This window comes from Pseudomonas sp. Marseille-QA0892 (genome assembly GCF_054950135.1).
On the sequence record NZ_CM143104.1, the window covers coordinates 2,676,527 to 2,733,231 of the forward strand.

At 58.7% G+C, this 56,705-nt stretch carries 54 protein-coding genes (1 of these 54 cut by a window edge); 6 read left to right on the plus strand and 48 right to left on the minus strand.

Going from position 1 to position 56,705, the window contains the following annotated elements:
- Positions 1 to 232: 232 nt before the first annotated feature.
- Positions 233 to 1,057, minus strand: coding sequence for a tRNA 2-thiocytidine(32) synthetase TtcA (gene ttcA, locus ACY8D3_RS12435; RefSeq protein ID WP_462384359.1), 825 nt, complete (start codon positions 1,055 to 1,057; stop codon positions 233 to 235).
- A gap of 213 nt (positions 1,058 to 1,270) precedes the next feature.
- Here ttcA and ACY8D3_RS12440 point away from each other — a divergent pair, with 213 nt between their 5' ends.
- The 3 genes from ACY8D3_RS12440 (at position 1,271) to ACY8D3_RS12450 (ending at position 4,316) form a co-directional block, all read left to right on the plus strand.
- Positions 1,271 to 1,765 carry a SprT family zinc-dependent metalloprotease gene (locus tag ACY8D3_RS12440; RefSeq protein WP_462379088.1) on the plus strand — a complete coding sequence of 165 codons (495 nt, stop codon included), beginning with the start codon at positions 1,271 to 1,273 and terminating at the stop codon, positions 1,763 to 1,765.
- A 68-nt stretch (positions 1,766 to 1,833) separates the two neighbouring features.
- Entirely contained in the window at positions 1,834 to 2,694 is an 861-nt protein-coding gene (locus tag ACY8D3_RS12445) for an ion transporter (RefSeq protein WP_462384361.1), read from the plus strand.
- 167 nt (positions 2,695 to 2,861) lie between these two features.
- Positions 2,862 to 4,316 carry an SLC13 family permease gene (locus tag ACY8D3_RS12450; protein ID WP_462379089.1) on the plus strand — a complete coding sequence of 485 codons (1,455 nt, stop codon included), beginning with the start codon at positions 2,862 to 2,864 and terminating at the stop codon, positions 4,314 to 4,316.
- 54 nt (positions 4,317 to 4,370) lie between these two features.
- On the opposite strand, the gene ACY8D3_RS12455 is transcribed toward ACY8D3_RS12450, so the two are convergent.
- Positions 4,371 to 4,817 (minus strand): hypothetical protein, encoded by a 447-nt coding sequence (locus ACY8D3_RS12455; RefSeq protein WP_462379090.1) that lies wholly within the window; start codon positions 4,815 to 4,817, stop codon positions 4,371 to 4,373.
- A 213-nt stretch (positions 4,818 to 5,030) separates the two neighbouring features.
- Here ACY8D3_RS12455 and fliK point away from each other — a divergent pair, with 213 nt between their 5' ends.
- On the plus strand, positions 5,031 to 6,539 hold the full coding sequence (gene fliK, locus ACY8D3_RS12460) for a flagellar hook-length control protein FliK (protein WP_462379091.1): 1,509 nt from the start codon (positions 5,031 to 5,033) through the stop codon (positions 6,537 to 6,539).
- Entirely contained in the window at positions 6,536 to 6,862 is a 327-nt protein-coding gene (locus ACY8D3_RS12465) for an EscU/YscU/HrcU family type III secretion system export apparatus switch protein (protein ID WP_462379092.1), read from the plus strand. The genes fliK and ACY8D3_RS12465 overlap by 4 nt, the downstream gene beginning before the upstream one ends.
- On the opposite strand, the gene ACY8D3_RS12470 is transcribed toward ACY8D3_RS12465, so the two are convergent.
- The 15 genes from ACY8D3_RS12470 to flhA form a co-directional block, all read right to left on the minus strand.
- Positions 6,846 to 7,289 (minus strand): rhodanese-like domain-containing protein, encoded by a 444-nt coding sequence (locus ACY8D3_RS12470; protein WP_462379093.1) that lies wholly within the window; start codon positions 7,287 to 7,289, stop codon positions 6,846 to 6,848. The genes ACY8D3_RS12465 and ACY8D3_RS12470 overlap by 17 nt on opposite strands.
- Positions 7,290 to 7,464: 175 nt before the next feature.
- Positions 7,465 to 7,866, minus strand: coding sequence for a DUF2802 domain-containing protein (locus ACY8D3_RS12475; RefSeq protein ID WP_462379094.1), 402 nt, complete (start codon positions 7,864 to 7,866; stop codon positions 7,465 to 7,467).
- A 1-nt stretch (position 7,867) separates the two neighbouring features.
- A complete protein-coding gene (locus tag ACY8D3_RS12480) occupies positions 7,868 to 8,347 on the minus strand; it encodes a chemotaxis protein CheW (protein ID WP_462379095.1) in 480 nt (159 codons plus the stop codon).
- Between the two features lie 76 nt (positions 8,348 to 8,423).
- On the minus strand, positions 8,424 to 9,347 hold the full coding sequence (locus ACY8D3_RS12485; RefSeq protein ID WP_462379096.1) for a chemotaxis protein CheW: 924 nt from the start codon (positions 9,345 to 9,347) through the stop codon (positions 8,424 to 8,426).
- 84 nt (positions 9,348 to 9,431) lie between these two features.
- Entirely contained in the window at positions 9,432 to 10,220 is a 789-nt protein-coding gene (locus tag ACY8D3_RS12490) for a ParA family protein (RefSeq protein WP_462379097.1), read from the minus strand.
- Between the two features lie 99 nt (positions 10,221 to 10,319).
- A complete protein-coding gene (gene motD / locus ACY8D3_RS12495) occupies positions 10,320 to 11,123 on the minus strand; it encodes a flagellar motor protein MotD (protein ID WP_462379098.1) in 804 nt (267 codons plus the stop codon).
- A 19-nt stretch (positions 11,124 to 11,142) separates the two neighbouring features.
- Entirely contained in the window at positions 11,143 to 11,883 is a 741-nt protein-coding gene (locus ACY8D3_RS12500) for a flagellar motor protein (protein WP_462379099.1), read from the minus strand.
- Positions 11,884 to 11,901: 18 nt separating this feature from the next.
- Positions 11,902 to 13,005, minus strand: a complete 1,104-nt coding sequence (locus ACY8D3_RS12505) for a protein-glutamate methylesterase/protein-glutamine glutaminase (RefSeq protein ID WP_462379100.1) — start codon at positions 13,003 to 13,005, stop codon at positions 11,902 to 11,904.
- An 86-nt stretch (positions 13,006 to 13,091) separates the two neighbouring features.
- On the minus strand, positions 13,092 to 15,380 hold the full coding sequence (locus tag ACY8D3_RS12510; protein ID WP_462379101.1) for a chemotaxis protein CheA: 2,289 nt from the start codon (positions 15,378 to 15,380) through the stop codon (positions 13,092 to 13,094).
- Positions 15,381 to 15,461: 81 nt separating this feature from the next.
- Positions 15,462 to 16,247 carry a protein phosphatase CheZ gene (locus ACY8D3_RS12515; RefSeq protein WP_462379102.1) on the minus strand — a complete coding sequence of 262 codons (786 nt, stop codon included), beginning with the start codon at positions 16,245 to 16,247 and terminating at the stop codon, positions 15,462 to 15,464.
- 19 nt (positions 16,248 to 16,266) lie between these two features.
- A complete protein-coding gene (locus ACY8D3_RS12520) occupies positions 16,267 to 16,641 on the minus strand; it encodes a chemotaxis response regulator CheY (protein ID WP_188981319.1) in 375 nt (124 codons plus the stop codon).
- A 209-nt stretch (positions 16,642 to 16,850) separates the two neighbouring features.
- Complete coding sequence (gene fliA / locus ACY8D3_RS12525) at positions 16,851 to 17,594, minus strand: RNA polymerase sigma factor FliA (RefSeq protein ID WP_462379103.1); 744 nt, start codon at positions 17,592 to 17,594, stop codon at positions 16,851 to 16,853.
- Between the two features lie 4 nt (positions 17,595 to 17,598).
- Positions 17,599 to 18,420 carry a flagellar synthesis regulator FleN gene (fleN, locus tag ACY8D3_RS12530; RefSeq protein WP_462379104.1) on the minus strand — a complete coding sequence of 274 codons (822 nt, stop codon included), beginning with the start codon at positions 18,418 to 18,420 and terminating at the stop codon, positions 17,599 to 17,601.
- A gap of 75 nt (positions 18,421 to 18,495) precedes the next feature.
- Positions 18,496 to 19,821, minus strand: a complete 1,326-nt coding sequence (gene flhF, locus ACY8D3_RS12535; protein ID WP_462379105.1) for a flagellar biosynthesis protein FlhF — start codon at positions 19,819 to 19,821, stop codon at positions 18,496 to 18,498.
- A 12-nt stretch (positions 19,822 to 19,833) separates the two neighbouring features.
- Positions 19,834 to 21,963, minus strand: coding sequence for a flagellar biosynthesis protein FlhA (gene flhA / locus ACY8D3_RS12540; protein WP_462379106.1), 2,130 nt, complete (start codon positions 21,961 to 21,963; stop codon positions 19,834 to 19,836).
- Between the two features lie 251 nt (positions 21,964 to 22,214).
- Between flhA and sodC the strand changes: the two genes are divergently transcribed.
- Positions 22,215 to 22,733, plus strand: a complete 519-nt coding sequence (sodC, locus tag ACY8D3_RS12545; RefSeq protein ID WP_462379107.1) for a superoxide dismutase [Cu-Zn] SodC — start codon at positions 22,215 to 22,217, stop codon at positions 22,731 to 22,733.
- 211 nt (positions 22,734 to 22,944) lie between these two features.
- On the opposite strand, the gene flhB is transcribed toward sodC, so the two are convergent.
- From flhB to flgJ, 31 genes are all read right to left on the minus strand, one after another.
- Positions 22,945 to 24,081, minus strand: a complete 1,137-nt coding sequence (gene flhB / locus ACY8D3_RS12550) for a flagellar biosynthesis protein FlhB (RefSeq protein WP_462379108.1) — start codon at positions 24,079 to 24,081, stop codon at positions 22,945 to 22,947.
- Positions 24,082 to 24,096: 15 nt separating this feature from the next.
- Complete coding sequence (gene fliR / locus ACY8D3_RS12555; RefSeq protein WP_462379109.1) at positions 24,097 to 24,876, minus strand: flagellar biosynthetic protein FliR; 780 nt, start codon at positions 24,874 to 24,876, stop codon at positions 24,097 to 24,099.
- Complete coding sequence (fliQ, locus tag ACY8D3_RS12560; protein ID WP_462379110.1) at positions 24,876 to 25,145, minus strand: flagellar biosynthesis protein FliQ; 270 nt, start codon at positions 25,143 to 25,145, stop codon at positions 24,876 to 24,878. The genes fliR and fliQ overlap by 1 nt, the downstream gene beginning before the upstream one ends.
- 38 nt (positions 25,146 to 25,183) lie before the next feature.
- Positions 25,184 to 25,972, minus strand: coding sequence for a flagellar type III secretion system pore protein FliP (gene fliP / locus ACY8D3_RS12565; protein WP_462379111.1), 789 nt, complete (start codon positions 25,970 to 25,972; stop codon positions 25,184 to 25,186).
- Entirely contained in the window at positions 25,972 to 26,406 is a 435-nt protein-coding gene (fliO, locus tag ACY8D3_RS12570; RefSeq protein WP_462379112.1) for a flagellar biosynthetic protein FliO, read from the minus strand. The genes fliP and fliO overlap by 1 nt, the downstream gene beginning before the upstream one ends.
- Complete coding sequence (gene fliN, locus ACY8D3_RS12575; RefSeq protein WP_462379113.1) at positions 26,406 to 26,864, minus strand: flagellar motor switch protein FliN; 459 nt, start codon at positions 26,862 to 26,864, stop codon at positions 26,406 to 26,408. Before fliN ends, fliO begins: the two co-directional genes overlap by 1 nt.
- 40 nt (positions 26,865 to 26,904) lie before the next feature.
- A complete protein-coding gene (gene fliM, locus ACY8D3_RS12580; protein WP_462379114.1) occupies positions 26,905 to 27,873 on the minus strand; it encodes a flagellar motor switch protein FliM in 969 nt (322 codons plus the stop codon).
- A gap of 8 nt (positions 27,874 to 27,881) precedes the next feature.
- Positions 27,882 to 28,412, minus strand: coding sequence for a flagellar basal body-associated protein FliL (gene fliL / locus ACY8D3_RS12585; protein WP_462379115.1), 531 nt, complete (start codon positions 28,410 to 28,412; stop codon positions 27,882 to 27,884).
- Between the two features lie 206 nt (positions 28,413 to 28,618).
- Positions 28,619 to 29,881, minus strand: a complete 1,263-nt coding sequence (locus tag ACY8D3_RS12590) for a flagellar hook-length control protein FliK (protein ID WP_462379116.1) — start codon at positions 29,879 to 29,881, stop codon at positions 28,619 to 28,621.
- Between the two features lie 88 nt (positions 29,882 to 29,969).
- Complete coding sequence (locus ACY8D3_RS12595; protein WP_462379117.1) at positions 29,970 to 30,320, minus strand: Hpt domain-containing protein; 351 nt, start codon at positions 30,318 to 30,320, stop codon at positions 29,970 to 29,972.
- A gap of 153 nt (positions 30,321 to 30,473) precedes the next feature.
- A complete protein-coding gene (fliJ, locus tag ACY8D3_RS12600) occupies positions 30,474 to 30,926 on the minus strand; it encodes a flagellar export protein FliJ (RefSeq protein WP_462379118.1) in 453 nt (150 codons plus the stop codon).
- Between the two features lie 8 nt (positions 30,927 to 30,934).
- Positions 30,935 to 32,290, minus strand: coding sequence for a flagellar protein export ATPase FliI (fliI, locus tag ACY8D3_RS12605; RefSeq protein ID WP_462379119.1), 1,356 nt, complete (start codon positions 32,288 to 32,290; stop codon positions 30,935 to 30,937).
- Complete coding sequence (fliH, locus tag ACY8D3_RS12610) at positions 32,280 to 33,059, minus strand: flagellar assembly protein FliH (protein ID WP_462379120.1); 780 nt, start codon at positions 33,057 to 33,059, stop codon at positions 32,280 to 32,282. Before fliH ends, fliI begins: the two co-directional genes overlap by 11 nt.
- A complete protein-coding gene (fliG, locus tag ACY8D3_RS12615; protein WP_462379121.1) occupies positions 33,059 to 34,075 on the minus strand; it encodes a flagellar motor switch protein FliG in 1,017 nt (338 codons plus the stop codon). The genes fliH and fliG overlap by 1 nt, the downstream gene beginning before the upstream one ends.
- Positions 34,068 to 35,867 (minus strand): flagellar basal-body MS-ring/collar protein FliF, encoded by a 1,800-nt coding sequence (fliF, locus tag ACY8D3_RS12620; protein WP_462379122.1) that lies wholly within the window; start codon positions 35,865 to 35,867, stop codon positions 34,068 to 34,070. The genes fliG and fliF overlap by 8 nt, the downstream gene beginning before the upstream one ends.
- An 18-nt stretch (positions 35,868 to 35,885) precedes the next feature.
- Positions 35,886 to 36,221, minus strand: a complete 336-nt coding sequence (gene fliE / locus ACY8D3_RS12625; RefSeq protein ID WP_462379123.1) for a flagellar hook-basal body complex protein FliE — start codon at positions 36,219 to 36,221, stop codon at positions 35,886 to 35,888.
- A 388-nt stretch (positions 36,222 to 36,609) separates the two neighbouring features.
- Positions 36,610 to 37,998, minus strand: coding sequence for a sigma-54-dependent transcriptional regulator (locus ACY8D3_RS12630; protein ID WP_462379124.1), 1,389 nt, complete (start codon positions 37,996 to 37,998; stop codon positions 36,610 to 36,612).
- Positions 37,999 to 38,001: 3 nt separating this feature from the next.
- Complete coding sequence (locus tag ACY8D3_RS12635; RefSeq protein WP_462379125.1) at positions 38,002 to 39,192, minus strand: sensor histidine kinase; 1,191 nt, start codon at positions 39,190 to 39,192, stop codon at positions 38,002 to 38,004.
- 680 nt (positions 39,193 to 39,872) lie between these two features.
- Positions 39,873 to 41,363, minus strand: coding sequence for a sigma-54 dependent transcriptional regulator (locus ACY8D3_RS12640; RefSeq protein WP_462379126.1), 1,491 nt, complete (start codon positions 41,361 to 41,363; stop codon positions 39,873 to 39,875).
- Positions 41,364 to 41,614: 251 nt separating this feature from the next.
- Positions 41,615 to 41,938: a flagellar protein FliT gene (locus ACY8D3_RS12645; RefSeq protein ID WP_462379127.1), complete on the minus strand. Its 324-nt coding sequence runs from the start codon at positions 41,936 to 41,938 to the stop codon at positions 41,615 to 41,617.
- 14 nt (positions 41,939 to 41,952) lie between these two features.
- Positions 41,953 to 42,333, minus strand: a complete 381-nt coding sequence (fliS, locus tag ACY8D3_RS12650) for a flagellar export chaperone FliS (protein WP_462379128.1) — start codon at positions 42,331 to 42,333, stop codon at positions 41,953 to 41,955.
- A 96-nt stretch (positions 42,334 to 42,429) separates the two neighbouring features.
- The gene (fliD, locus tag ACY8D3_RS12655; protein WP_462379129.1) at positions 42,430 to 43,884 is read right to left on the minus strand and encodes a flagellar filament capping protein FliD; all 1,455 of its coding nucleotides are present in this window, start codon (positions 43,882 to 43,884) and stop codon (positions 42,430 to 42,432) included.
- Between the two features lie 67 nt (positions 43,885 to 43,951).
- Positions 43,952 to 44,314 (minus strand): flagellar protein FlaG, encoded by a 363-nt coding sequence (locus ACY8D3_RS12660; RefSeq protein WP_462379130.1) that lies wholly within the window; start codon positions 44,312 to 44,314, stop codon positions 43,952 to 43,954.
- Positions 44,315 to 44,388: 74 nt separating this feature from the next.
- On the minus strand, positions 44,389 to 45,840 hold the full coding sequence (locus ACY8D3_RS12665) for a flagellin (protein WP_462379131.1): 1,452 nt from the start codon (positions 45,838 to 45,840) through the stop codon (positions 44,389 to 44,391).
- 359 nt (positions 45,841 to 46,199) lie between these two features.
- The gene (locus tag ACY8D3_RS12670) at positions 46,200 to 49,784 is read right to left on the minus strand and encodes a glycosyltransferase (RefSeq protein WP_462379132.1); all 3,585 of its coding nucleotides are present in this window, start codon (positions 49,782 to 49,784) and stop codon (positions 46,200 to 46,202) included.
- A complete protein-coding gene (locus ACY8D3_RS12675) occupies positions 49,757 to 50,398 on the minus strand; it encodes an acyltransferase (protein ID WP_462379133.1) in 642 nt (213 codons plus the stop codon). The genes ACY8D3_RS12670 and ACY8D3_RS12675 overlap by 28 nt, the downstream gene beginning before the upstream one ends.
- 14 nt (positions 50,399 to 50,412) lie before the next feature.
- A complete protein-coding gene (locus ACY8D3_RS12680) occupies positions 50,413 to 51,135 on the minus strand; it encodes a class I SAM-dependent methyltransferase (protein WP_462379134.1) in 723 nt (240 codons plus the stop codon).
- On the minus strand, positions 51,135 to 52,256 hold the full coding sequence (vioA, locus tag ACY8D3_RS12685) for a dTDP-4-amino-4,6-dideoxy-D-glucose aminotransferase VioA (RefSeq protein WP_462379135.1): 1,122 nt from the start codon (positions 52,254 to 52,256) through the stop codon (positions 51,135 to 51,137). The genes ACY8D3_RS12680 and vioA overlap by 1 nt, the downstream gene beginning before the upstream one ends.
- A gap of 268 nt (positions 52,257 to 52,524) precedes the next feature.
- A complete protein-coding gene (gene flgL / locus ACY8D3_RS12690) occupies positions 52,525 to 53,823 on the minus strand; it encodes a flagellar hook-associated protein FlgL (protein ID WP_462379136.1) in 1,299 nt (432 codons plus the stop codon).
- Positions 53,824 to 53,834: 11 nt separating this feature from the next.
- Positions 53,835 to 55,850, minus strand: coding sequence for a flagellar hook-associated protein FlgK (gene flgK / locus ACY8D3_RS12695; RefSeq protein WP_462379137.1), 2,016 nt, complete (start codon positions 55,848 to 55,850; stop codon positions 53,835 to 53,837).
- Between the two features lie 10 nt (positions 55,851 to 55,860).
- Positions 55,861 to 56,705 carry the 3' portion of a flagellar assembly peptidoglycan hydrolase FlgJ gene (flgJ, locus tag ACY8D3_RS12700; RefSeq protein WP_462379138.1) on the minus strand. Its footprint extends 445 nt past the window's final position, so 845 of the gene's 1,290 nt are visible here — the last part of the coding sequence; its start codon lies beyond the right edge, outside the window — the gene reads right to left on this strand; its stop codon occupies positions 55,861 to 55,863.

The following is a 56,705-nucleotide window of genomic DNA, read 5'->3' on the forward strand; positions in this document are numbered from 1 at the left end:
ATCAACGATGTCGATAGTGCCCGGTACATCAGCGAGCCGGATTCATCCGGGCCGCGTCACCGTAATTTCGAGGTGAACGGTGGATTACGCCTTCGGCTAATCCGCCCTACGGATCTAATCCACGCTACGCCGTGCCTGGCTCGGCGCAGGGTGTGAGCCCAAAGGGCTGGCAACCGAAAATCAGCCGGCGGCCCTGGGAGGGCTGGCTACGGTTAACCTATCGCAAAGGCCTTCACAGGCTCATGACGTCCAAAAAGCGCGGGGCCGCGGACTCATCGATGCGTAGGCTGGTGAAATCGAATAGATTGCGGTCTGCCAGCTGGGACGGAACAACGTTCTGCAGCGCGCGGAACATGATCTCGGTACGGCCCGGCGACTTGCGCTCCCACTCCTGCAGCATTTCCTTCACGACCTGACGTTGCAGGTTCTCCTGCGAGCCGCACAGGTTGCACGGAATGATTGGAAACTCACGTAGACGCGAATACGCCTCGATATCGGCCTCGTTGCAGTAGGCCAGCGGGCGGATCACCACGTTGCGACCATCGTCGGATCGCAGCTTTGGTGGCATGGCCTTCAGCGTACCGCCGTAGAACATATTCAAAAAGAAGGTTTCAAGGATGTCATCACGATGGTGACCAAGCGCCATCTTGGTCGCGCCGATTTCATCTGCATAGGTGTACAGCGTGCCGCGGCGCAGGCGCGAACATAGCGAGCAGGTGGTCTTGCCTTCCGGAATCTTCTCCTTCACCACCGAGTACGTGTCCTTCTCGATGATGTGGTAGGCCACCCCTATGGACTCGAGATATTGCGGCAGAACGTGCTCGGGAAAACCGGGCTGTTTCTGGTCCATATTGACCGCGACGATCTCAAAGCTGATAGGCGCTACCTTCTGCAGGTAGAGCAGCACATCGAGCATGGTGTAACTGTCCTTTCCGCCAGACAGGCAGACCATGACCTTGTCGCCGTCTTCGATCATATTGAAGTCGGCGACCGCCTCCCCGACCTGGCGGCGAAGGCGCTTCTGCAGTTTGTTCTGGTTGACCGAAAGGGTGCCCATGCTGATAACGAAATCCACGTAGAAAGACTGCGATGCCCATCGACCTGTACCAACCGGCCGATGGAACTCAAAGGCTGCGCATTTTACGTGTTATTGCCAATCCGCCCAGCCTCGGTCGACGAAAACCTGCGTCCCACTCAAACATTCGTCGTTCCGGGTCCACACGCCCTGCCGACGTCATGCATAATTGACGTCCGCAATGAGAACCGCACCATGCCCGAGCAGCTACACGCACGCGTCGAGGCCTGTTACCAGCTGGCCGAACAATTCTTCAAACGCTCCTTCCCCCGCCCTGATGTCAGCATGAAGCTGCGAGGACAAAAAGCAGGCGTCGCGCATCTGCACGAGAATCGGCTGCGCTTCAATGCCAAGCTTTACCAGGACAATCGCGACCATTTCCTGCAGCAAACCGTTGCCCACGAAGTCGCACACCTGATAGCACACCAATTGTTCGGTGACCGCATTCAGCCCCACGGCGAGGAATGGCAGTTGGTCATGCGGGGTGTGTATGAGCTGCCGCCCGATCGATGCCATACCTATGCAATCGAAAGGCGCCCGCGTACGGCTTACCTGTATGAATGTGGCTGCCCGGAGCGTGAGTTTCCGCTTACATCGCGCCGTCATGCGCTCATCAAGCAGGGCCGTCGATACATCTGCCGCGCCTGTAAGCAAACCCTCACCTATAGTGGACGACTGGAAAACGCTTGATGCAGGGACGGGAACCCTCGCGGGCCCTGCCTTTCTGAACGGTTTTGGACAGCGGAACGGTCATGGACATGGAAACGCGTGCCGACAGCCTGCGCGCACGACTCAATACGATCATCTTTCACACCAGCACGCCCGCCGGCAGGGCGTTCGACCTGGGCCTGTTGATGGTGATCTTCACCAGCCTGCTCATCGTCATGCTGGACAGCGTCGAAGCCGCGCATGCGGCATATGGGGATCTCTTTGCCGCGCTTGAGTGGCTATTCACCGGCCTGTTCGCAATTGAGTACCTGCTACGCATTTACAGCAGTGACCGCCGTCGCGAGTACATCTTCAGTTTCTTCGGTGCGATCGACCTGCTTGCAATCCTTCCTGCGTTTCTGGCGCTGTTCTATCCGGACGCGCAGTATCTGCTTATCGTGCGCGTCATACGCATGGTTAGAGTCTTCCGGGTGCTCAAGCTTGTGCCTTACCTCAGCCAGGCCAATTTCCTGTTGGTTGCGTTGCGAGGCAGCCGGCAGAAGATTGTGGTGTTCCTGCTGGGGATCAGTACCCTGGTGACCGTCTATGGGACGCTCATGTACGTTATCGAAGGCCCTGCCAATGGCTTTACGAGCATCCCCAAAAGTATCTACTGGGCAATCGTGACCATGACGACGGTTGGCTTCGGCGACATGGTGCCGCAAACGCCCCTTGGACAGACGCTCGCCTCGCTCGTGATGATCACGGGCTATGCCATCATTGCAGTGCCCACCGGTATCTTCACTGCTGAACTGGCGAACGCAATGCGCCCGGAAGGCCTATTCCGCGACTGCCCTCGATGCGAAAAGCCTTTTCATGAGACTAACGCCAGTTTTTGCAGCCGATGCGGAAGCGCCCTTTTCCCGGATACCAAAGCGCCACACGCTAGCACACCAGATCCCTCTGCGTAGCTGACGTACATGCCGGCTGACACGGCGCAGCCGCTCTATTCCGCCGCCTCGAAACATCCGGAAAGCCGCTGGGCAGAACCCTACATCGATTCACTTGGTCCCACCATCAACTGTGGTGCGCCTGTTATCGCGCCCCGACAACAACAATGGATCAAAAGGACGAGCCGATGGCTGAAGTATCCGAAAACCGTAAGGATGGCATAGGCAAAGCTGCCGGGATCGGGCTGGTGCTGGGACCGCTCCTGCTGCTGACCTGCCTGCTGACCGAACCTCCAGGTGAATTGTCGCGGGAAGCCTGGAACACTCTGGGCCTCACGCTTCTCATGGCGACGTGGTGGTCCACTGAAGCGATTCCAATCCCCGCTACCGCGCTGCTGCCCATTCCGCTTATCCCAATGCTTGGGATAAGCGAACTGTCGAGCGCTACATCACCTTACGGCAACCCCACCATATTCCTGTTTTTTGGCGGTTTCCTGCTTGGGCTGGCCATGCAACGGTGGAACCTTCACAAACGCATTGCACTTGCTACGCTCGTTGCCGTGGGAAGCCAGCCGAAGCGGCAGATCGCAGGGTTCATGATTGCGACCGCCTTCCTCAGCATGTGGGTGAGCAACACAGCCACGGCAATCATGATGCTGCCCATCGGCATGTCGGTGATAGGCCTGTTGACTACAGAGGGCGACCGCGCTGAACAGCAGCGATTCGCGACCGCGCTTCTACTCGGTATCGCCTACGCTGCCAGCGTCGGTGGCGTCGCAACACTTATCGGCACCCCGCCGAATGCCATGCTTGCCGCTTTCTTGGACGAGAACTATCAGGTCCATATCGGATTTGGGCAGTGGATGTTGCTAGGCCTCCCCGTGGCACTGGGCATGCTGGTCTTCATCTGGTGGTGGCTGACCCTAGGCGGTTTCAAGCTCGAAGGCGGTGATAGCTCTACGGTCCTCAAGGAAGAAAAGGACAAGCTCGGCCCTTTGACCACAGGGGAAAAACGTGTCGGGATTGTGTTTTTCCTCGCAGCTGCCGCGTGGATTTTTCAACCGCTGTTAGCGAACGTGATCGAAGGCATCAGCGATACCAGCATCGCCATCATCGCGGCGCTGGCGCTCTTTCTTGTGCCGGTAGACATTCGCAAACGTGAATTCCTGATGAACTGGGAATATGCCACCAAGGTCCCGTGGGGCGTGCTTCTGCTATTCGGCGGTGGCCTTTCGCTGGCGGCTGCCATCAGTAGCTCGGGGCTGGCCGACTGGATCGCACAGGGCATGGAGGGCTTCGCGACGCTCCATATGCTGCTGATGATCGGCTTGGTCACCCTTGTGATCATTCTGCTGACCGAGGTGACTTCGAATACCGCCACGGCCGCTGCCTTTCTTCCGCTATTGGGGGCATTAGCGGTCGCACAAGGCCTGCCGCCTGAGCTGCTTGCCATTCCGGCGGCGGTTGCCGCGAGTTGCGCCTTCATGATGCCGGTCGCCACGCCGCCAAACGCGATTGTCTTCGGGACTGGCCAAATGAAGATTCAGTCGATGATAAAGGCAGGCTTCCTCATCAACCTGTTTGGTGTCGTATTCGTCAGCCTGCTTTGCTACCTCCTCATCGGAATGATCTGGGCACGCTGAAAACGCTTGCAACTGTGTAAAAAACCGAGGGCGGCATCTGCCGCCCTCGTCGCTTCAGAGATTACGCAAGCCCGGTGGCACGCTCGGCGGTGCAACAGGCTCCCAGGGGCCATCCGGACGTGACGACGACATCCATACGTCCCCTTGCTGTTGGTAATACACCCGCTCGCGGTAGTACAGCTTGCGCTCCGGCACCACATAAACACCTAGCGCATTATCCCAGCGAGCCGCAACATGGGGCGGCGGTGCAAACCGGGGTTGAACCGGGGTCTGCGCTTCCGGCGGCCGCGGCAGCGGCGATGGCTGTACCGGCGGCGCCTTGGGTATGGGCATCGGTGACGGCGTAGGCGCCGGTGTCGGTTCGACGGTTGGCGCGTCCGGGGCGTCGCGTCCGGCACAGGCCGTCAGCAAGGCGGCCACCACCAACGGTGCCAGCCCTTTCGAAAGCGTGAAGGTGGGCGAAAACGATGACCAGCCAGGCTGGGAAGATAAAACTCGCATGCATGATCTCCGACTTGATGGACAGCAATGCAACCCCGGGCTGCCTGCGTGCTGCTCAGACCCGCTTGGCCGGCTCGAATTCCGAATCACCGAAGCGGGCGTGCTCTACGTCGCATCGCGTCTAGACCAAATGCGTCCGCCATCGGTCAGGGGCATTCAAGATCGGTGCGCCTGTGCCGTTAAACCGACATCCACAACGAACTGGCCAATCGGATGACAGATATCGCTGCCGCGCGCGCCATTCCGGCATCCCCGGCACGGGTGCAAGCCGCCATGGTGGACATGGCGCTCAAACTCTCGCAGTCGCTCGACGGGGTGCTTGCGGCTGGCGAAAGTGCGGATGCGGAAGTTATCTCCGTCAAGGACCGGGGTCAGACCTTTCAGCTCGTCCTTCGGCTCACGCTAGACAATGGACGACAGACGACGGTCGAGGCCGAGAGCCCCCGCGTCTTGGCGCAAGGCACTGCACTTGCGGTCACAGCGCTCTCCCAGACCCGTCTGCTCGTGGCGCTGCAATCGACGAATACACAGCCTGTCAATCAGATCGACCTGGAACGCCTGCCTGTCGGCACGCTCATCCAGGGTCGCGTCGTTTCGAGCCAACCTGTCGCGCCTGGGGCAGAGCTCAACAGGGTTATCGTTCAACTGCTCGACAAGGCGATCGCAGGTAGCCGCCTCAACATCGAAACGCCGATGAGGCTGACACCCGGCTCATTGCTGACGGCGCGGGTGGATGCCAGCCAGTCGCTTACGTTCGTTCCGCTCAACAGCCTGCTCAACCAGTTGGACGTACAACAGCAACTCACCGGCCAACTCAACCGCCAGGGTTCGCTGGAGTCGCTCTTCGCTGCTCTGGGCCGCCCGGCAGGGGCAGTGCCGGAAGGCGTCCGTGCGGCAGCGGAAAAGTTGTTGGCCGATCTTCCCGATCTACGCCAGCTTTCCGATCCCAAAGGCGTGGCGAAGGCGTTGACGAGCAGTGGCGCGCAGCTGGAGTCGCGCCTCTTGGCCGAACTGTCCACCACCCAGGACTTGAAAGCCAATTTGCTGCGACTCGTATCGCAGTTGAGTCAGCAGACGTCTCTATCGCCGGATCTCTCCACTATCGGTGTGTCACAGGCCCTTCCCGGACTGCTCCGGAGTGCACTCGGCGCATTGGGACAAGCCGGCGCCAAGCAGATTGGCGAAGGCTTTCCCCTCCCCGCCCGCCTGCTCCAGTCACTTGAACAGAACGCCGACCTCGAAGGCCTCCTCAAGCTTGCTGCAGCCGCGGTTTCACGTCTGCAAAGCCACCAGCTTTCCAGCCTTGCTCAAACCATGACGACACCGGACGGCAACCTGCTTACCACGTGGCAAATGGAGCTCCCGATGCGGGACCGCCAAGACATCGTGCCGATCCAGGTACGACTGCAACGGGAAGAAGCCGCCCGAGAAGAACGGTCACAGGCGCGCGGTGAGATGGTGTGGCGCATCGAACTCGCGTTCGATATCGATCCGCTCGGTCCGCTGCAAGTGCAGGCGCAACTGATGCAGGGCGTGCTGAGCAGCCAGCTATGGGCAGAACGGCAGAAGACCGTACGCCTGATAGATGCCGAGCTCGGCACGCTTCGCGAACGGCTCGTCACTGCCGGGCTCACCGTCGGTGAGCTCGCCTGTAAATTCGGCGCACCGCCGCGCGGGCCTCGTGCTCGCCTCGAACAACGTTGGATAGATGAAACCGCATGAACAAACAGAGCACACGTCAGGCCATTGCACTGCAGTATGACGGGCAGACGGCGCCACAGCTCACGGCCAAGGGCGACGATGCGCTGGCTGAGGCGATCCTGGCACTGGCTCGCGAGCACGAAGTGCCGATCTACGAAAACGCGGATCTCGTTAAGTTACTGGCACGTCTGGAACTCGGCGACGAAATCCCTGAAGCCCTGTATCGGACGATCGCGGAAATCATCGCCTTCGCCTGGTACCTCAAAGGCAAGTTCCCGACTGGATTCAACCCGCTCGCGCCACAAGGTACAGGCGATATGCCTCTGCTCAGCGGCCCGCATTGAGCTGTAGCACCTCGCCCTGGGCGCCCTTGCCCTGCGGCAGGTCCGCCAGCATCCAGGAAAAATAACCGTCGCGGAAATAGAAGACGGTCTCGTATCCCCACTCAACGGCGAGCGCACTCGCGAGGGCGGCCGCCGGGCATACGTCGCTGTCACAGTAGATCACAAGCGGCACGTCACGAGGCCATTGGGGATCGGCAAGCCCGGCAAAGCGCCCCATCAGGTCAAGATGCACCGCGCCATGCACATGGCCCCAACGCCAGGCCTCGGGTGAACGCACGTCGATGAAAACTGCGCCGAGATCATGCAACCGCTTGGCCTGATAGACATTGACGGTCATCGCGCCGTCGATCTGCTCAGGCGCTTCGGCCGCTTGGGCCGTCTGCGCGGAAAGCGCGAAACAGAACAACAGTGGCAACCAGAGTTTCATCGCAACCTCCCGCCGACATGTGCGGCAGTGAACCCACCGCCTTGGCGCGGTTCGGGAGAACGGTCTCCCTGAAAATATGGAGGGATATATCGATCGGAGGGTTCCGCGTCGGGGGGACTGCAGAAGGGGTATGCCGACGGCATCGGACGACCGTTGCAACAAGCCAGACAGGCGGCTACTTCGAACGCCGTCCCTTGTGGAGCTTCGAGACCAGTTCGGCTTCAGCCTGTGAAAGCCCGCATGACTGCGTCAGGTCATCGACACTTGCGCCCATGCCCACGAGACGCGCCGCCTGGCTAAATGAAAAGTTCGCGGGATCGCGCTGTTCGATTTGAGTGATCTTGTCCGGAATCGGCGCAACGGTGCGCCGCAGTTCCTGCAGTTCTTCGCCCATGCGTACACTGCCAGCCAGATAGGTATCCAGCCGCTTCGTCAGTTCCTGTATGCGTTGATCACGCGCAGCATCGCGCTCGGCCTGCTCGCGTACCAGTTTCTGCTGATTCTGCATCAACCAGTAGCACGCGCCGCCGAGCCCGAGACAAAGCATGATCAAGGCGCCAAGGGCTGCCTCGATCAACTCAGATGCTCTCCAGCTCCGACCACTCTTCTTCGGTCATCATCTTGTCGAGTTCGACCAGGATGAGCAGCTCGCCGTTCTTGTTGCATACGCCCTGGATGAACTTCGCAGACTCGTCGTTACCAACGTTCGGCGCGGTTTCGATTTCCGACTGACGCAAGTAGACCACCTCGGCAACGCTGTCGACCAGGATACCGACGACCTGCTTATCCGCTTCGATAATCACGATCCGGGTGTTGTCGGTGACCTCGGCGTAATCCAGCCCGAAGCGCTGACGCGTGTCGATCACGGTGACGACGTTCCCGCGCAGGTTGATGATCCCCAGCACGTAGCTCGGTGCACCCGGAACCGGTGCGATTTCGGTGTAGCGCAGCACTTCCTGAACCTGCATCACGTTGATGCCGTAGGTCTCGTTATCGAGACGGAACGTCACCCACTGCAGGATCGGGTCTTCGGCACCATGTCCAGACGTCTTCTTCATCGCCTTGCCTCGTCATTCACCGCACAGGGCGGCAGTCAGATCATTGTAGTCGCGCGTACCGTAGAGCCGCGCAGCGTTATCGTATGGCCGCCAGCCCCTTGGCATGGCGGATTGCACCGCTGGCCAGCAGGTCGGACAGCGCCGCCATGTCCAGCAACGCACACATATGTTCGACGACAGTGCCGGCAAGCCAGGGGCGCTGGCTGCGCTGACTGCGCCACTTCACTTCACGTGGATCCAAGCGGACCGAATGGCTGACATTGTGAACTGCCACGCCCCATTCGCAACCCTGAACGGAAATCACATATTGCAGACCCTCGCGAAAATCGTCCCGATAGCGCTCAGGCATGACCCAACGAGCGGCGTCGAGCACTTTCAGGTTCCCCGATTGGCTCGGCAGGATGCCCAGAAACCAGTCCGGCTGGCCGAACAGCGGCGTCAGCTCGCGGTCACCCAACGGATAGATCGATCCTAGGCAAACCAGCGGCGCTGCAAGTGTCAACCCTGCGACGTCGAAGAGCAGACATTCGAAAGGTTCCTCGCCCCACGCCGGCGGTCCGCTCTGAACAACGGGCGGCGGCGGCACGTCCCGATTGGGCTGTATGACAGCGACGGGCTCGACAGGGTCTTCAACCGCCACTTCGACCATCGCTTCGTCCGTCACGGTCGGCTCGGCGGATATGGCTGCTACGGCCCACTCAGCCTGGTCCAACAACGGGACTTCAGGAAGCGCGATGGTCTCGGCGACCTTTAGTACGGGTGCCTGAAGCACAGGCGAAGCGACTTGCACCGCCACAGGCGGAGTTGCCAATGCGGTCTGCATCGCCGGCTTTGCCTTGGCCGAATCTCGCTGTTGCTCCTCACGAACAGCCGCTTCGAATTCCTCGGCCGAAACACTATCGGCCAGTTCAATCTGGGCGTCCTGCAGCAGGGTATCCAGATAGGACTGAATGGCCAGCTGAGTGCGTGTCGCAGTGGCAGTGGCAGTGTTATGGCTCATGACGAACGCCCGGATGAAATTGCTGTACAGCCTATCGGCATGAAGGTCTGGATTCTTGAGGGCTCGGCAAACAAATTCATGCCGTTACGCCACTTGCGCAGCCGTTTGCTGCGCCAACAGAAACTTGAGCAGCGCGCGATAAGCGATAACGCCGCGGCTGTTCGGGTCGTTGCGCGAAGGCGTCAAACCAGCCCGGCTGGCGTCGCGCAAGCGAGTGTCAATCGGGATGTAGGCCTGCCAGAGGTGTGCAGGATAGCTTGCCTGGAGGAGCTTGAGCGTACTCATCGAGGCCTGGGTCCGACGATCGAACAGTGTCGGCACGATGTGATACGGCAGTGGCTGACGCCGCGACCGATTGATCATGGCGAGCGTGTTGACCATTCGTTCCAGCCCCTTCACTGCCAGAAACTCGGTCTGTACCGGAATGACCAACTGTTGGCTAGCGGCCAGCGCATTGACCATCAGCACGCCCAACAGCGGTGGACTGTCGATGATCGCATGGTCGAAATCTCCCCAGAGCTGGGCGAGGCTCTTCGAAACGACGAGGCCCAATCCATTTTGCCCAGGCGACTGCCGCTCGAGGGTTGCCAATGCGGTACTCGACGGAAGCAGGGAGAGACGTTCGTGGCTCGTGCCGAGCAGTAAACGATTCGGCAAGCCTTGCGGCACCTGCCCCTGATGCAGGAACAGGTCATAGGTGCTGTGCTCCAGCGTATCCGGATCATGGCCGAAATAACTCGTCATCGAGCCATGCGGGTCCAGGTCAACGATGAGGACGCGCTTGCCGGCATCTGCCAGCAGACCCGCCAGTGCGACTGACGTAGTGGTCTTGCCTACACCACCCTTCTGATTGGCAACAGCCCAAACTTTCATTGACGTTCGATCCTCCCGGCCATGTCGCACCGGTACCGTAGGCCGCAGGGCCACGACGTGAAATTGACGGGCGCACTGTATAGGCGCCAGGTTTGCGAACTATTTAGCAGTTTGCGTGCCACCTGCTGAGGCAGCAGGCTGCGACGTCGGCCCGGCGCGGTGGGCATCGGTGTCACGTGAAACCAGCAACACCACACGCCGGTTACGGGCTCGCCCGGCTTCGCTGGTATTGGCCGTTACCGGCTGGAATTCACCGTACCCAACCGCCGCCAGCCGACTTGGCTCGATACCATTATCCGCCAGCAACCGAACAATGCTCGCAGCACGGGCCGCCGACAGTTCCCAATTCGTAGGGTATATGGGGCTATGGATGGGTACGTTGTCAGTAAACCCTTCAACCTTGATGGGATTTTCGAAGGGCCTAAGGATCTTGGCCAAGCGCTCGACGATGCCGAACGCCTCGTTACGCGGCAAAGCATCGCCACTCGGGAAGAGCAAACCAGAGCTCAGCTCGATCTCGATCCACATCTCGTTTCCACGGACGGTGAATTGACTGTCAGCGATGAGATCGGCGAAAGCGCTTCTTACGCGCTCGGCAATCTGCGAAAGCGTATCGCCCGGCTGCGAGCCGCTTTCAATGTCCGTTGACGTAGGGTCCGGCTCGGTCGTACGTGGTCGTTCGTCGCCAATCGGGATGGGTCTGATGGAACGGTCTGGCTGATTGAAGACACCTGTCAGGCTTTCGGTAAGGATCTTGTACTTGCTCTCGTTGAGCGAAGAAATGGCGTACATGACGACGAAAAAGGCGAACAGCAGCGTAATAAAATCCGCATACGAGATGAGCCACCGCTCGTGGTTCTCGTGTTCCTCCTGCCGCCTGCGCCGGCCGCGTGGCGACCTCATGGAAGCCTCTTCATCGCGTCTACTCCATGAAGCCTTGCAGCTTCAGCTCGATCGCGCGGGGATTCTCTCCTTCGGCAATTGAAAGTATGCCCTCCAGCAGCATCTCCCGGTATTTCGACCGACGCAGTGCAACGCTTTTGAGCTTATTACCTATGGGTAGGAGGATGAGGTTCGCGACTGCGATCCCGTATATGGTCGCTACGAAGGCAACGGCGATCCCGCCGCCCAGCTCGCTAGGGTCAGCCAGGTTGGCCATCACATGGATGAGCCCCATAACTGCGCCGATGATACCGAGCGTAGGTGCGTAGCCACCCATGCTCTCGTACACTTTAGCCGCTTGTACATCCCGGTCTTCCTGGGTGTACATGTCGACTTCCATGATGGATCGGATGGCCTCAGGCTCGGTCCCGTCGGCCAGCAGCTGAAGCCCCTTGCGGGCATAGGGATCCGGCTCGGCATCCGCGAGCGGCTCAAGCCCAAGCAGCCCCTCCTTGCGAGCCGTCAGACTCCAGCCGACCACACGCTGGATGCCACCAACAAGATCGAGCCGAGGCGGAAAGAATATCCACCCGAGCATCGTGAGAGCGCGTTTGAACACGTCCATCGGGACTTGCAGCAGAATGGCCCCGAGCGTGCCACCAAGAACGATCAAGGCGGCTGGGCCATTGAGCAGGGCCAGCACGTTCCCACCTTCGAGGAAGTTGCCACCGATGATCGCAACGAATGCCAGGATCAGGCCGATCAGACTCAGCACATCCATTGGCCGTGTTCCTTATGCTTACAGGCAGGCTTCGGAGATGTGGCGACCGATGTCATCCAAGCTGTAGACCGCATCGGCAAGGTTGGCCTTCACGATGGCCATCGGCATACCGTAGATGACGCAACTGGCCTCGTCCTGCGCCCACACCTGGCTTCCCGCCTGTTTGAGCATCCGCGCACCTTCGCGGCCATCGGCGCCCATGCCAGTGAGCACCACCGCGAGCACCTTGTCTGCATAGGAGCGTGCGGCCGAACCGAAGGTTACATCTACACACGGCTTGTAATTCAGGCGCTCGTCGCCGGGCAGAATTTTCACGACGCCGCGCGCATCGACCATCATCTGCTTGCCACCTGGCGCAAGCAAAGCCAGACCCGGACGAAGATGATCGCCGTCCTCGGCTTCCTTGACGCTGATTCGGCACAGTTTGTCGAGGCGCTCCGCGAACGCCTTGGTGAACGCCGCCGGCATGTGCTGGATAAGCACGATCGGAGCCGGAAAATTGGCAGGCAGTTGCGTTAGCACACGCTGAAGTGCAACCGGGCCGCCCGTAGACGTGCCGATCGCCACCAGCTTGTAGGCCTTGCGCTTGGGCGCAGGGCTTGCCGGCGCATGAGCAGGCCCGGCCTGTGACGACGCAGGTGTAGGCGAGCGGGTAGGCGCATGTGATGGCGCAGCTGCCGACGCCGGTGTAGATGGCGAAGATGAAAAACTACTAAACCGACGGTTTGCGCGAGCAATCGTATGTATCTTCTCGCACAGCAGTGATTTCACCTTCTGCGGATTGCGTGAGATGTCTTCGAAATTCTTGGGCAGATAGTCGACGGCGCCGGCATCCAGCGCATCGAGCGTGACCCGGGCGCCTTCGTGCGTCAGCGACGAGAACATCAATACCGGGGTGGGGCTACGCTGCATGATGTTACGGACGGCCGTAATGCCATCCATCATCGGCATCTCGTAGTCCATCGTGATGACGTCCGGCTTCAACGCCTGCGCCTGTTCGATGGCTTCACGGCCGTTACTCGCCGTGCCGACCACTTGGATGTTGGGGTCCGAGGACAGAATCTCGTTCAGACGCCGGCGAAAGAAGCCGGAATCGTCCACCACCAGAACCTTTACAGGCATACGCACTCCTGACAGGCCGTGTACGTCTCATCCACGGCAGGCCTCACGGCCGATTGAATCTTCGCCTAACAGCCTGACGCACCGCCTCAAAGGCGGCGCGCGTAGTGGTTTAGCATGCTCGGAACATCCAGGATAAGCGCGATACGCCCGTCACCCGTAATCGTTGCCCCCGACATGCCCGGCGTTCCTTGAAGCATCTTGCCTAGCGGCTTGATCACCACTTCTTCCTGACCTACCAGCTGGTCTACTACGAAGCCGATCCGCTGCGTACCGACCGAAAGAATGACGACGTGTCCTTCATGCTGCGGCTCGTTATGATTTGCACCGCGAATCAGCCAGCGCTTGAGGTAGAACAGCGGCAGCGCCTTGTCTCGAACGATCACCACTTCCTGGCCGTCGACGACATTGGTACGCGATAGATCAAGGTGGAATATCTCGTTGACGTTGACCAGCGGGAAGGCGAAAGCCTGATCCTGCAGCATCACCATCAGTGTAGGCATGATCGCAAGGGTCAGCGGCACCTTGATGACGATCCGCGAACCTTGCCCCTTCTGCGAGAAGACGTTCACGGTGCCATTGAGCTGCGTGATCTTGGTCTTCACCACGTCCATGCCGACGCCGCGACCGGAGACGTCCGAAATCTCGGTCTTCGTCGAAAACCCAGGCGCGAAAATCAGGTTGTACGCTTCGAGATCGGTCAGGCGGTCGGCAGCATCCTTATCCAGTAGGCCTTTTTCCACGGCCTTGGACTTGAGGACCGCGGCGTCCATACCCTTGCCGTCATCGGTGATCATCAGAAGGATGTGGTCGCCCTCCTGTTCCGCAGACAGCACGACGCGCCCAGTACGGGACTTGCCAGCAGCCTCGCGCTCCTCAGGCGATTCGACACCGTGGTCTACCGCGTTTCGCACAAGGTGAACCAGCGGGTCTGCCAGTGCCTCGACGAGGTTCTTGTCAAGGTCGGTCTCTTCACCAACCAACTCGAGGTTGATCTCTTTCTTCAGATTGCGCGCGAGGTCGCGAACGAGGCGCGGGAAGCGACCGAAGACCTTCTTGATTGGCTGCATGCGGGTCTTCATGACCGACGTTTGCAGGTCGGCTGTCACCACATCGAGGTTCGAGACCGCTTTTGCCATCGCCTCGTCGCCGCTGTTCAGGCCAAGCCGGACCAGACGGTTACGCACGAGCACGAGCTCGCCAACCATGTTCATGATCTCGTCGAGGCGCGCCGTATCGACCCGTACGGTCGTTTCGGCTTCGCTCGCGACGGGCTTCTCCGCAGGCGGAGCAGAGGCCTTCACCGCCTCTGCTGCACGTGCGGGAGCTGCCACAGATTTTGCAGTACTGGCAGGAGCCGGCGCCGGCGCAGGCTTGGAGGCCGGGGCTTCTGCCTTCGGTGGTGTCACCGTCGCTGCCGGTACGGCTGCCGCAGGTGCCGGCTTAGCGGGCGGTGCGGGCGGCGGTGTTACGGCCGTCGGCTCGAATTTGCCCTTACCATGCAGTTGGTCCAGCAGCGCCTCGAACTCATCATCGGAGATGTCATCAGTGGCAGCCGCAGGGACCGCTGCGGGAGCGGGCGTTTCGACCTTGGTCGGCTCAGCCTTGGGCGGGTCGCTCGGCCCACTGAACTGACCCTTGCCATGCAACTGGTCAAGCAGCGCTTCAAACTCATCATCGGTGATTTCGTCACCCTGCCCGGCCGGTGTAGCGGCGGCCGGCGCAACCGACGCAGCTGCAGCGACAGGCGCAGGCGCTTCGACGAACTTGCCCTTGCCATGCAACTGATCAAGCAAAGCCTCGAATTCGTCGTCTGTGATTTCGTCGCCGCTGGCAGGTGCCACTGGCGCGGCAGCGGGCTCATTACCCAGCGCGCCCATCAAGGCGTCGAATTCGGTATCGGTAATATCTGCCGACACCTGAGCGGCTTCGGGTTCAGGCTCCGGAGCGACATCGGCAATGGGCGCAGGAGCCGGTTCGTCCGCACTGGCTGGCTCTGCCAGACGTGCAAGCGCGGCCAGCAGAGCGGGCGATGCCGGCGTCGGCTCGCTCCGCTCACGGACCTGCCTGAACATCTCATTGACGGTGTCCAGGGCCTGCAGGACCACGTCCATCAATTCGGCATCGACGCGGCGTTCGCCCTTGCGGAGGATGTCGAAAACGTTCTCTGCGATGTGGCAGCATTCGACAAGCGCGTTGAGCTGCAGGAAACCTGCGCCGCCCTTGACGGTGTGGAAGCCGCGGAAAATCGCATTGAGCAAATCCATGTCATCTGGACGGCTCTCGAGTTCGACGAGCTGTTCAGACAGCAATTCCAGGATCTCGCCGGCCTCTACCAGGAAGTCCTGGAGGATTTCTTCATCGGCGTCGAAGCTCATTCGTGTGCTCCCCAAGGGCGTATCGCCATGATCTTTCGTTAGGTGGTCGCCAGGCAGGCGCCGAACCAGCAAGCGGGCTCGTCAGAACCCGAGGCTGGACAACAGGTCGTCGACATCATCCTGATTGGAAACGACGTCTTCCCGTTTATCGGCATGAATCTGCGGACCTTCACCCTGAGATGATTTTTTCTTTTCAGGTGCCTGAACAGGCTCCGCCGGCTCGTGCCGCATGCCGGTGTAGCGGTCCACCTTGCTCGCCATCAACATGAGCTTGAGCAGGTCGCTCTCGACCTTTGTGATTAGCTGCGTCACGCGCTTGATCACCTGGCCGGTCAGGTCCTGAAAGTCCTGCGCCAACAGGATGTCATTGAGGTTTCTGGACAGCTGGTCGCTATCCTGCAAACCGCGAGACAGATAATTTTCAATACGCTTGGCCAGCTCACGAAATTCGTCGGCGCTCATTTCGCGACGCATGAAGCGCTGCCAGTCCGCCATGAGGCTCTGGGACTCGTAACTGATGTAATTCACCAGCGGCGCGCTTTCTTCGACCAGATCCATGGTCCGGTTGGCCGCTTTCTCCGTCATCTGTACGACGTAGGAAAGACGATCCGTTGCATCGGAGATCTGCGAAAGCTCCTTGGCGTGCTCTCCGCCGCCATCAAGCTGCAGGCCGACAATGGCGTTATGCAGCTCACGCGTCAGCTTGCCAACCTCATGATAGACATGGAGGTCTCGTGCCTTATCGAGCCGATGGATGAGAAGAACCGCTTCGCTGAAGTCGCCAGATTCAAGGCTGGAGACCAACTCGCGCGCATGCTGTTTGAGGGTCGATTCGAAATCGCCCGTCTCTGAATCATTTTTTGCCATGACGCCCTCGCGGCCCGGATCAGCCGTTGACCCGTTCGAAGATCTTGTCGATCTTTTCTTTCAGAACCTGAGCCGTGAACGGTTTCACGACGTACCCGTTCACTCCGGCCTGGGCAGCCTCGATGATCTGGTCGCGCTTGGCCTCTGCGGTCACCATGAGCACTGGGAGCTGCTTGAGTCGATCGTCCGCACGCACGGCGCGCAGCAGATCGATACCCGTCATGCCAGGCATGTTCCAGTCGGTTACCAGGAAGTCGAAGTTACCGCTCTGCAGCATTGGCAGTGCAGTCGTACCATCATCCGCCTCGGCGGTATTGGTGAAGCCCAGATCACGCAGCAGGTTTTTGATGATGCGCCTCATCGTGGAGAAATCGTCCACGATAAGAATCTTCATGTTCTTGTCCAAATCGGCCTCCGTACAATCGCCATTACGCCCGATGTCGGGCCGCGCCATTCTATCGTGGAACGTGCTGGCCTCAGCCAGCTCGCCCTTTCAAACATAAGGCTCTTCTTGGTGAAGAAGAGCCCTTTGGAACATATCGATGATCAACGGGCTGACACATACTCCGCCGTCCTGCCAACCCGCGCTTTGAACCTTGCCCCTCAGCGTGCTCGCCACTCACCCAGACGTGAGCGAAGACGCGCCGCACACTGGCTGTGGAGCTGACTGACCCGCGACTCACTCACACCGAGCACCTCGCCGATCTCCTTGAGGTTGAGCTCCTCATCGTAGTACAGCGCCAGCACAAGGCGTTCGCGCTCGGGCAGGTTCGAGATCGCGTGTGCCAGTGCGGACTGGAAACGCTCGTCTTCCAGCTCGCGGGACGGTCCCTGGTGGGTCGTCACATGGTCTTCGTCGTCGCCGAACTCGCCTTCCTGCAGCAGATCATCGAAGCTGAACAGGCGGCTGCCCTGCGTATCGCTGAGAATGCCGTAGTACTCTTCAAGGCTCATATCTAATTCGGCCGCAACTTCCTGATCTTTAGCGTCGCGTCCCGTTCTTGCTTCGACGGCGCGAATCGCATCGCTGACCATGCGGCTGTTGCGGTGCACCGAACGCGGTGCCCAGTCGCCTTTGCGGACTTCATCCAGCATTGCGCCCCGGATGCGGATCCCGGCGTAGGTCTCGAAACTCGCGCCCTTGCCGGAGTCGTACTTCTTGGCTGCCTCGAGCAGGCCAATCATGCCGGCCTGCATAAGGTCTTCCACCTGTACGCTGGCCGGTAGGCGAGCCAGCAAGTGATAGGCAATCCGCTTGACCAGCGGCGCGTAGCGCTCGATGAGCTGATGCTGCGAATCCTTCGCTTGGGCTTTGCTGTACATACGAAGTCCACTGGCTGCTGACATGGGATTAGCCCGCTACGGGTTGTTGCACAAGACGTTCGACGAAAAACTCGAGGTGGCCGCGGGGGTTGGCCGGCAAGGGCCAACTGTCGACCTTCTGAGCGATCGCCTTGAACGCGAGTGCGCATTTGGATCGAGGAAAGGCTTCATAGACTGCCCGTTGTTTCTGTACCGCCTTGCGTACCGATTCATCGTAGGGAACGGCTCCCACGTACTGCAGCGCCACGTCCAGAAAACGGTCCGTGACCTTGGTCAGCTTAGCAAACAGATTGCGTCCTTCCTGCGGGCTGTGAGCCATGTTGGCCAGCACGCGGAAACGGTTCATTCCAAAGTCGCGGTTAAGCAACTTGATCAAAGCGTAGGCGTCGGTGATCGATGTAGGTTCGTCACAGACGACAACCAGCACTTCCTGCGCGGCGCGCACGAAGCTGACGACCGCATCACCAATACCGGCAGCGGTATCGATTACAAGTACATCCAGGTTCTCGCTGATTTCGCTGAATGCCTGAATCAGGCCCGCGTGCTGCATCGGCGAGAGATGGACCATGCTCTGCGTGCCCGAGGCGGCCGGTACGATACGAACGCCACCGGGGCCCTGGAGCAGAACATCGCGAAGATCGCACTCGCCGGCGATGACATCCGCCAGCGTACGCTTGGGTGCCAGACCCAGCAGGACGTCGACGTTGGCCAGGCCAAGGTCGGCGTCGAGCAGCATCACGCGGCGGCCGAGATCGGCCAGGGCCATCGAGAGGTTGACCGACACGTTCGTCTTGCCGACCCCGCCCTTTCCGCCGGTTACCGCGATGACCTGTACAGGGTGCATGCCCATGGTTCTGCTTACCTATTCTCAGTGTGTAGCACAGCACTCCAGAGAGGCTGTCGTGTCGTTTCTGGGCTGCCGGGTTTAACCGGCCCGGCGGCCGCGGTTCTGGTACAGACCGGAAAACATCTCGGCCATCACATCTTCGCTGGGCTCCTCGGCCGCCTGCAGGCTTACTGCGCGGCTAACGATCTGGTGCGAGCGAGGCAGTTGGATGTCCTCGGGAATCTTCGGCCCGTCTGTAAGATAGGCTACCGGTAGCTGATGCCCAATTGCCAGCGCCAAAATTTCGCCGATGCTTCCAGCTTCATCCAGCTTGGTCAGGATGCAACCAGCCAGCCCACAACGCTTGTAACCATGATAGGCCGCTTTCAGCACCTGGCTCTGGCTGGTAGCCGGCAACACCAGGTAACTGCGTGCGTTAATTTTCCGACTCGCTAGTGAGTCCAGTTGCAAACGCAGTGCCGGATCATTCACTGGCAGACCAGCGGTATCGATCAGCACGACGCGCTTCTTGGCCAGCGGCGCCAGCGTTTGCACCAGCGACACGCCTGGGTCGACCTGCACGACCGGTACGTTCAAGATACGGCCAAGGGTCTTGAGCTGCTCCTGCGCGCCGATCCGGAAGTTGTCCATGCTGACGATCGCGATGTTTTGTGAGCCGTACTTAAGCACATAACGCGCCGCCAGCTTCGCCAATGTCGTCGTCTTTCCGGCACCTGCCGGGCCGACGAGTGCAATCACACCACCCGCTTCCAGGGGCTCCTGCTCGCAGGTACGAATGCCCTGGGCGAGGTAGGCAAGTACCAGGCGCCAGGCCTTACGGCCGTCCGCGATGTGTGCCACTTTCTCCAGCAATCGGCGGGCGAGTTCGGCCGGCAGACCCATGCGCTGCAGCCGACGCCACATCGCGGCCTGCTGTGGGCGGGCATTCTGCATTTGCGTCCAGGCAAACGAGCCAAGCTGCATTTCGAGCAATTCGCGCAAGCCGTTGAGTTCGCTGCGCATGGCGTCCAGTGCGCGAGAATCTGCGGCTGGAGCTGATGCAGCGGGTGCTCTTTCGGACGCCTTGGGCTTGACTGGCGCGGCAGCAACCGTTGAGGCCGGAAGCTCGGGCGCGATCAGCGATTCATTCGCAAACAGCTGGCGATCCTTGGCGGGTGCCTGCTCGCGGCTCGCCAGATCGGCATGCGCCGAGGCGATCTTCGCCTGAGTCTTGCGCAGCTCCGCTTCGAGCGCCGGATTGGACCGAGCCGGTTGTGCCGGCATCTGGTAATCGACAGCGGCCGTCAGCTCGACGCCTCCCGCAACCTTACGGTTGCCGATGATGGCAGCATCGGCGCCCAGCTCATCACGAACCAGCTTCATGGCGGTACGCATATCGGCGGCGAAGAAGCGTTTGACTTGCATGGCCTATTGACCTCAGTTCTGTCCCACGGTGGCGACAATGGTGACTTGCTTGTTGTCCGGAATTTCCTGGTATGCCAGCACGTGCATGTTTGGGACCGCGAGGCGAGCGAACCGCGAAAGCATCGCTCGGACGGGGCCGGCTACCAGCAGTACCGCTGGCTTGCCGAACATTTCTTGACGCTGTGCTGCATCTACAAGGGACCTTTGCAACTTCTCTGCCATTCCGGGTTCGAGAAGGATTCCTTCGTCAGCACCCTGTCCGGCTTTCTGCATGCTGCTGAGCAATATCTGTTCCAACCGCGGGTCTAGGGTGATCACAGGCAGCTCCGGCTCTAGTCCCACAACGGTTTGCACGATCGAGCGGGCCAGTGCGACGCGAACGGCAGCAACCATCGCGGCGGGATCTTGACTCCGCGCAGCAACGTTGGCGATGGCCTCGGCAATGGTGCGAATATCCCGCACGGGGACCTGTTCCTGCAGCAACGCCTGCAGAACCTTGAGGAGAGTAGAGAGCGACACCATGCCCGGTACCAGCTCCTCCGCAAGCTTCGGCGAGCTCTTCGCCAGAAGTTGAAGCAGTTGCTGGACTTCTTCATGGCCCAACAGCTCGTGGGCATGCTTATGCAGTACCTGGTTCAGGTGAGTGGCGACAACCGTGCTGGCGTCGACGACCGTGTATCCCAGCGATTGCGCCTGGTCCCGCTGATGGACGTCGATCCACACTGCCTCGAGGCCAAACGCCGGATCCTTGGCAGCGATGCCGTTCAACGTACCAAATACCTGACCAGGATTGATGGCCAGCTCGCGATCCGGGTAGACCTCGGCCTCGGCCAGGCTGACGCCCATCAGGGTGAGGCGATAGGCATTGGGCTGCAGGTCGAGATTGTCACGGATATGGACCGAAGGCATGAGGAAGCCCATTTCCTGAGACAGCTTCTTGCGGACGCCCTTGATACGCGCCAGCAGCTGGCCGCCCTGGTTGCGGTCCACCAGCGGAATCAGACGATAGCCAACTTCGAGGCCGACCAGATCGACCGGGGTCACGTCGTCCCAGCCGAGCTCCTTGGTTTCCTGAGCGCGCTGAGCCGGAAGCAGCTCCTGCTGAGCCTTCTGCGCTTCCTGCTGCTTCACTTCCACTTCTTTCTTCTGCTGGCGCTTCCAGATGAGCCAGGCGCCACCGGCAGCCAGGCCACCGAGGCCAATGAACGGCAGGTGCGGCATCCCCGGGACCGAACCCATGACCAGCAGAATCGCAGCCGCAACGGCCAGCGCCTTGGGCGAGGCGAACATCTGGCGGTTGACCTGTTGGCCCATGTCTTCGGATGAGGAAACACGGGTCACCATGATGGCAGCCGCAACGGACAGCAGCAGCGACGGGATCTGGGCAACCAGACCATCACCGATGACCAGCAGCGCATAGATCTTCGCAGCATCGGCGAAGGACAGGCCGTACTGCAGAACACCAATGCCCATGCCGCCAAGCAGCGTCACGAACATGATCAGCAGGCCGGCAATGGCATCACCCCGAACGAACTTGCTTGCACCGTCCATCGAGCCGTAGAAGTCGGCTTCCTGCGCAACGTCGGCACGACGAACCTTGGCGCTTTCCTGGTCGATCAGTCCAGCGTTGAGGTCGGCGTCGATCGCCATCTGCTTGCCGGGCATCGCGTCGAGGGTGAAACGCGCGCTGACCTCAGAGATACGGCCGGCACCTTTGGTTACCACGACAAAGTTGATGATCACGAGGATGGCGAACACGACGACACCCACGACGTAGTTGCCGCCGATCACGACCTCACCGAACGCCTGAATCACCTTACCGGCGGCATCGTGGCCTTCCTGACCGTGCAGCAGCACCACACGCGTCGAGGCAATGTTCAGCGCGAGGCGCATCAGTGTCGCGACGAGGAGAATGGTCGGGAACACGGCGAAGTCCAGCGGTCGCAGCGCGTACACGGCCACCAACAGCACAACGATGGTCAGCGCGATGTTGAACGTGAAGAAGATGTCCAACAGGAACGTCGGCATCGGCAGGGTCATCATGCCGAGCAGGACCAGTACCAGCAACGGAATACCAAGATTTCCGCGGCCCAGGGTGATGGCACCGTTACGAACATTACCTATCAGAAGCGATCGGTCCACTTGCTCTCCTCGTGCGGCCAAGCCGCTGAACGATCTTTTGACGCTGCAGCGTCGTCTGCCGTCGGTTTTGCAAGAAGAGGTCCAACTTTGAAAAACGCTCGCAATCGCTCGCTCAAGTACGATCGGCCGTTTGGATCTGGAAAATGCTTGTTACGACTCGCAGGAAAGTCTGGAGCGAACGCGACGTCCCGCGACCGGTCGGAAATTGATGTAGCCGGCGGTTCGCCGGTCCGCTTACCGAGGAGATCCCGATGAAACGATGGATGCTCGCGTTGGCCGGCTGTGCCGCGCTGACAGCCAATGCCGCCGAGACACGCGTCACGCTGCATGAGGTGGACGATAAAGGCGTCAATCAAGCGGTCGGCACGGTTCAGATCACCACCAGCGAATACGGCCTCGTGTTTACGCCAGACCTGAAGGGCCTTGAGCCCGGCATACATGGCTTCCACATCCATACCAAGGGCAGCTGCGACCCCGCTGAGACCGATGGCAAGATGACTGCAGCCGGCGCCGCTGGTGGCCATTGGGACCCGAAGAATACCGGCAAGCATGGCTTCCCATGGGGTGACGGGCACTTAGGGGACCTGCCAGCCCTGTACGTCACGAATGACGGCCAATCTACCCAACCGGTCCTCGCGCCTCGTATCAAAACGGCTGAGGAAATAAAGGGACTCGCGCTGATGGTTCACGCCGGTGGCGACAACCATGCCGACCATCCCAAGCCTCTCGGCGGCGGCGGCGCCCGTGTGGCGTGTGGTGTCATCGAATAAGCTGGGCTCGTTAACGCGAACGTCAAGGCCCGATTGCGTGGTATGACGTTCGCAGTTGCACCGCCATCTGCTATCTGTTTCCTGCTGTAGGAGTCACATCGATAGCGGTCGCCCTCGCTCGGCTTATCCAGTACGCAAAGCGGGATTGATAGGCCAGCGAGCACACCGAAGTGATACGCCATGTGCCATAAGACGCACTGGCAGTAAGCACTTACGCGTCCCGCCGCAAATCCGGCGGGATCGGCAGGTCTTTCAGCGGAGCTGGACGTTTCGCCTTCCCGGCCTGGTATTGGCGCAGCTGGTATACGTACGCCAGCACCTGTGCCACGGCCAGGTAGAGGCCAGCAGGAATCTCTTGGTCGAGTTCGGTTGAGTAGAACACCGAACGGGCCAATGCCGGCGATTCAAGCAGCGTAACCTTATGCTCCTGGGCAATCTCACGAATCTTCAACGCTACGAAATCGCCCCCCTTCGCCAATAGAACGGGTGCTCCGCCCGAATTGCCGTCGTATTTCAACGCCACGGCGAAGTGCGTGGGGTTAGTGATGACAACGTCGGCTTGCGGCACCGCCTGCATCATCCGGCGTTCAGCCGCCTGGCGCTGCAGCTGCCGGATCTTGCCCTTGACCTCCGGCTTGCCTTCGCTGTCCTTGTATTCGTCGCGCACTTCCTGCTTCGTCATCATCAGCTTCTGCTTGTGACTATGCAGCTGGAACGGCACGTCTGCCGCTGCAATGAAGACCAGCCCCAGGCCCATCAACAGCGAACTCCAGCCGACTACCTGAATGCTGTGCAGGATGGCCGCTTCAAGCGGCTCCTGCGCCATCGCCAACAGGTCGTCCTGGTCCGAGCGCAGCACCAGGACAGCCACGAGCAGGATGACGGCGAACTTGCCAATTGCCTTGAGCAGCTCCACCAATGACTGCGTGGAAAACATGCGCTTGAGGCCCGCGCCCGGGTTCATTCGGCTGAACTTCGGTGCAAGCGAACTTCCGGAAAACAGAAACCCGCCAATCCCGATCGGCCCCAGCACCGAGGCCGCCAGAAGCAAAACGAGCAGCGGCATCGTTGCACGTAACGCCAGTTCCCCGGCCGCGACAAGCATCTGAACCATGTAGCGCTCTTCGAGCAATGCTTCACGGGGCACTTCAAAGCTCATGTGCATGACGGTCATCATCATCTGCGCCATGCCGCCGCCAAACGCGATAAGTCCGCCGGTTCCGGCCAGCACTACTGCAAGCGTACTGAGTTCCTTGGAGCGTGCGATCTGCCCCTTCTCTCGGGTCTCTCGCTTCCTTTTTTCTGTGGGTTCTTCGCTTTTATCAGCGCCACTTTCGCTTTCGGCCATGGCCTGACTCCTGCTTCAACGTACCCGGACGAGTTCGCCGAGCCAGATGAGGGCTTCGGATGAAAACCGCTGGTACTGGGAAAGGACATCGGCCATGCCGATCCAGAAGATGACCATACCCATCACCAGGGTCATCGGGAAACCGATGGAAAAGATGTTGAGCTGCGGCGCTGCCCGCGTCATCAGGCCAAACGCAATATTGATCACGAGCAAGGCGGTGATTGCCGGCAGCGCCAGCAGGAGCCCGGCACCCATGACCCACCCCAACCGGTTGGCGAGCAGCCAGAACTGGGCCGTGAGCAGACCACCGCCGCCACTGGGCAATGTCGTGAAGCTCTCGGTCAGCACTTCAAAAACCACCAGATGCCCGTTCATGGAGAAGAACAACAAGGTGGTCAGCATGGTGAGAAACTGCCCGATCACCGGGACGGAGACGCCGTTCGCCGGATCCATCATCGAGGCGAAACCAAGGCCCATTTGCGTTGCGATGATTTGCCCGGCAACCACGAACAGGTGGAAGAACAGCTGTAGGCTGAAGCCCATGATGGCGCCGATAAGTACCTCTTCGGCAATGAGCATAAGCCCCTGCAGACTCAACGCATCGAACTCCGGCGCAGGAGGCAGTACGGGCACCAACGCCAGGGTGATGGCGATCGTCAGGAAGAGCCGGACGCGTGTGGGCACCAGCGCGGTCCCGATCACCGGCATTACCATCATCAGGGCGCCGACGCGAAACAGGGGCAGCAGAAAACTGGCGATCCAACCGCCGATCTGGGCGTCGGACAGCTCGAGCATCAGCCGATCACGTAAGGGATGTTCTGGTAGAGCGTCTGGATATACTCCATCAGCTCACGGGTCAGCCACGGGCCCGCCCAGATGAGGGTAATGAGCATCGCCAGCAGTCGCGGCAGAAAGCTCAGCGTTTGTTCGTTGATCTGGGTCGCCGCCTGGAATACCGCGACGACAAGACCCACCAGCAAACTCGGCACAACCAGCACACCGACGATCACGCACGTCAGCCACAGCGCTTCGCGGAACAGATCGACGGCAACTTCGGGTGTCATGGTACGGTCCCCTGACGACGTGACGATTCGGGTCGGCGCTACAACGTGCCGAAACTGCTGGCGAGCGTGCCGATGATCAGGCCCCAGCCATCCACCAGCACGAACAACATGATCTTGAACGGCAGCGAAATGATCAGCGGCGAGAGCATCATCATACCCATTGCCATGAGTACGCTCGCCACCACCATGTCGATGATCAAAAACGGAATGAAGATCATGAAACCAATCTGGAACGCCGTTTTCAGCTCGGAGGTCACGAAGGCCGGGATAAGAATGTGCAGCGGCGTGGTGTCTGCACTGGCGATATCCGTCCGTTTGGACAGCCGAACGAAGAGTTCGAGATCGCTCTGACGCGTCTGCGCCAGCATGAATGATCTAATCGGCACCTCAGCCCTTTCAATCGCCTGGACCGGATCGATCTGCTGGTTCAGGTAAGGCTGCAAGGCATCCTGATTGATGCGGTCGAACACGGGCGCCATGATGAACATGGTCAGAAACAGCGCGATGCCAACAAGAATCTGGTTGGACGGTGTCTGTTGCAGACCAAGGGCCTGGCGAAGGATCGAGAACACGATAATGATCCGCGTGAAGCTGGTCATCAGCATGAGGAACGCCGGGATAAAACTCAGCGCCGTCATGATCAGCAGGATCTGCAGGCTTACCGAGTACTCCTGCTGCCCTTCCCCATTCGTGCTGAGGGTGATGGCAGGCACAGACAGCGGATTATCGCCTTGGCCGATCAATGCACTGGCGGCACTACCGGGCTCCTGAGCGAACGCCAGCGGCGCGACGAGCATCGCCACCGCCAAGAACAGAATACGCAGCATCAATCCTTTTCCTTGCGGTCCCTGCTCAGCATTTCGCTGAGGCGCTGGGCGAACTCCGGGGTTGCCGGCTCGCTGTCCGTGACCGGGATCGGCTCCTTCAGCACATGCAGCGGTGTGATTCGCCCAGGTGTCATGCCCAGCAGGATCTGCTCGCCGCCTACTTGCACGAGAACGAGGCGATCACGAGGTCCGAGGGCCTGACTGGCGATCAGCTTGATGGCCTTGCCGCTACGCGGGCCGACCTGCTGCATGCGGCGAACAAGCCAGGCGAGGCCGAAGATGAGCACGATGACGACCAGCAGCCCAAGCACCAGCTGAGCAAACTGCCCGCCAAACGATCCTCCTGTGACGGTTGCCGTCTGTGTAGGCGCTGCCGCATTGGCTAGCGCCAGGACTGGCATTCCGGAAAACAGCAAGGCAATCGATCTTTTCATTACCGAAGCTTCTTGATGCGTTCGCTTGGACTGATGACATCGGTCAGCCGAATGCCGAACTTCTCGTTCACAACCACGACTTCCCCATGTGCGATGAGCGTGCCATTGACGAGCACGTCCAGCGGCTCGCCTGCCAGCCGATCCAGCTCAACCACAGATCCCTGGTTGAGCTGCAAAAGGTTGCGAATGCTGATGTCGGTGCTGCCGACTTCCATGGAGATCGAAACGGGGATATCGAGGATAACGTCCAGGTTTGGCCCATCCAGGCTAACCGGGCCGCCACCCTTGGGGCCTTGGCCAAATTCTTCCATCGGTGCTTTGGGGGCAACCGGCGTGGGTGCTGCGTTCATTAGCGCATCGATGTCATCCTGCGACGCATCGCCTGCTTCGGAAAGCGCAGCCGCCCATTCGTCTGCCAGTGCCTGCTCTTCGGAAGTCACGTCTTTTTCGTCTGCCATACCTGCCCTCGACGGCCTTGTGTTTCAGTGCCCAGCCCGCTTAACGGCGGCCAACGGGCTCGAGAATCTGGAGCGCGAGATTACCCTTGTGTGATCCCAGCTTCACTTTAAAAGCGGGAACACCGTTGGCTCGCATGTATATATCTTCCGGCAGCTCGACGGGGATGACGTCGCCAGGCTGCATGTTGAGGATGTCCCGCAGCTTGAGCTGTCGGCGCGCGATGGTCGTGCCCACAGGCACATTCACATCGAGGATGTCTTCACGCAGCGCCTTGATCCAGCGCTCATCCTGATCGTCCACGTCCGACTGGAATCCCGCATCGAGCATCTCTCTGATCGGTTCGATCATGCCGTAGGGCAGCGTGACGTGAAGGTCACCGCCGCCCCCGTCGAGTTCGATATGGAAGGTCGAAACCACAACCACTTCGCTGGGGCTGACGATATTGGCAAGCGCCGGGTTGACCTCGGAGTTGATGTACTCGAAGTTGACGTCAAGCACCGCATGCCAGGCTTCCTTGAGATCGACGAATGCCTGGTCGATGACCATCCTCACGACACGAAGCTCGGTGGGTGTGAACTCGCGCCCCTCGATTTTGGCGTGGCGACCGTCACCGCCAAAGAAGTTGTCCACCAGCTTGAACACGAGCTTGGCGTCTAGGATAAACAGGCATGTCCCCCTGAGCGGCTTCATCTTCACGAGGTTCAGGCTGGTTGGCACGTACAGCGAATGAACATACTCGCCGAACTTCATGACCTGCACGCCGCCAACCGCAACATCCGCGGACCGGCGCAGCAGGTTGAACATGCTGATGCGTGTGTAGCGCGCAAAGCGCTCATTGATCATTTCCAGCGTGGGCATCCGCCCACGCACAATACGATCCTGACTGGTCAGGTCATAGGATTTGACGCTGCCGGGGTCACTGTCGGTCTCGGTTTCCACCAGGCCGTCATCAACACCATGCAGCAGCGCGTCGATCTCATCCTGGGATAACAGATCTTGAACAGCCATGGCACGTCCTATTGCAATACAAAGTTGGTGAACAGCACCTGTTCGACAACGGGCTTGCCCACTTCTTTCTGGGCAATTTCCTGAACGGCCGCAGTAGCCTGCTGACGCAGCATGTCCTTCCCAAGCGGCTTCATCAAGCCGTCGAAGTCCTGGCCGGAGAACAGCATCACCAGACGGTTGCGGATCACAGGCATCTGCGCCTTCAATGCGTCCATGTCCGCCTTGTTCCGACCCATCAATGCCACGCTCACCTGCATGAAGCGCTGGCGACCCTGATAATTGAAATTCACCACGAAGGCCGGCGTCAGCTCTTCATAGATCGCTTGTGCCTTGACCGGCGCCGCCGCTGCAGACTCGGCATGCTCCGCCGAATCGGCGTCGCTGCTCTTGCCGCCCAGCAGGAACACAGTGACGCCCACCGACGTGCCGATCAATAGCAACGCCGCGACCACGGCAATGATGATGAGCTTGAGCTTGCTCTTCTTCGGCGGCGCATCGCCATCGGCGGCCGGTGCGGGAGGGGGAGCTTTCTTTGCCATGCCAAATTTCCGTCGTTAGAGCAATCTTCTGTGCCGGGCGCAAGTCGAACTGGGCCAGCGTCCCGAGCAAGCCGCGGCGTGCGATATAGCAGGCTGCTGCCTCTCTGTCATCCCGTGTGTACATCCAAACAGCGTAGGCGAGACCGGGCGCAGGCGCCTGTGGCCACAAGATCGAACCCGACCAAAGCCGGAATCGACCCCTTTACTCAGGCGTAGTAGTCCACCAACCCACGGCCGGCACGAAGTGGTGTAGATGAAAGGGCCTCGATCGAAGCGCCGCTGTCGACGTCGCCCGCATCACCGGCTTCACCGCGTCCGCCGCGCTGCTGACCCTGTGCATTGCTATCAGCCTGAGCCTGCTGCCCGCCCCATCCACGGTTCATCGACTGGTCCGAGACGTTGACGTCGAGCTGGTTCATGCCCTGCTGGGCAAACATTTCCCGTAGCCGATGCATCTGACTGTCGAGCGCTTCGCGCACGCCTGCGTTGGCAGATGCGAACGTCACCTGAGTCTGGTCCTGATCCATTTGAATCCGAACTTCCAAACGCCCGAGCTCCAGCGGATGCAGCTGTATGTCAGCCGACTTGAGGTTCTGACTGGACAGCCACATTACGCGATCGACGACCGCCTCGGTCCAGCCATTCTGATGCAGGGCGACCGGCTGCCCGGGCGTAAGCACCGGTGCCCGCTCGGCCTGACCCGCTGCTGGCGTCATCGCCTGCCCCAATGCGTTCAACCGGGAAACGAACTGATCGCTACGAAGATCCGCTGTCTTTGCTTCTGTAGGGTTATCCGGCAAAGCAAGCTCGAGCGTGCTGAGCGATGCTTCGCCCTCGTCGTTGGCCTTGCCGGACGTCAAGGTATCGCTCACGAGCTTGGCTATCTCAACGAAGCCTTCATCCGCGGTCGGCTGCGCCACTTGTTCATCCGGTAATGCGTCCGCGGCGACAGTAGCGGCCTGCATCGTCGACCGTGCGCCGAGTTGTCCGAGGATACTCAGGTCCGCCTTGATCGCTTCCGGATCGGTATCGCCCGGAATGCCGAGCCCCGGCTCGGTAGCCTGCGGTGTCAAATCGCCGACGGACGCCGTTGGCATCAGCGGGGCCATGGGCAGGGGGGTCTCCACGAGGCCGAACATCACGAGGGGATCCAGCATCCCCTCTTCTGGCGGAGCGTCGTCTTCAAGCGGCAAGCCTTTGCCGCTCACACCGGATTCTGCGGAAAGCTCGGTTGCCGCGGGCGCATCGGTCGACGCCGCGGCTGCCGGACCGGCAGGTTTCTCGGCACCAGGCTTCGCCACCTTGGAGGCCGCGCCGTCACTGGGCTTGGCCTGATTGTCCCGATACACCTTCGAAAAGCTGGAAGGCCCGTCCTGGCTGGAGCCAGCCGGTTTCGCTGGCCCCTTTGGCGCCGCCCTGGGCGTTACGTCAGGCGTGGTTTGCAATAACAGATCAGGTCCAACAGGCATGATGGTCTCCGCCAGAAATCGGGGCTTATAGCGGAGGCAATGCAAGCGACGGGCCAATACAATGCCGTACACTCGTCAATGCACCTGGCTAGAAACGATGCCGCTGGAGAGCCGTCTTGGTGAGAATCTTCACGACCGCATACTCGCGCTGGATCTGCTCGATCAGCGGCGCGGTGGCGTCTGCGTCGCCCTGCCGGCTTGCCGTCTCGAGCTGCCGGCACAGGTCGGCGAGCAGCGCTGCGCCCATGTTGCTCGAGCTGCCCTTGAAGCTATGCGCCGCTCGGCGAAGCGCTTCCAGATCGCCAGCCGCATCGAGCAGCATGCGGATGCGCTCCTCGGAATCGGTGAGAAAGGTTTCGAGCAATACGGGATACTCGTCCTCCATGACATCTGCCAACGTGGCCATCACGTCGTCGTCGAGATGAGGCAAGTCAGCCATGGTCACTCCAATGTCCGGATCGGTTACCCGGCCACACCGAATGGCAGCACGGGCAATAACAGATAGCCGGTCATTATGGTCATCGGCATGGCTCGGCGCTATCGCGAAACGGACCACCGGGCCTACCGTCGGCCTATCGCGTCCATGATAGGGTCAATGGTCCTGTTTACGCGCCGTCAGTCGCTGGGAGAGCTCGTCCAACTGCCGCTGCTCGCGGCGATCCTCTGCCAGCCTGGCTTCATACATATAGCGCTCCACCAGCTTGCGCAGGCCTTCCAGCCGAGCATAGCGCTCCTGCCACGTGGTTCGGATTTTATCGACGTTGCTTCGGTGCCAGTCGACATTGCGCTGTTGCTGCGCGATGGCGTTATCGAGCTGAGAAAGGAAGCGCTGGTAGTTCATCAGCCACTGGCCTGTAACACCCTGCTGTCCCTGCGTCACCATCTGCTGCTGATAATCCATGCAGTAGCGTTGCAGATCGCCCAGCTTGCCTTCGGCCTGTTGCAGTTGAGCCTGGCACGCCCCCATCTGGCGAGCGGCCTCACGCTCGGCTTTCTCGGCCATTTCGACAACAGGTTTGAGGCGTGTAGCGCGGCTGACCGACATGGGGATTGTCAGCCTTTGCCGGTAGCAATGACGGCTTGCAGCCGTACCGCGCTGTCGGTGAGTGGCTCGCTTTCATCCAGCCGCTGACGAAGGAAGGCCGCCATGGCGGGCTGCTTGGCAATCGCGAAGTCGGTTTCCGGATCACCACCGGCAACATAGGCGCCAACGCTTATCAAGTCCCGGCTCTGCTGGTACCGCGACCAAAGCTGCTTGAAGCGTTGTGACCCACGCAGGTGATCCTGGGTCACGACCTGAGGCATCACCCGGCTGATTGAGGCCTCAATATCGATTGCGGGGTAATGCCCCTCTTCCGCCAAACGGCGCGACAGGACGATATGGCCATCAAGCACGCCTCGAGCGGAGTCGGCGATAGGATCCTGCTGGTCGTCCCCCTCGGAAAGCACCGTGTAGAACGCGGTGATCGAGCCGCCGCCTTTTTCAGCATTACCCGCACGCTCCACGAGCTTCGGCAACTTCGCAAATACGGATGGTGGATAGCCCTTGGTCGCCGGTGGTTCGCCGATAGCCAGCGCGATTTCACGCTGGGCCTGGGCATACCGGGTAAGCGAGTCCATGAGCAACAGGACGTTCTTGCCCTTGTCGCGAAAATACTCGGCGATGCGTGTGCAATACTGCGCGGCACGCAGGCGCATCAGCGGCGCGTCGTCAGCCGGTGATGCCACGACCACGGACCGCTTGATGCCCTCCTCGCCGAGGATGCCTTCAATGAATTCCTGAACCTCGCGGCCCCGTTCACCGATCAACCCGACCACAATGATCTCGGCCTCGGTGAAGCGCGTCATCATGCCAAGCAGAACGGATTTACCGACGCCGGTACCGGCGAACAGCCCGATCCGCTGCCCGCGGCCGACCGTCAGCAGACCATTGATGCTGCGAATGCCAACGTCGAGTGGCTCGTGGATCGGGTTACGCTTGAGCGGGTTGATCGTGGGGCCATCGAGCGGTACCCAATCTTCGGCACGCATACGCCCCTTGCCGTCGAGCGCATGGCCGGCACCATCCAGTACTCGGCCCAGCATGCTCATGCCCATGGGCAAACGGCCTGTGTCGGGGATCGGAACGACACGCGCGCCGGGCGCAATACCCCCAAGGCTGCCGGCCGGCATGAGATAAAGCTTGCCGCCCGAGAAGCCCATGACTTCGGCTTCCACCTGTACCGGGTGATAGCTGTCATCGTTGATGACAAGGCAGCGGCTACCCATGGGTGCGCGCAGCCCTTCTGCCTCAAGGGTCAGCCCGACCATTCGCAGCAGGCGCCCTTCGACGATGGGCAAACGCGGCAATTCGATCGCACCGGTATAACCACCCATGCGTCGTGCAAAGCTCGTGCGTTCAAGGCGCATCGGTACCGCCCAGGTCAATGGACATATCGGGTGCAAGCGGCTGAGTCGCCTGCTCGCGTTGCTGTTCGAACATCTGCGTGAGCGCCTGGCTCAGCCGCGTCTCTACGCTGGCGTCGATGCGGCTGTGCTCGGTTTCGACGCGGCATCCGCCTGGCAACAAGGTTTCGTCTTCGAGAATGCGCCACTTCTCTTCGTGGCGGTCCCGCAGCGCCTTGATCAACTCGAAATCCTGGGGGTTAACCAGGATGCGTACGTTCTCGGCGCCCATCGGCAAGAGCTTGAGCGCCTCGCGTACCACGCCGGTCAACTGGCTCGAATCCATCGCGAGCTCACGCTGGATCACCTGGCGGGTGATGTGCTCGACCAGCCCGACCAGTGACTTCTCCAGCTCCTTGTCCTGCTCAGCGATGGGCTCGAAGAGCTGCTGCATGAGGCGCTCCATGCGCCCCAGCATGTCATTAAGGTACGTTTCGCTCTCCGCCTTGGCCTTGAGCTGGCCAGCGCGGTAGCCGTCCTTTTCACCAATGGCCAGACCTTCGTTGTAGGCGTCCTGACGGATCGCCTCAAGCTCCTCCAGGGTTAGCGGCTGGACTTCTTCGACGGGCACGTCCTCGGGCGGCGGCAGTGCCTCCTCGATGACTTCCGCTTCCTCGGGCCGAGCGACTTCGATGACCGTTTCCTCGGCATCGAAGCTCGGCAGCGCCCACAGATCGAATCGGCTGACCTGCCCGCCCCGGATGAGATCGCTCGGGTTCTGCTTGTCGCTCATCAAACCATCTCTTCGCCGCCTTTACCGCCCAGGACGATTTCGCCCGCCTCGGCCATACGCCGAGCGACGGTAAGGATTTCTTTCTGTGCAGCTTCGACTTCGCTGATGCGGACCGGGCCCTTGGCCTCGAGGTCGTCACGCAGCAATTCGGCCGCACGCTTGGACATGTTCTTGAAGAATTTTTCCTTGATGCCGTCATCCGACCCCTTGAGCGCAAGCACCAGTACGTCGGAGGACACCTCGCGCATGAGCGCCTGGATACCGCGGTCGTCGACGTCCGCCAGGTTGTCGAAGACGAACATCAGATCCTCGATCTGCGACGAGAGGTCCGAGTCCACCTCACGAATGGCGTCCATCAACGCGCCTTCGGACGAGCTGTCGAGGAAGTTCATGATATCGGCAGCACGTTTCACACCGCCCATCGACGTACGGGACTGGTTCGAACTACCCGAGAACTGCTTCTCGAGAATCAGGTTCAATTCCTTCAATGCCGCAGGCTGGACGGTATTGAGCGAGGACACACGCAGGATGATGTCCAGCCGAACCTTATGATCGAAGTGGCTCAGGACTTCGCCGGCCTGATCGGGATCGAGATAGGCCACGACGATCGCCTGGATCTGTGGGTGCTCGTAACGGATGACGTCGGCAACCGCGCGCGGCTCCATCCACTTGAGGCTATCCAGGCCGCTCGTGCTGCCGCCGAGCAGGATCCGGTCGATCAGGTTGCCGGCCTTGTCCTCCCCCAGCGCCTGGGTCAGCATCTTGCGAATGTAGCCGTCCGAGCCCAGACCAAGGCTGGTCTGGTCACCCACCTCGTCGACGAACTCGCCCATGACCTGCTCAATCTGCGGCCGCTGGATATTGCGCATCTGCGCCATGGCGAGGCCGACCTTCTGCACTTCTTTCGGCCCAAGGTGACGCAGCACTTGGGCTGCGTCAGTCTCACCGAGAGACAGCAGCAGGATGGCTGCCTTCTCGGTCTTGGTCAATTTAGCGGCGGCGCGATTCTCACTCATCGTCGTTGATCCAGTCTTTCACGACCTGCGCCACACGGCCCGGGTCTTCGGCCACCAGCGTCTTGATGGCGTTGAGTTGTGCATCATACCCCTCGCTCGGGCTTGGCAGCAGGATACTCTGCGGCCCGCCAAGGCTCACACGGTCGTCCGACAGTTCACCGTCCAGTCCATCCGCGCCGAGGGCACCGATCCCGCCTGCACCGCCAGCAACCGCCAGCTCCTTGTCCTTACCCGCGCCAGTGATGTTGTTGATCATCGGGCGCAGTACGAAGAGCACCAGGATGAGGACCAGCAGTACCGGGAACAGCTGCTTCAGGCCCGACAGCACCATGTGGAACCATTCAGTCTGATACCAGGGCAGATCAATGACATCGCTGGCGACCGGGGCGAACGACGCGTTGATGACGCTGACGCTGTCGCCGCGGCTGGCATCGAAGCCGACTGCATCCTGCACGAGACGCGTGAAGCGCGCGATATCGTCCGCCGTCCAGGCCTGATGGGTGACTTGGCCAGTGGCCGGGTCCAGTTTCAGTTGGTCATCCAGTACGACCGCGACGGAAAGCCGGCGCAGGCGACCTTGCTGCTGCTTTGTATAACTGATCGAACGATCGATCTCATAGTTCTTCGTTGCCTGCTCCCGCTTGTCAGCCGGGTACGGCGCGAGCATCGGCTGACCTGTGGCCGAGTCCATGATCTGCTGGCCATTGGCATCGAGCAGCGGGCGACCGGCAGCGATCGGGCCTTCCGGCGCCGCCGCGCCCTGCCCGGCCTGCTGAGGTGCGGTAGCCGCGCCCGGAGGCTGGTTGCTCAGCGCGCCGGGAACGCCTCCGTTGGACTGGCCGCTGGAGCGCTGTTCGCTGACAGTCTGCTCGCTACGCAGTGCAGCCTGATCCGGGTTGAACATTTCTGAAGTCGATTCGACCGCATTGAAGTCAACGTCTGCCGATACTTCAGCCTTATACCGGCCGTTGCCCAGCACCGGCGAGAGGATGTTCTGAACGCGCTGGGTGAACATGGTTTCCATACGGCGGGTGTAGTCGAACTGCTTGCCCGCCATGCTCATCTCGGAGAGGCTCTGCTGGTCGGACAGCAGCTCGCCCTTCTGGTCGACGATGGTGACCTGGCCCTTGTCCAACTCGGGTACGCTCGTAGCGACGAGGTTGATGATGGCCATCACCTGGCTCGGCTCGAGGGTACGACCCGGATACAGCTCGACCAGAACAGACGCGCTTGGCTTGCGCTCGTCACGGACGAACACCGAGCTCTTCGGCATGGCGAGGTGTACGCGCGCGGCCTTTACGTTGTTGACGCTGGAGATGGTACGCGCCAGCTCGCCTTCGAGGCCGCGACGGTAACGGGTGGCTTCCATGAACTGGCTGGTACCAAGACCCTGTTCCTGGTCCAGGATTTCGAAACCGATGTTGCCATCAGTCGGCGCGATACCGGCTTCGGCCATCTTCAGCTGCGCACGGCCAAAGTCATTCGCCTTTACGAGCAGGGCGCCCGAGCTCGGATCGACTTTGTAGTCAATGCCGGAGGTGGTCAGCGTAGCGACGACCTGCTTGGCATCCATACCGGTAAGGCTCGTGAACAGCGGGCGGTAATCCGGCTGTTGCGACCAGAGCACGACGGCGAAGCCGATCGCGACGCTCGCAGCCAGCCCGACCAGCAGGCCAAGCTGACGCAGCATCGACATCTGCGAGAGGTTTTCAAGAAATGCGAGGCCCAGCAGCGGCTTCTTGGGCTGGGCGTCTTCGGCTTTGGCCGGAACGTTGTCAACGACAGCTTCCATCGTGATCTACTCCTCGCCTTAGACCGGCATCTGCATGATGTCTTGATACGCCTGGACCAGCTTGTTACGAACCTGGGTCATGGCCTGGAAGGAGACGGTGGCCTTCTGCGAAGCGATCATCACGTCCGTGATGTCGACGCCACCGACTCCCATCTCGAACGCACTGGCGAGGGAGGACGCGTTGCCCTGCACTTCAGCGACCTTGCCGACCGCTTGGCCAAGCATGTCGGCGAAGCTGGGCGCGCCGGCTTCCTGAACTGAGGTCGTCGGCGCCGGTTTGGCGCGCGCCATGGCATCCATCTGCATGGCTCGCATTTCCAACATCAGACGATTGAATTCGACACCCTGGCTCATGATTCCCCTCACCGTTTTCAGCCGCGCTTTTTTGACGCTTTGGCTTTAGCTGAATAGGTATTTGCAAGGGGGATGCCAAATGGCAAACAAAGCACGCCGAGCGGTGCTTTTAGGAAGGAAGTTTCTTTAAATCAGAGGCTTACATACAGACACACCTGCAGCCCACACCGGCGGATAAGCCGCAGATGCCAGCCGACGTCAAAAGAGCTTCACGGATTTGCATCCGCTTCACTCGGACGTCTCGCCGCCGTAGAGCGAGCGCAGGCAGGCTTCCGCTATTGTTATGACGACACTACGCTATAACCGCACCTCAGCGGCGATGTTTCAATCCCGTAGGGCGGTCGCGACCCACGCATCCGCAACGTCCTGACAATCAAGCCCCGTCCAATCAGGACGCATAGAGATAAGCATCCACATCCAGCCCTGCGTCGCGCATTTGCGCCAGCTTGTATCGCAACGTACGTGGGCTGATCCCGAGCCGTTCCGCTGCCTCCTTGCGACGGCCTCGCTCAGCCTTCAGGGTATCGATGATGACCTCGAATTCGCGGCGGCGAAGGTCATCGCCCAGCAACGAACCCGGCTGATCATCGACCTCCGTCACGGTCGCACGCTCAACCACGGCAGCGGCTGGTGGCGCGAAGCTTCCAATGGGCGACGTCAGACAGAGGTCGTGAGGCTGAATCACCCCGCCCTGCTGGAGAATGAGTGCTCGCTGGACCGCATTGTCGAGCTCTCGTACATTGCCTGGCCAGCCATGAGCCACCAGCGCGTCACACGCCGCTGCGGATAAAAGCACAGGCGGCAGGTTCATTTTCTTGACGTGGCGAGCCAACAAACGCTCAGCCATCGGGACGATGTCCGACGGGCGCTCGCGCAAGGGTCTCCAGGCCAACGGGAACACAGAAAGCCGGTAATAGAGGTCTTCACGGAAGCGACCCGCCGCCACTTCAGCGGGGAGATCCCGGTTGGTGGTGGCAAGCACGCGGATATCCAGATCAATTGCCTTGCGTGCACCGACCCGCTCTACCTCACGCTCCTGCAAAACACGCAGGAGCTTGGCCTGGAGCCCGAGCGGCATTTCCGAGATTTCGTCGAGCAGCAGCGTACCGCCATTGGCAAGCTCGAACTTGCCAGGCTGGGCCGCGATGGCGCCAGTGAACGCACCCTTCTCATGGCCGAACAGGGTCGCTTCGAGCATATTGTCGGGAATGGCTGCGCAGTTGATGGCAATGAAGGGCCCGTTCCAGCGCGGCGAATGCCGATGGATATAGCGCGCCAGGACTTCCTTGCCACTGCCGGATTCACCCGAGATCAGTACCGTCGAATCACTGCGCGCCACCCGTGCAGCCAACTCCAACAGCTGGCGGGAAGCCAGCTCCACCGCCACCGGCCCCTCGGTATCCGCGGTATCGAGCTTCCCCAGCGCATGCCGGGCCACGAGGCTCATGAGCGCATCCGGCTCGAAAGGCTTCACCAGATAATCGGCGGCGCCGGTACGGATCGCCTCGATGGCGCGATCGATAGTGCCATGCGCCGTCATCAACAGAACCGGCAACTGAGGAAACCGGCTACGAATAGCGCGTAGCAGGCCATGGCCATCCATCCCCGGCATGTTCACATCGCTGATCACCATTGCAAATGAAGCCCGGCCCAACTCGACCAGCGCGTCCTCGGCATTCGCGACCGCACGGCAGCTATAGCCGCCCAGCGCCAACGTGTCCTCCAAGGCTTCGCGAAGGGAACGATCATCTTCGACGAGCAGTATCCCAAGCGACATCAGTTAGTCCTCCTGAGGGGAAGCCGGTTGAATGAGTGGCAGCCACAGGCAGGCCTGCGTACCGAACCCGACGCGCGACCGTAAGTGGAGTCGCCCGCCATGCGCCCGCGCCACGGAATGGACGACGGCCAACCCGAGGCCGGTGCCCGTGGATTTGGTGGTAAAAAATGGCTCACCCAGCCGTGCGAGCGTTTGCGGATCGATGCCGGGGCCAGAATCGGTAACGGATACCTTCAGCGTCGTGTCGCGAACGTAGAGATGCACCTTGTAGCCGGCGCTGGTACCGCCTGCCTGCAGTGCATTCTGGATTAGATTGAGCACCGCACCGATCAGGGTGTCTCGGCTGCAAAGCAGCTCCCCTTCTCGCGCATCGCATTGCCAGCGGATCGTATACCCCGCCACATGAGCTTCTGCGGCCTTGCGAAGCCCGGCGAAAAGATCGGCAGGCGTGGTTCGGTCATGCAAGGGAAGCTCACCACGGGCAAACACCAGCATGTCCCGAACCTGGCGCTCCAGTTCATGAAGGCGATCGCGGACCTTGCCTGCAAATCGCTGTTGCTGTTCGACCGGCAAGGCTTTGTCGGCAAGGTGCCCAACGTACAACATGGCCGAAGCCAGCGGCGTGCGGACCTGGTGGGCAAGCGACGCAACCATGCGGCCCAGTGCCGAGAGGCGCTCATGCCGGGCGAGCTGGTCCTGCAGCAGACGGGTTTCGGTGAGGTCAGTCAGCAGGACCAGCTGACCCGGCTCCCCCTGAAGCGAGCGCGTTGCGATCGACAGGCGTCGACCGTTTCGCAGTGATATCTCATGCCCGTCGTCCCGACGTGGGGCGAAGCTCGACGCGATGACGTCTCGCCATAGCAATCCAATGAGCGACGTATCCAGAAGCTGCTGTGCGACAGGGTTTGCTTCGCGAACGATGCCCCTGCCATCGATAATGATCACGCCGCCCGGCAGTACATCCAGCACGCTTTGCAGCCGGTTAGCCAGCCGCTCTTTCTCGGCGAGCTCCTGCATTCTCTGCTCGCTGACCTGAGCAAGCGTGCCCTGCAACTCGCTGAAACGTTCCGCCAACAAGCCATACGAATCGCCGAGCTGCGCACTGATCTGCTCAAAGAACTCAGCAGACAGCCGCGAGGCATGCTCGCTGGCGGCAAGTGGAAGGTCTGTTTGGCGTACGGCAGAAGGCGTCATGGCTCGTCTCGTTTCAGCGGCGCCAGTGAAACGCCGCGATACGAGCCATAAAGCAAGGGACGTGCCCGTCTCTAAAAGTGCAGTAGGCACAAGGGTTTAACTACTCGATGCCGCTACCGCGTCAAGAATTCGGTGGAATAGGGTTGCACCATGTGCATGGCTGGCTCGCCTGCGACGAGAAAATTACAACGCGGTCCTACGAGATGGGGCGGTCGCCGTTGCCATAAGGACGGTTAACCGTAGGGCGGGTGAAACCCGCGCAATAACGCTCTCCCAAACGACACAGGCCTTTAGGGTGGGTCAATCGCCATGCGATTAACCCGCCGCTCGTACGCCAATGCGTCGAGCGCCCGTTCCGTTGATACGCGATTGCCGCGCAAACCTTCGGGACTCTGCCCTACCGCTCCATATGCACATGAGCAACGCGCCCTTTTTCTGACCAATGCGGCAAGGAGGTATTTTCGTGGGAAACGGCGGAAGCCCTACGGGATTCCACCCTACGACTCCAACACAGCGGGTGGGTGGGCTTGGGCTGTAGGGTGGGTCAATCGCAGCGCGATTAACCCACCGCTCGTACTGTCATGCGTCGAGTTCTCGATTCACTGAAATACGGTCTCGCGAAGACCTTCAGGACTCTGCCTTACAAAAAAAATAATCCCGGCCGTACCTCTACCGAAGCCTCACTCCGGCTCGTCTTCTTCGCTCTGCCGGCTCATGCCGTACTTGCGCATCTTCTCTACGAGCGTCGTGCGACGAATACGCAGGCGCTCGGCTGCACGCGCCACAACGCCACCGGCATCATCGAGCGCCTGCTGGATAAGGCTCTGCTCGAGATTGCCCAGGTACTCTTTGAGGTCCAGGCCTTCCGGCGGCAGGAGCGCTCCCGTCGACACATTCACATTCGTCGAGAACACTTCGTCTGTGATCGCCGCGCGCTCTTGCAGCTCCTCGCTCAAGCTGCTCGCCAGATGCTCGACATCGTCCTCGACGTAACGAAACTTCATGGGCAGCTCGCCCACACCGATCACGCCGTAGGGGTGCATGATCGCCAAGCGCTCGACGAGGTTCGCCAGCTCACGGACGTTGCCTGGCCAGTCGTGCTGACACAGGGACATGATCGCCGACGAGTTGAAACGGATGGAGCCACGCTTCTCGTGCTCCATCCGCGAGATGAGTTCATTGAGCAACAGCGGAATGTCCTCGGCACGGTCGCGCAGCGGCGCCATGTCGATCGGGAACACATTCAGGCGGTAGAACAGGTCTTCGCGGAAGGTGCCATCCGCGATCATCTTCTCAAGATTCTTGTGGGTCGCCGCGATGATCCGCACATCCGCAGATTGCGTCTTGTTGCTACCAATCCGCTCGAACGTACGCTCCTGCAGCACGCGCAGCAACTTGACCTGCATGGGAAGCGGCATGTCACCGATCTCATCCAGGAACAGCGTACCGCCATTGGCAAGCTCGAAACGCCCTGCCCGGCTGGTGATCGCGCCGGTGAATGCGCCCTTCTCATGGCCGAAGAGTTCGCTTTCCAGCAGGTCTGGCGGGATGGCACCGCAGTTCACCGGTACAAACGGCCCTTCGCGACGCTTGGAATGGTAATGCAGGTTTCGTGCAACGACTTCCTTGCCTGTCCCGGACTCACCGAGGATCAGCACGCTGGCCTCGGTATCGGCGACCTGCTGCATCATCTTGCGCACGCCCTGGATCGCGCGACTGGTACCGACAAGGCTGCGGAACAGCTCCGGCTCACGCTGGCGTCCGCGCTCCCGGTCACGCGCCTGGTCGTACATTTCGCGATAGACCTGCGCGCGATGCAGCGAATCGATGATCTGGTTGTAGCTGAAAGGCGTCTCGAGCGTGGCCAGTACGCGGCGGCGGACCTCAATTGGCCAATCAGCCGACTGTTGGTCGTCGAGGAGCAGGACGGGGATGAACTCGTCCCACTCTGCGATGGCTCTTGCCGTCTCCAGCGCGCCACCCTTCGCCGAGATGTCACCGAGCAACAGGCAACGCACTTCTCGGCTAGACGAAAGCTTGCCTGTCACCTGCTGCCAATCGGCACTGTTGCACGCCAGGTGATCCTCACCCAGAAATTGAAGAATCACCGCCAGATCGTGGCGACGCTCCTGATTATCATCGATGAGAAGAAGCTTGGTTTCACGCCACATCGTCTTGAGTCAGCCCGTTCCTTGAAAGCCAAGCGGCGCACGAGCACCACCGTATTCGTGGTGCAGTTAAGTCAAAAACGAGAGGCGAGTCAAATTTATGGCGTAAATATTTACAGCAGGTGACAGTTGGTTGCCGGTTCCGCCCATGCTCACTACCGACTTCATACCATGCGCAAACAAAAATGCGGGTCCACTCGCCCTATAAATCCGTAGGGGAGCGAAACCCGCGTTTCGTATTAACTTACTGCAAATCAACCAAACAGCTGGTAAACCTTCGCGTTTTGCTGAGCTCGATTAAAGCTACCAAGCTCCGCACCGATGCGGTCGCGCTCGCTCCGGCAGGTTTCCACCATGACTGCGTAGATTTCCAGCAGGCTAGCGAAGCTGTTACGTAGCCGTGCTTCATCAGCCTCGTTGACAACTTCCAGCATTGCTACGTCAACGAGAGACCGGCATTCATGATCGAGTCTTCCGATCGCGTCCCAATCCTGCTGGCGGAGCGCTGCGGTCAAAGCGTCGCGGAGATAGTCGATGCGATCGACAGCGCTCGGCTCAATCAGCGAATTGATGCTCATCTCTAGACTCCTGGTCAGGGGGCTATTGCATCCCACCCTGACTTAACTTCACGCATCAGGCCGGATACCTCTTCGAGTATCCCCAAATCATTCGTGCGATTGGCTTCGGTCAACCGTCGGATCATGTACTCGTACAAGCTATCCAAGTTGTTAGCGAGCTCGCCGCCTACGTCGAAATCAAGTACGTCTTTCAAGCCGGCTACTATCGAAATCGTCTTCCCTATCAACTCGCCCTTTTCTGCCATCCAGCCGCGCTCGATTGCCCCTTGAGCCTTAGCGATGCGGTCGAGTGCGCCTTGCATCAACATCTGGATCAAACGATGCGGGCTTGCTTCAGAGACTTGCGCCTGCAAGCTTACTGATTGGTACTGGCGCATGGCCGTCATTGCGTTCATGTCACGATCTCAAAGTGGACTCACTACTCAATATATCGGTCGTTAAACGGAAAGCTTGAATCCAATTAACCGCCCCCAAAGAAGCGTTAACGGGTTTTATTTCTTTGATATGTTGGCGAAAGGCATCGCGTCAAGCGACGCCATGAGCTGGGATGTCGTATTGGAAAGCTGCGAATACAAAGCGTCCATGGCATTGAATTGCTTATACAAACGCTCCGAAAGCGATTCCATACGCCGGTTGAGATCTGCCTTCTGTGTATCGACCTTTGCAATGGTAGAGGTCAGCTGCTTGTTACGCTCCTCAAATATTCCACCGGTCCTCGTGTAAGGATCCAGCTTGCCTTTAAGTCGGGTCGCCAGGCCCGTATCGCCAGTAAATAGGGCTGCGACATCGCTGAAATTGCTGTCTACCATCTTCGATAACTTGGCGTTATCGATCGCAAGGGTGCCGTCCTTCTGAGTGGTGACCCCCAGGTCAGCAAGCGCACGGATGGCACCACTGCCCTGCGCATTCACAAGCTCGTTGCGTATCGTACTTACAAGGGTGCGTGTTGACGCGTCTCCTACCAGCGCCCCAACCACCGGAGCACTGTTATCGCCAACCTTCGTCACGTTTGTTTGTGACTGAATGGTTTTCATCAGCTTATTGTAAGCGTCTACGAACTTCTGGACGTTACCTTTAACGCCGGCACTGTCTTGAGACACGCCCATTGTAATAGGTGCATCGCTCGCGGTAGTCGCTTTTAAATTGAGACTTACTCCCTCGATCACCCCATCGACCGTGTTGGTTTTGCTGACAGCTTGCAGGCCGTCGACGGCGATAATGGCGCTCTTTGCGCGCGATACCATACGTGCTGCGGCGGGATCCTCGGGAACCGGTGGATCAACCTCGGTAGAGCCCTCTTCAGGCGGCGCGGGAGGGCTGAACCTGAGCTTATCAAGGGAAGCCGTACCGCTACCATCTCCGCCGCTTACAGACACGGAAATGTCCTCACCTTCACCAGTCTTGTTGCTGGTAAGGACGAGCCGTGCCCCAGCCTTGTCCGTCACAATCGTTGCGTTGAGACCTTGCTCCTTACCTGCAGCATTGACAGCATCTCGAATGCCTACCAGCGTGTCATTCGGCGGCGCAATAGCGATTGGAGGGAGTGACGCGCTACCTACCTTGATGTCGAGCGTACCCCGCCCAAAGGTCGAAGTCGCCGGTACTGCACCCAGTGCTACCTTGCTATTGCTTGCAAGCTGCTTAACCTCGACTTGGTAACTACCAATGCCTGCGCTTGCGGAAGCAGTAGCAGTAAACGCTTCGCTTTTGGACAACGAAACGGAACGCGCCAGAAAACTGGAAGGACTGTCGAGCGCAGTCAGTGCTGTCTGGAACTCACTCACCGCACTCTTTATCGATCCGACGGCGGTAATTTGCGTGGTTGCCGCCTTTTCTGTCTTTGCGAGCTGTGATTCCTTTGGCGCGCGCTCGGCAGCGACCATGGACTCGACCATGCTCTGGATGTTAATGCCGGTACCAAGACCCACGCCGGATATTCCAGCCATGCTTCACCCCCGTCAATCTTTTGTGCTTACGCAACTCTTGCAGAAAGACACTACAAGAAGCGTGCCGCTAGGCCTTCGCCTGAAACATAAGGCTGCGCAAGTCGTCTAGCTGCTCCGCAAGCTTCAGCACCTCCTCCGACGGGATCTGACGGACCACCTTTCCTGACTCACCGTCGATGACCTTGACCACGACATCGCCTGTGCCGTCATCAACACTAAAGTCAAGATTGCGCCGAAGATTCTGCATCTGCGAATTCAGATCAGACACGGCCGACTTAACGCCATCCATTTCTGCTCTGGCTTCCTTAGCTGAAGGCTGAACGGCTTCGGAAGTAATGGGCTCAAGGCTCCCAGGGTTCTTGATGGAACCGACCGTAGGGCTTGAGGTTTGCGATAACGAAGCAAAACCGTTTGTTTTGACGACGTCCATTTTTTTAACCTCACAACGAGTAAAAGGGAGAAGGGGTTTCCCCCTTCTCCCTGCCAAGGCCTAGGCCATGCTCATTACTGAAGCAGGCTCAGAACCGACTGCGGCAGCTGCTTGGCCTGAGCCAGAATCGCCGTACCAGCCTGTTGCAGCGTCTGGTTCTTCGACAGCGTCGCTGTTTCTGCGGCGTAGTCGGTGTCTTTGATTCGGCTACGCGCAGCGGAAGCGTTCTCAGAGATGTTGGTCAAGTTGCTGATGGTGTTATCGAAGCGGTTTTGGACCGCACCGAGGTCAGCGCGCTGGGAGTCGATGTTGGCCAGGGCCTGGTCGATCACCGCGATTGCGCGCTGGGCACCGTCAGCTGTAGAGATATCAACGTCGGCAACCTTGCTTAGCTCAGCTTTGGTAGCGCCGAAAACTTCGTCGGTATCGCCAGTGAGCGCAAACGTAGTCGGGGAATCTAGCTTCACATAGCCGGTGGCAGTACCACCATCCGCGAGCACATCAACCCCAGCATCGAATTTACCGCTAGAACCCTGTACCGCCACCTTGACCGTGCCGCCGGCATCACCAGTGTCTGCGCCGAACTTAATGTTCTCCCCAGTTGAAGAGGTGATAGTCAGCTTCTTGCTTTGTTCGTCATAGTTCGCAGTAACGCCCAGCTTACTCGCGTTGGCATTGATTTGATCGGCCATGTCCTTGGTGCTGGTAACCCCTACCAAGTCCAACGAGTTGTTGCCCACTTCCAGCTTCATGTTGGCAGAACCACTGGAGATGCTAGCTTCTACCTGTACAATGTTACGGGCCGATGCCGACAAGCCGGGAATCTTGCCGTCGAACTTTTCCGCGATGCTCTTGGCGCTATCACTTGTCTCGATAGAAACGCTTTCTGATTTACCGCCCCCCACTACGTTGATTGTACCGCTAGCAAACGCGGCACCGCTTCCGGTAGTCAGGCTGCCTGCAACGGTTGAACCGCTTGCGCCGGCGGTAGTTGTACCGCCACCAATTTGATAGGATCCGAGGGCATTCGAAGACGTATCTTTCAGCGTGACATCAATAGTTTCGTATGCGTTAGAGCCTACCTGGAAGCTAGTAGTACCGAACGAACCATCAAGCAGCTTGCGACCACCGAAGGTTGTGGTTTCGGAAATGCGGCTTAGTTCAGCAGTTTGTGCAGACACTTCCTTCTGAAGTGCGGCACGGTCAGCGTCGCTGTTCGAACCGTTGGCCGACTGGATCGCCAGGTCACGGATACGCTGAAGGATGTTCGTAGACTGCTGCATCGCACCTTCAGCCGTTTGGGCCAGGGAGATGCCATCGTTCGCGTTACGTGTCGCCTGGTTCAGACCGTTGATCTGGTTGGTCAAACGGTTCGAAATCTGAAGGCCAGCAGCATCGTCTTTGGCGCTATTGATGCGGCTACCGGTAGACAGGCGCTGCATCGAGGTAGACAGGGCACTGGACGAAGCCTGCAGGTTACGCTGAGTATTCAGAGAAGAGATGTTGGTATTGACTGTGAGGGCCATGGTGGTCTCCTAGAGAACTGTAGTTGGTCCTGAGCTTGCGATATCTCGGCCTGCTTGCTCAGGTAACCCCAAGAATTCGCGTTCATCCTATCTATCGGCATCGACACGAAGAGCTTTAGGAGAAACAGGATTTTTTTCCTGTCGGTTGATCTCGCTACAAACCACTCGCGACGTACCGAGCGAGCCATAAACGCAGCCCGCACGCTGTCCGCCATCGGCAACAAGAGAAGCCGATCTGGACATCAACTAGATCGGCTATGCCAGGAGTATCTTTAGAAAAAAATGCTGACGGGCGTGGTTTCGTTGGAAGACATGCAAATAGAGGGAGCCCACCATATTTGCGGTGGGCTGGAGCATGATCAGTTAGGCGTCCATGCACGTGCCCAATCCGCCACATGCGCACCATCAAGCATCCAGTCGCGACGCACGATCGCCTGAAGCTCATCACCGCGCCGAGCAGTGGCGTCCAGATCGGCCAGGTGCATACCTAAAGCGTCCATCCAGTCACGATAGCGATTTTTGACTCTGGTCACCGGAAGCGCCCCTCGGTAACAAAGCACGTCGCTACAGATCACGGGAAAGCCACAGGCACCGTACTCCAGCAGGCGCAGATTGCTTTTGCATTCATTGAATAGATTCTGTTCAAGCGGTGCTATGGCAAGGTCCAGATTCAACGACGCAAGCTTTGAAGGATATTCCTCTATCGCCACGCCTGGGTGGTACTCTACAAATGGCCTGAGCTTATCCGGACACATTCCGAGGAAGACCCACTCCACCTGGTCAGCCATGTCACGGACAACGTCCGCAAGAATTTCCAAGTCGCCCGTATGGCTAACTCCGCCCGCCCAACCGACACGCGGTTTGGCACTAACGCGCCGCGAGCTCTTTAGGTCGGCCCACCAGCTGACCGGAAGGCGATTCTCCACGACACGGATATCGCTATGCAGATCGCAAAATGCATCCGCAAGCCGTTCAGTAGAAACGATAAACCTATCAACGTAGGACAGCCCGCGGCGGAGGCTCCTGAAAATATCCTTCGGCATATGCTGACGGTGAATATTCTTAATTGGCAGGTTAGGAAGGTAGTCGTCCAGTTCGTAAACCTTAAATGCCGGCGAAAAAGCCTTCATGCGCCGCATCGCTTCCAATCGATCCTCGCCTATCTGGCGCTGCAACAAGATTACATCGGGTGAGTAGCGCTCAAGATCTGCAGGTTGCAGAAGGTCCAGCGACACCGCGCCGTCGACAAGACCGGCGTTTCGCATAGCTGCAAATGGCTGAATAGCTCGATAATGTCCACAACCATGCATGTCAGCGTGATGCACCAGCAGATTGGGTAATGGACGCCAAGACCTTAGTGGCTGCCAAGTAAATGCAGCGTCCGCGAGTTCAAAGCCGCCTACCTGGGTTAGCGAGAGGTTCGAATTGTAGGCAGGGTCACGGGCTAATAGCGGAAGCCATTTGGCGTACATCGCGTCTTGTTCAGCGATGAATCGCTTGCGCTTCTCTTCGTGCTTATCGGGATCGATTGCTTTCTGGCTAACATTGGCTTCATGGAGTACAACCGCGTGAGGGGTCCAGACGGTCAGATATCCCAATTCTCGGACCTTTAGGCATAGATCGACATCGTTGTAAGAAACCTCAAACAGATCTTCATCCATACCACCAACGGCCTCGTACACAGATTTCCTTATCATCATGCACGCTGCTGTTACCGCACTGTAATTCTGGTCTACTTGCAATCGCTGCATATAGCCTACAGCGTCCGAAGGCATACCATTAAACGGATGCTCGGCCGGCCCTCCTAAGCCGAGCACTACGCCAGCATGTTGAATGCGGCCGTCCGGGTACAGCAACCTCGCACCAACGACTCCAACTTCAGGCCGTAGGGCATGGTTAAGCATTTCATCCAGCCAATCACCCTGCACGATCGCCGTATCGTTGTTTAAGAGTACCAAGTACTCACCGCGAGCCTCGGTCACCGCATAGTTATTGATCGCAGAGAAGTTGAACGGATGCGGGTAGCGAAATACGCGGAGCTTCTCCGCTTCCAGATCAGACAGTCCCTGCAACCAGCGCAGCGCATCCGGAGTATCACTGTTGTTGTCAATGAGCAAAATTTCGTAATTTGGGTACCGTGTATGTTCAATCAGCGTTTCTATACAGCGCTGGACCATCGGCAACTGGTTTTTGGTCGGTATCAGTATCGAGACTAACGGCTGCTCTTGGTGTCCGTATCTGACCCGATACCGGCCGGGCAACGCTGACTCCACTTTAACAGCAGTGTAACCCCTAGAAACCAAGTGATTCTGAATGCGAGCTCGATGAGCTAAATCGTCGCGCATCACCGGCGCACCATTTATGCAGACCGGCTCAGTCAGATGACCTAGGCCCGCCATTCCGCCATCTTCAACCAAACGCAGAATCAAGTCGAGTTCAGGCGCCGCTGCCCATTTTTGGTCGAATCCGCCAAGCTCGACAAAAACCCGCCGACGAAAGAACCAACTCCGGGTAATAGATACCGGGAGGCTTAGCAATAGGTCCAGGTTGAAGTCCGGCTTCAGAGCGATGCCCAATTCGCCGGCCTCGGTTCGATAAATCTCGTCTGCATATAGCGCACGGCAGTCCGGATCACCAATGAGCTCGAGAGCCAACATCGTTAGGCCACACTCGGTAAATCCGACACCTGCGTCGGCAACCATTAGCCAGTCGGAATCAACGCTCGCTGCTAGCTCGTTAACCGAGGACAGCATCTGGGAGCTAGAAACCTGCTTCCAAACAATACGACTGTCCAGAACATCGTGCGTGACATCACTACGTGTAGACAACACAATAACCCGTAGGCGGCTCAGGAACGATAGATGGCCTTGCAGACTCGAAAGCGATGCGCTGATATCCCTTGGATCTTTACCGCTGTCACGTAGCACAACCAAGATGGATGCGCCACCACCCTCGGCGCGCAAGCGCTCACGAATAAGATCTCTCTGATGCGAAGTCAGCGCACGGTCTGAAAGCCATTCAAAGACACGTCCGGTAGCGACTTCAGGGACAGGTCGTTCAACAAAATGACTAAGCAAATCGTACTCGCGTAGCCCGTCCTTTTTATCCAACGCCGTATACAAGATTTTGCCTTCGTCGCCTCGACTGCTTCCCCAAGCAAGCTTTCCAATGAGCTCCTTGAATCGCTCGTGCCAACGAATCCCTATCTCTCGATTATCCCGGGCTTTCTGACTGTACTGCTCTCGCGATATACGGAAGTAAGAAAGTGGCCGTACCAAAAGACCAAGATTTCCTTTGCGAAGAAGCTTCGCGTATATAGCGAGATCGCCAACCCATTGGATTTGCTCACCATCCAGAGAGAATATTCCATCTTCGAACGATATAAGGTCAGCCCTTCGGCACAGAACAGAGCTTGGCTCACCCACGAAATTGATGATGTACCGCCGCCAAAAAGCGACTACGCTTTCGCCATCGAGAACAACATCTCCTTCGAAAGGAAATCGCGTAGCAGCGTGATCTGGAATAAACTCACCCTTTCCATCGATCAAGCGCCGACGGGAAGACACAAGCGAAAGGCTTGGAGTCCCCTCTAATAAATCGACCAACAGACGAACACAGTCAGGAACTAAAACATCGTCGTCATATAAAAACTTTATATATTCACCGCGCGCCTCTGACACGCACCGGGTAACATTACCAATCTCCCCCAGTGCGGTGCCATTTCGAAAGTAGCGCACCGGCCAAGGGCTATTTTCCGCAATATTATCAACCAGCATAGATATGCGATCATCCGGACTATCATCGCAAATGACAACCTCAATGTTATGATAGTTTTGCTTTAACGCGCTTTTGAGCGCTGCCTCAAGGTAGGTAGCCTTGTAAGCCGGAATCACGATACTAACCAAGCCGGGCGCGTTCATTTTAATTTTCCTGATTCGAACCATTGGCAGTCTTTTGGCTCAGGTATATAAGGCCCGTAGATATCTGGCGTGAGTGATTCGAACGGGCATTGCTGCATCAGCATTGTTTCATTAGCCAGGATCAGTTCCGAAGGGCGACTTTTGATACGTCGAGCCGGTGCCCCGACATAGATGCCCCACGCGTCCAGCCGTTTACTAACGACAGAGCCCGCGCCGACTGCACAACCGCCTGCAACGGTGACTCCCGGAAGTATGACGGCATTCGCGCCGACAATGGCATGACGGCCTATATGTACGAAAGCCCGGTGCACTTTCCGGAAACGATCAGGGACAGTAGGGTTAGTTAGTCCACCGCCAAGAAAGTCTTCGCTTCCGGACGTAATCCTCACTCCAGAGGACAATCCGCAAAAGTCCTCGAGTATTACTACCCCACCGCCGGTGATAGATGTGAAAGAAGCAATATGAACATGACTACCTATAAACAGTGGCGCCGTTGCATAGATAAACACGAAATCGTCAATAATTACGTTATCGCAAATATATATGTGCTCTCGGCCAAATATTTTGGCGCCTTCGTATATTCGAACATTATTTCCGACACTACGAAATCCACCCATATCGCCTGAAGCATTTTTCACGACCAGACTCCCCGTCATTTACTTCCAACATAGAGCACGGAAGACTCGCTGATACCATATTTTTTAAAGACATCCATGCCGAATCGATTGCTATCGAAACACTCTACAGTGAAGCCACCGACACGTAATCGTTCTAAAAATCCGGGCCGAGAATACATTCGAACGTGATCATCCTGGCCAAACCGGGCCCAACGCTCCTCAGGACTCTGCTCAGTGGGATCCTCATCAATTTGCAATGCAGTTTTGAGTATCGGAACCATCAAGATTGCGCGACCGCCCGTAGCGAGAACGCGATAAAGTTCGGAGATAGCTTTTGCATCATCCGGCACGTGCTCAAGTACGTGTGAGCACACAATGAAATCGAATGCCGAATCGCCATAGATCTCCATATGGGTAATATCCACAGCGTCATCCGCTAAGTGAGATGACAAATCGGCCGATCTGTATTCAGCGTTCGGCAAGCTACGCAATACTTTGGACAAATTTGCCGCGGGAGCGATATCAAGAATGCGCATCTGCCTGTCATGAGGCCTTGGAAGAAAGGCATTGACATACAAGGCGTACAGTCGTTCTCTATCAGAGGACCCGCAACATGGGCAGGTATACTGACCTACATTCAGTGTCTCAAAGTCCTCCAACGAATAGAAGACATTAAGTCTGTGAAATATCTCGAAGTAGCTATTCGGGAGCGGGAGAAAGTTCGGGAACTTGGATACGCAGACTGGGCACTCGCGCATTATCTTAAACCTTGCCTGGCTGATTCTTTGATAACTGCTACGACTGCCTTATGTGCTTCATCATCCATGTCATCGTATATCGGCAAACACAGCACTTGGCGGGAAATAGCGCTCGCGTTTGGTAACTTCGTCTCACGGGCGGAGTCCAAACCTCGATACATCGGAAATTCGGATATGAGCGGATAAAAGTAACGACGCACCAAAATATTTTTCTCTCTAAAGCGACTATAGAGCTCGTCGCGAGAAATTCCAAACTCGTCCCGGACCAAAATAGCGAAATAAGAGTAATTATGGCCGTCTTCGTTAGGTGATATTATGTCCAGCCCCGGTACATCCGAAAGTGCAGACTGATACAACTCGGCGATACGCGCACGCCTCGCGATCGCACTCTCAATATGTTTCAACTGCAGAAGGCCAAACGCGGCGTTTATCTCACTCATTTTCCCATTTATGCCCGGCGCAACAACTGTCACCTCATCTGCGAAACCAAAGTTCTTGAGATAATCGATTCTTTTCTTAATTCTCTCGTCTGGACAAATTATCGCACCACCTTCAAACGTATTGAACACCTTCGTTGCATGAAAGCTTAGTACAGACAAGTCGCCAAAGTTAAGGATGCTGGATCCATTTTGACGAACACCGAATGCATGTGCGGCATCATATATAACTTTTAGGCCATATACGTCAGCCAAACGCTGGATGCTTATCACATCACACGGGCGGCCATAGCAGTGGACAGGCAAGATTGCAGTAGTAGCAGGCGTGATTGCCTCTTCAATACGATCTGGATCCAAATTACAGGTATTCGGGTCAATATCAACGAAGACCGGCCTTAAGCCATTCCACATTAGCGAGTGTGCCGTCGCTACAAACGAATATGGCGTCGTGATTACCTCACCGGTGATTCTGAGAGCTTGCATAGCCGTAACTAATGCCAGCGTTCCGTTTGCGAAAAGGCTTAGATGCCGGACGCCTAGATATCGCGCTAGCTCTTCTTCCAACTGCTCGTGATAAGGCCCCCCATTAGTGAGACGTTTACTCTTCCAGATCTCGGTCAGATATGGCACGTACTCTTCCAAGGGCGGGAGAAGCGGACTTGTTACTGGTATAGGCCTGGACATATAGGTCGTCCTTCGGGTTCATTTTCCGACGGCGCGAAACGCATATACGCCGGTCGCCTTTGTATTCGATTCGCGGCTGTGCGCCTGCTGAACGACGCAGCAAGCCTAACCCAAGACACCGGACAGTAGGTCTTCCACGCCCTGACCAATGGATGAGGCCATGAGGAACCACTAGGAGCTGCCATATTCCTAGCGAGCCAGATCATAGTTGCAGCGGCGCTATAAGCTACGGCGGCTTCCTCATCGCTAAGCGCAGAAAATCATTAGGCTACAGATAATTAAACAAACTCAATCCTGAAATTTTTACATAGCTCTGCTGTGTCGCCTGCAGCAAGGTGCTTTGCATGGCTAGTCTTGACAGAGCTTCAGCATAGTCCAAGTCTTCAAGGTCGGACTGAACTGACTTGTTGACTAAGCTGACGTCCCCAATAAACGTCTCGGTTGATTCGATGGTATTCAGACGCGCACCGATGCTTCCGCGCACCCCATCCACTCGGGTATAGGCTGTATCCAGACTCGTGAGTGCAATGGCGGCCTTATCGCGCATTGCGAAGACGCCTTCCGTAGTGCCGTCCCCGGTTTCGAGTGCCTTACGGAAATCGGAGACAACGTTGAGCATGCTGCGTTTTTCGTTCTCGGTATCGCGAGTGATTGAGAACTCATCACCGGCTGCAGGCTCACCATTAAACTGGACTTTAACCCCTCCGAAGGAGACGAACTCGTTCGTGCTCCCATTTTCATCGAAGGTCCCGCTTGCCAACTGACCTGCCGGAGGGGTCGCAGGATCATAGGATGCCCAATCGGCTGGCGTCGGTGCGTTGGCTAAATCGTAGACAACGTAGCGCTTTTCATCCAGGAATCGAATACCTATCCCATCAGTAGCAACGGGAGGGGTACTGGATGGGAAGGTTGCGTCGTAGGACAGCTTCTCCTCTACAAGTCCGAGCGAAATGCGACCCGTACCCGTGTTGCTGGAGGCGGCCCCAGTCGTCACCCGATTAGCGTTTGGAAGGTCCTCAAACAATGACTTTCCGCTATCGCTGATAGGCACAAAGGTGCTGCTGGCGATTTGCACCCGACGCTGGCCTTCGTCGCCTTGATAGGAGTACGTTCCATTCGGGTTGCGAATGTAGGGTTGCGTATCCCCCATGTTGCCGGAGAACAGGTACTTACCGTTCGCATCCTTACTGTTGAGCAGGTTCATCAGCTCATCCTCGCGCTGGGCCACTTCCTTGGCAAGGGACGCCCGGTCCGTGGGGTCAAGCGCACCGTTCCCCGCCTGAACAGCGATTTCTCGTACGCGGGAAAGGACGTTTTCTACGGAGGTAAGAATCGACTCTTCGGACGCCAGGCTATTCTTCGCCGCGGTCATGCCCGTCTTGTACTGTCCATTGAGCGCCTCTTCCTGGCTGATCTGCAGCAGACGTACAGACGCAACAGGGTCGTCTGCTGGCGTCAGTATCTTTTTGCCTTTGCTGATTTCTTCCTGAGTCCGCGCTGAATTCGAATAGTTGTTCTGAAGCCCTGATACGCCGTTATTGAAGGCCTGAACCGTGGAAATTCGCATGATTTAGATCCTCAACGGAACGCGCTGATCAGGGTATCGAACAGGGATCGCGCAACTTGGATAACCTGAGCTGACGCGCCGTAGTACTGCTGGAATTGGATGAGCTTTGCCGCTTCTTCATCAAGGTTCACTGCTGCAAGGGAGTCGCGGTTATCTTGAGTCTGCTTGAGCACGGCCTCGCTTGCCGATGAATTCACCCGAACTTGCGCCGTTAGCGAGCCCACCCGCTCTACCAAGCCACCATACGCCTGATTATAGGTAGCGCCTGTTGTGCCATAACCGCCGATGGTGGACTTGGTCTGTAGCGCAACCAATGCTTGTACGTTGCGGTTGTCGGACACTCCGCCAACGTTAAAGCCGACATTGAAGGAATCCCCAGTTTGGGGTATCCCGCTTACGTTGAACTCGAACGTATAAGCGCTTGGCCCACTTCCTACACTTAGCCGCAGCGTATTAGCTTGTCCTTCAACAAGCCCACTAGTGGACGGCGACACATAGGCCAGCGTCGCGCCTGGCGGAACGCCAAATGTCTTGGTCGCTGCGTCATACGTCAGCGTTTGTCCGCTACTTGTGAACAGGCCCTTGAGCGTGTCAGCCGATATTGGGGCAGGCCCCGAAACCTGAGCAGGCTGGGTGATAACGCCAGTCCCACGGTTGTTTGTGGTCGACGTCGCCTTAGCCGCGGCGGCAAACGCCAACTGACTGGCATCAAGCGACGTATTGTCGATCTGGCCCGCGCCGCGACGGCTGGGCTGTAACGTAAACACGTCGCCCGTTGCGGGGGTTGCAGAGAGTTTGACCGTAAAGCCCTGGTCGCCCCCAGCGGTATCAGCAAAACGCAGGACGGTCGGGTCCAACGGATCCGGCGTTACGATGATCTCAGCGTTGTCGCCGGTGCGGCGAGCGGTATAGCTCGTGCCGTCGAATGCCAGGCGATAGTCACTGCTGGTCAGCTTGCTTGTATCCGTGATGCTTAGCGAGCCGCTGACCGTGCTGGTATTACCGGTACGCCCCAGTACGCGCATGGCCGCGGCCTGCGTGTCATTGATGTCCTTGAACAGCGGCTTGCCTGCAAGGCCTGAGAGGTCCAGGCCCTGCCCCAGCTGCTTGTTCACCGTATCGGAAACGGTGATCGCGAGCTGGCCAAGCGTGTTGTACGACTGGTCAAGCGCCGTGTCGCGATAGGCCAGCAAGCCGCCTACTTCACCGCCGGAAACCTGAGGCGTGATGTTCTGCGAGCTGCCACCGCTGTTGAGCATGATCTGATAGCGCGATGGATCATCGCTGCCTGCCACAGCGGACAGTTGCGAGACAGACGTGCCCACCACCAACGGCTGGCCGGAGCCGGTGAACAAGTTCACCTGCCCAGCATCCTGGTTGACCACCTGCACGCCAATCATTCCGGAAAGCTGCTTGATCGCCTGGTCGCGCTGGTCGATCAGGTCGTTAGGATCAGCACCCGCCGACTTCGTACGCGCAATGGCGTCGTTCAAGCTGCCTACAGACGTGGCAAGTGAGTTGATCTGCCCGGTGAGCGCACCGAGTTGCTGATTGATAAGGGTGTTCTGCTTGTCGAGCTGGTCGTACAACGTGTTGAACGACTGCGCCAAACCGTCGGCCTGGGCAAGCACGGCTTCGCGCGCCGGGATCGAGGACGGATCCTGGCTCGCCGTCTGCAGCGTGGCGAAAAACTTCTGCATCGCCGGCGTGATCCCGGTATTGGGATCGGACAGCAGCCCATCCAACTGGGAAATCTGGCTCTTGAATGCCTGCAATTCCGCATTCTGGCTGTTGGCGGTACGCAGCTGGCTGGTCAGGAAGTCACTGGCGAGCCGGCGCACGTCCACGGTCTGGCTGCCGGACCCGATATAGCCGGCGCCGCTGAACTGGGCGATGTTCGTCTGCTGCACGGCTTCCTGGCGTGAATAGCCGGCCGTGTTGACGTTGGCGATGTTGTGACCGGTAACGGTCAGCGACGTCTGAGTGGTTCGCAGACCGGACAGGCCAATGGAAAGCAAGTCAGCCATGGTTCAGCCCTTAGAGTCGCTGGGTCCGATTGTCGGCCGAGGCCAACATCTGGATCGATTGATAGGTATCCATGTTGCGCGCGATCTGGTTGACCTTGCGCGCGTACTGCGGGTCCGTTGCGTAACCAGCCCGCTGCAACTCCTTCATGAATTGCTCGGAGTTGCCGCCGCTGTTCAGCGCCTTGGAATACCGGCCGTTGTTCTGCAGGAAATCCACGTAGTCGTGGAAGCTGTCCGCGTAGGAATCGTACGCGCGGAAACTCGCCTTCTCCGTCACGGGTCGGCCGTTGACGAATTCCTGCGTGTTAGCGGTAGCGTTATTGCCACCCCACCCGTGGGACTTGATGCCGAACAGGTTATTGGCACTCGCGCCGTCGGACGTCTTGACCATGTGCTTGCCCCAGCCCGTTTCGAGCGCGGCCTGCGCAACGAGATAACGCGCGTCGACGCCGATACGCTTCGCCGCGGCTTCGGCCATCGGCAGCATGGTCTCGACGAATTCCTTTCGGCTGCTGAAACGGGTCTTGGCCGCCGTCGTCGTGACCTCTTCGCTGCGGCTGGCAACGCCATCGGCAGCGGCCGTGTCGGTCAGGAAAATGCGTTGCGGTGCGGATGCCTGGTAGCTTGCAGACTCGGGAGTGGCCAATGGATCGCGATCCGCCATCTTGCTCCACTGCGTACGGATCTGTTCAGCAATCGTGCGGCTTTCCAGAACCGACGTTTCACCGGATTCCGGGACAATACGCGCGGCGATGCGCTCGCTGATGTTGCCAGGCAAGGCCAAGCGACGCTGGTTCATGCGCAACGAATCGTCTCGGCCTTCGTTAGCCGCCGTCGGTACCGCACGGGCAGACA

What these genes read in the sequence shown, in the direction of transcription:
- ttcA (WP_462384359.1), bottom strand. Translation starts at nt 1,057, where the DNA reads ATGGGCACCCTTTCGGTCAACCAGAACAAACTGCAGAAGCGCCTTCGC.
- ACY8D3_RS12440 (WP_462379088.1), top strand. Translation starts at nt 1,271, where the DNA reads ATGCCCGAGCAGCTACACGCACGCGTCGAGGCCTGTTACCAGCTGGCC.
- ACY8D3_RS12445 (WP_462384361.1), top strand. Translation starts at nt 1,834, where the DNA reads ATGGAAACGCGTGCCGACAGCCTGCGCGCACGACTCAATACGATCATC.
- ACY8D3_RS12450 (WP_462379089.1), top strand. Translation starts at nt 2,862, where the DNA reads ATGGCTGAAGTATCCGAAAACCGTAAGGATGGCATAGGCAAAGCTGCC.
- ACY8D3_RS12455 (WP_462379090.1), bottom strand. Translation starts at nt 4,817, where the DNA reads ATGCGAGTTTTATCTTCCCAGCCTGGCTGGTCATCGTTTTCGCCCACC.
- fliK (WP_462379091.1), top strand. Translation starts at nt 5,031, where the DNA reads ATGACAGATATCGCTGCCGCGCGCGCCATTCCGGCATCCCCGGCACGG.
- ACY8D3_RS12465 (WP_462379092.1), top strand. Translation starts at nt 6,536, where the DNA reads ATGAACAAACAGAGCACACGTCAGGCCATTGCACTGCAGTATGACGGG.
- ACY8D3_RS12470 (WP_462379093.1), bottom strand. Translation starts at nt 7,289, where the DNA reads ATGAAACTCTGGTTGCCACTGTTGTTCTGTTTCGCGCTTTCCGCGCAG.
- ACY8D3_RS12480 (WP_462379095.1), bottom strand. Translation starts at nt 8,347, where the DNA reads ATGAAGAAGACGTCTGGACATGGTGCCGAAGACCCGATCCTGCAGTGG.
- ACY8D3_RS12485 (WP_462379096.1), bottom strand. Translation starts at nt 9,347, where the DNA reads ATGAGCCATAACACTGCCACTGCCACTGCGACACGCACTCAGCTGGCC.
- ACY8D3_RS12490 (WP_462379097.1), bottom strand. Translation starts at nt 10,220, where the DNA reads ATGAAAGTTTGGGCTGTTGCCAATCAGAAGGGTGGTGTAGGCAAGACC.
- motD (WP_462379098.1), bottom strand. Translation starts at nt 11,123, where the DNA reads ATGAGGTCGCCACGCGGCCGGCGCAGGCGGCAGGAGGAACACGAGAAC.
- ACY8D3_RS12500 (WP_462379099.1), bottom strand. Translation starts at nt 11,883, where the DNA reads ATGGATGTGCTGAGTCTGATCGGCCTGATCCTGGCATTCGTTGCGATC.
- ACY8D3_RS12505 (WP_462379100.1), bottom strand. Translation starts at nt 13,005, where the DNA reads ATGCCTGTAAAGGTTCTGGTGGTGGACGATTCCGGCTTCTTTCGCCGG.
- ACY8D3_RS12510 (WP_462379101.1), bottom strand. Translation starts at nt 15,380, where the DNA reads ATGAGCTTCGACGCCGATGAAGAAATCCTCCAGGACTTCCTGGTAGAG.
- ACY8D3_RS12515 (WP_462379102.1), bottom strand. Translation starts at nt 16,247, where the DNA reads ATGGCAAAAAATGATTCAGAGACGGGCGATTTCGAATCGACCCTCAAA.
- ACY8D3_RS12520 (WP_188981319.1), bottom strand. Translation starts at nt 16,641, where the DNA reads ATGAAGATTCTTATCGTGGACGATTTCTCCACGATGAGGCGCATCATC.
- fliA (WP_462379103.1), bottom strand. Translation starts at nt 17,594, where the DNA reads ATGTCAGCAGCCAGTGGACTTCGTATGTACAGCAAAGCCCAAGCGAAG.
- fleN (WP_462379104.1), bottom strand. Translation starts at nt 18,420, where the DNA reads ATGGGCATGCACCCTGTACAGGTCATCGCGGTAACCGGCGGAAAGGGC.
- flhF (WP_462379105.1), bottom strand. Translation starts at nt 19,821, where the DNA reads ATGCAAGTCAAACGCTTCTTCGCCGCCGATATGCGTACCGCCATGAAG.
- sodC (WP_462379107.1), top strand. Translation starts at nt 22,215, where the DNA reads ATGAAACGATGGATGCTCGCGTTGGCCGGCTGTGCCGCGCTGACAGCC.
- flhB (WP_462379108.1), bottom strand. Translation starts at nt 24,081, where the DNA reads ATGGCCGAAAGCGAAAGTGGCGCTGATAAAAGCGAAGAACCCACAGAA.
- fliR (WP_462379109.1), bottom strand. Translation starts at nt 24,876, where the DNA reads ATGCTCGAGCTGTCCGACGCCCAGATCGGCGGTTGGATCGCCAGTTTT.
- fliQ (WP_462379110.1), bottom strand. Translation starts at nt 25,145, where the DNA reads ATGACACCCGAAGTTGCCGTCGATCTGTTCCGCGAAGCGCTGTGGCTG.
- fliP (WP_462379111.1), bottom strand. Translation starts at nt 25,972, where the DNA reads ATGCTGCGTATTCTGTTCTTGGCGGTGGCGATGCTCGTCGCGCCGCTG.
- fliO (WP_462379112.1), bottom strand. Translation starts at nt 26,406, where the DNA reads ATGAAAAGATCGATTGCCTTGCTGTTTTCCGGAATGCCAGTCCTGGCG.
- fliN (WP_462379113.1), bottom strand. Translation starts at nt 26,864, where the DNA reads ATGGCAGACGAAAAAGACGTGACTTCCGAAGAGCAGGCACTGGCAGAC.
- fliM (WP_462379114.1), bottom strand. Translation starts at nt 27,873, where the DNA reads ATGGCTGTTCAAGATCTGTTATCCCAGGATGAGATCGACGCGCTGCTG.
- fliL (WP_462379115.1), bottom strand. Translation starts at nt 28,412, where the DNA reads ATGGCAAAGAAAGCTCCCCCTCCCGCACCGGCCGCCGATGGCGATGCG.
- ACY8D3_RS12590 (WP_462379116.1), bottom strand. Translation starts at nt 29,881, where the DNA reads ATGCCTGTTGGACCTGATCTGTTATTGCAAACCACGCCTGACGTAACG.
- ACY8D3_RS12595 (WP_462379117.1), bottom strand. Translation starts at nt 30,320, where the DNA reads ATGGCTGACTTGCCTCATCTCGACGACGACGTGATGGCCACGTTGGCA.
- fliJ (WP_462379118.1), bottom strand. Translation starts at nt 30,926, where the DNA reads ATGTCGGTCAGCCGCGCTACACGCCTCAAACCTGTTGTCGAAATGGCC.
- fliI (WP_462379119.1), bottom strand. Translation starts at nt 32,290, where the DNA reads ATGCGCCTTGAACGCACGAGCTTTGCACGACGCATGGGTGGTTATACC.
- fliH (WP_462379120.1), bottom strand. Translation starts at nt 33,059, where the DNA reads ATGAGCGACAAGCAGAACCCGAGCGATCTCATCCGGGGCGGGCAGGTC.
- fliG (WP_462379121.1), bottom strand. Translation starts at nt 34,075, where the DNA reads ATGAGTGAGAATCGCGCCGCCGCTAAATTGACCAAGACCGAGAAGGCA.
- fliF (WP_462379122.1), bottom strand. Translation starts at nt 35,867, where the DNA reads ATGGAAGCTGTCGTTGACAACGTTCCGGCCAAAGCCGAAGACGCCCAG.
- fliE (WP_462379123.1), bottom strand. Translation starts at nt 36,221, where the DNA reads ATGAGCCAGGGTGTCGAATTCAATCGTCTGATGTTGGAAATGCGAGCC.
- ACY8D3_RS12630 (WP_462379124.1), bottom strand. Translation starts at nt 37,998, where the DNA reads ATGTCGCTTGGGATACTGCTCGTCGAAGATGATCGTTCCCTTCGCGAA.
- ACY8D3_RS12635 (WP_462379125.1), bottom strand. Translation starts at nt 39,192, where the DNA reads ATGACGCCTTCTGCCGTACGCCAAACAGACCTTCCACTTGCCGCCAGC.
- ACY8D3_RS12640 (WP_462379126.1), bottom strand. Translation starts at nt 41,363, where the DNA reads ATGTGGCGTGAAACCAAGCTTCTTCTCATCGATGATAATCAGGAGCGT.
- ACY8D3_RS12645 (WP_462379127.1), bottom strand. Translation starts at nt 41,938, where the DNA reads ATGAGCATCAATTCGCTGATTGAGCCGAGCGCTGTCGATCGCATCGAC.
- fliS (WP_462379128.1), bottom strand. Translation starts at nt 42,333, where the DNA reads ATGAACGCAATGACGGCCATGCGCCAGTACCAATCAGTAAGCTTGCAG.
- fliD (WP_462379129.1), bottom strand. Translation starts at nt 43,884, where the DNA reads ATGGCTGGAATATCCGGCGTGGGTCTTGGTACCGGCATTAACATCCAG.
- ACY8D3_RS12660 (WP_462379130.1), bottom strand. Translation starts at nt 44,314, where the DNA reads ATGGACGTCGTCAAAACAAACGGTTTTGCTTCGTTATCGCAAACCTCA.
- ACY8D3_RS12665 (WP_462379131.1), bottom strand. Translation starts at nt 45,840, where the DNA reads ATGGCCCTCACAGTCAATACCAACATCTCTTCTCTGAATACTCAGCGT.
- ACY8D3_RS12670 (WP_462379132.1), bottom strand. Translation starts at nt 49,784, where the DNA reads ATGGTTCGAATCAGGAAAATTAAAATGAACGCGCCCGGCTTGGTTAGT.
- ACY8D3_RS12680 (WP_462379134.1), bottom strand. Translation starts at nt 51,135, where the DNA reads ATGCGCGAGTGCCCAGTCTGCGTATCCAAGTTCCCGAACTTTCTCCCG.
- vioA (WP_462379135.1), bottom strand. Translation starts at nt 52,256, where the DNA reads ATGTCCAGGCCTATACCAGTAACAAGTCCGCTTCTCCCGCCCTTGGAA.
- flgL (WP_462379136.1), bottom strand. Translation starts at nt 53,823, where the DNA reads ATGCGAATTTCCACGGTTCAGGCCTTCAATAACGGCGTATCAGGGCTT.
- flgK (WP_462379137.1), bottom strand. Translation starts at nt 55,850, where the DNA reads ATGGCTGACTTGCTTTCCATTGGCCTGTCCGGTCTGCGAACCACTCAG.